General features: G+C 63.5%; 52 protein-coding genes (1 of these 52 cut by a window edge). 26 read left to right on the forward strand and 26 right to left on the reverse strand.

The features are described from left to right. The 3 genes in view from WG907_RS11510 to virB11 are tightly spaced (each overlapping or abutting the next) and all read left to right on the forward strand, a layout consistent with a single transcriptional unit that may run on beyond the window. On the forward strand, positions 1-676 hold the 3' portion of the coding sequence (locus WG907_RS11510) for a TrbG/VirB9 family P-type conjugative transfer protein (protein WP_340232908.1). It extends 38 nt beyond the left edge of the window; 676 of the gene's 714 nt are visible here — the last part of the coding sequence; its start codon lies beyond the left edge, outside the window; its stop codon occupies positions 674-676. Next, positions 669-1763, forward strand: coding sequence for a TraB/TrbI/VirB10 family type IV secretion system protein (locus tag WG907_RS11515; RefSeq protein ID WP_340232909.1), 1095 nt, complete (start codon positions 669-671; stop codon positions 1761-1763). Before WG907_RS11510 ends, WG907_RS11515 begins: the two co-directional genes overlap by 8 nt. Further along, the gene (virB11, locus tag WG907_RS11520) at positions 1763-2752 is read left to right on the forward strand and encodes a P-type DNA transfer ATPase VirB11 (RefSeq protein WP_340232910.1); all 990 of its coding nucleotides are present in this window, start codon (positions 1763-1765) and stop codon (positions 2750-2752) included. The genes WG907_RS11515 and virB11 overlap by 1 nt, the downstream gene beginning before the upstream one ends. Positions 2753-2864: 112 nt before the next feature. On the opposite strand, the gene WG907_RS11525 is transcribed toward virB11, so the two are convergent. Then, positions 2865-3824, reverse strand: coding sequence for a right-handed parallel beta-helix repeat-containing protein (locus WG907_RS11525; protein WP_340232911.1), 960 nt, complete (start codon positions 3822-3824; stop codon positions 2865-2867). Positions 3825-3955: 131 nt separating this feature from the next. On the opposite strand from WG907_RS11525, the gene WG907_RS11530 reads away from it, so the two are divergent. Next, positions 3956-5230 (forward strand): hypothetical protein, encoded by a 1275-nt coding sequence (locus tag WG907_RS11530; protein WP_340232912.1) that lies wholly within the window; start codon positions 3956-3958, stop codon positions 5228-5230. A gap of 241 nt (positions 5231-5471) precedes the next feature. Here WG907_RS11530 and WG907_RS11535 read toward each other — a convergent pair whose 3' ends face one another. The 9 genes from WG907_RS11535 to WG907_RS11575 all read right to left on the reverse strand — a co-directional run bounded on the left by WG907_RS11535 (position 5472) and on the right by WG907_RS11575 (position 13984). Beyond that, a complete protein-coding gene (locus WG907_RS11535) occupies positions 5472-7106 on the reverse strand; it encodes a pilus assembly protein TadG-related protein (protein ID WP_340232913.1) in 1635 nt (544 codons plus the stop codon). Further along, positions 7103-7540, reverse strand: coding sequence for a TadE/TadG family type IV pilus assembly protein (locus WG907_RS11540; RefSeq protein ID WP_340232914.1), 438 nt, complete (start codon positions 7538-7540; stop codon positions 7103-7105). Before WG907_RS11540 ends, WG907_RS11535 begins: the two co-directional genes overlap by 4 nt. Before the next feature lie 160 nt (positions 7541-7700). Then, entirely contained in the window at positions 7701-8645 is a 945-nt protein-coding gene (locus tag WG907_RS11545) for a PAS domain-containing protein (RefSeq protein ID WP_340232915.1), read from the reverse strand. Between the two features lie 99 nt (positions 8646-8744). Beyond that, positions 8745-8969, reverse strand: coding sequence for a hypothetical protein (locus WG907_RS11550; protein WP_340233062.1), 225 nt, complete (start codon positions 8967-8969; stop codon positions 8745-8747). 27 nt (positions 8970-8996) lie between these two features. Then, positions 8997-10256 carry an N-succinylarginine dihydrolase gene (locus WG907_RS11555; protein ID WP_340232916.1) on the reverse strand — a complete coding sequence of 420 codons (1260 nt, stop codon included), beginning with the start codon at positions 10254-10256 and terminating at the stop codon, positions 8997-8999. Next, the gene (astA, locus tag WG907_RS11560; RefSeq protein WP_340232917.1) at positions 10253-11272 is read right to left on the reverse strand and encodes an arginine N-succinyltransferase; all 1020 of its coding nucleotides are present in this window, start codon (positions 11270-11272) and stop codon (positions 10253-10255) included. The genes WG907_RS11555 and astA overlap by 4 nt, the downstream gene beginning before the upstream one ends. Then, positions 11269-12492, reverse strand: coding sequence for a hydrolase (locus tag WG907_RS11565; RefSeq protein ID WP_340232918.1), 1224 nt, complete (start codon positions 12490-12492; stop codon positions 11269-11271). The genes astA and WG907_RS11565 overlap by 4 nt, the downstream gene beginning before the upstream one ends. Before the next feature lie 53 nt (positions 12493-12545). Further along, the gene (locus WG907_RS11570; protein ID WP_340232919.1) at positions 12546-13445 is read right to left on the reverse strand and encodes a DUF481 domain-containing protein; all 900 of its coding nucleotides are present in this window, start codon (positions 13443-13445) and stop codon (positions 12546-12548) included. 53 nt (positions 13446-13498) lie between these two features. Continuing rightward, positions 13499-13984, reverse strand: coding sequence for an RNA pyrophosphohydrolase (locus WG907_RS11575; RefSeq protein WP_340232920.1), 486 nt, complete (start codon positions 13982-13984; stop codon positions 13499-13501). A 165-nt stretch (positions 13985-14149) separates the two neighbouring features. Here WG907_RS11575 and WG907_RS11580 point away from each other — a divergent pair, with 165 nt between their 5' ends. Beyond that, positions 14150-15529: a cryptochrome/photolyase family protein gene (locus WG907_RS11580; RefSeq protein WP_340232921.1), complete on the forward strand. Its 1380-nt coding sequence runs from the start codon at positions 14150-14152 to the stop codon at positions 15527-15529. A gap of 32 nt (positions 15530-15561) precedes the next feature. After that, complete coding sequence (locus WG907_RS11585; RefSeq protein ID WP_340232922.1) at positions 15562-16830, forward strand: class I SAM-dependent methyltransferase; 1269 nt, start codon at positions 15562-15564, stop codon at positions 16828-16830. Positions 16831-16834: 4 nt separating this feature from the next. Here the strand turns inward: WG907_RS11585 and WG907_RS11590 are convergent, their stop codons facing one another. Next, positions 16835-17551 (reverse strand): SDR family NAD(P)-dependent oxidoreductase, encoded by a 717-nt coding sequence (locus tag WG907_RS11590; RefSeq protein WP_340232923.1) that lies wholly within the window; start codon positions 17549-17551, stop codon positions 16835-16837. A 99-nt stretch (positions 17552-17650) separates the two neighbouring features. After that, positions 17651-19129, reverse strand: a complete 1479-nt coding sequence (purF, locus tag WG907_RS11595; protein ID WP_340233064.1) for an amidophosphoribosyltransferase — start codon at positions 19127-19129, stop codon at positions 17651-17653. Positions 19130-19311: 182 nt separating this feature from the next. Here purF and ccmC point away from each other — a divergent pair, with 182 nt between their 5' ends. The 8 genes from ccmC (at position 19312) to WG907_RS11635 (ending at position 26161) form a co-directional block, all read left to right on the forward strand. Continuing rightward, on the forward strand, positions 19312-20034 hold the full coding sequence (ccmC, locus tag WG907_RS11600; protein WP_340232924.1) for a heme ABC transporter permease CcmC: 723 nt from the start codon (positions 19312-19314) through the stop codon (positions 20032-20034). A 5-nt stretch (positions 20035-20039) separates the two neighbouring features. Beyond that, the gene (locus WG907_RS11605; protein ID WP_340232925.1) at positions 20040-20171 is read left to right on the forward strand and encodes a hypothetical protein; all 132 of its coding nucleotides are present in this window, start codon (positions 20040-20042) and stop codon (positions 20169-20171) included. Then, positions 20168-20614 (forward strand): cytochrome c maturation protein CcmE, encoded by a 447-nt coding sequence (ccmE, locus tag WG907_RS11610; RefSeq protein WP_340232926.1) that lies wholly within the window; start codon positions 20168-20170, stop codon positions 20612-20614. The genes WG907_RS11605 and ccmE overlap by 4 nt, the downstream gene beginning before the upstream one ends. Next, complete coding sequence (locus WG907_RS11615; protein ID WP_340232927.1) at positions 20611-22539, forward strand: heme lyase CcmF/NrfE family subunit; 1929 nt, start codon at positions 20611-20613, stop codon at positions 22537-22539. Before ccmE ends, WG907_RS11615 begins: the two co-directional genes overlap by 4 nt. Then, the gene (locus WG907_RS11620; RefSeq protein ID WP_340232928.1) at positions 22536-23063 is read left to right on the forward strand and encodes a redoxin family protein; all 528 of its coding nucleotides are present in this window, start codon (positions 22536-22538) and stop codon (positions 23061-23063) included. Before WG907_RS11615 ends, WG907_RS11620 begins: the two co-directional genes overlap by 4 nt. Beyond that, positions 23060-23467, forward strand: coding sequence for a cytochrome c-type biogenesis protein (locus WG907_RS11625; RefSeq protein WP_340232929.1), 408 nt, complete (start codon positions 23060-23062; stop codon positions 23465-23467). The genes WG907_RS11620 and WG907_RS11625 overlap by 4 nt, the downstream gene beginning before the upstream one ends. Continuing rightward, positions 23464-24108, forward strand: a complete 645-nt coding sequence (locus WG907_RS11630) for a tetratricopeptide repeat protein (RefSeq protein ID WP_340232930.1) — start codon at positions 23464-23466, stop codon at positions 24106-24108. The genes WG907_RS11625 and WG907_RS11630 overlap by 4 nt, the downstream gene beginning before the upstream one ends. Positions 24109-24241: 133 nt before the next feature. Beyond that, positions 24242-26161 carry a potassium transporter Kup gene (locus WG907_RS11635; RefSeq protein ID WP_340232931.1) on the forward strand — a complete coding sequence of 640 codons (1920 nt, stop codon included), beginning with the start codon at positions 24242-24244 and terminating at the stop codon, positions 26159-26161. A gap of 49 nt (positions 26162-26210) precedes the next feature. On the opposite strand, the gene WG907_RS11640 is transcribed toward WG907_RS11635, so the two are convergent. After that, positions 26211-26678 (reverse strand): Hsp20 family protein, encoded by a 468-nt coding sequence (locus tag WG907_RS11640; RefSeq protein WP_340232932.1) that lies wholly within the window; start codon positions 26676-26678, stop codon positions 26211-26213. 493 nt (positions 26679-27171) lie between these two features. Between WG907_RS11640 and WG907_RS11645 the strand changes: the two genes are divergently transcribed. Together WG907_RS11645 and WG907_RS11650 are read left to right on the forward strand one after the other, a co-directional pair. Next, positions 27172-28422, forward strand: coding sequence for a lipoprotein-releasing ABC transporter permease subunit (locus WG907_RS11645; protein WP_340232933.1), 1251 nt, complete (start codon positions 27172-27174; stop codon positions 28420-28422). Beyond that, positions 28415-29104 (forward strand): ABC transporter ATP-binding protein, encoded by a 690-nt coding sequence (locus WG907_RS11650; RefSeq protein WP_340232934.1) that lies wholly within the window; start codon positions 28415-28417, stop codon positions 29102-29104. Before WG907_RS11645 ends, WG907_RS11650 begins: the two co-directional genes overlap by 8 nt. Here WG907_RS11650 and WG907_RS11655 read toward each other — a convergent pair. Beyond that, complete coding sequence (locus WG907_RS11655) at positions 29090-30898, reverse strand: diguanylate cyclase (RefSeq protein WP_340233065.1); 1809 nt, start codon at positions 30896-30898, stop codon at positions 29090-29092. The genes WG907_RS11650 and WG907_RS11655 overlap by 15 nt on opposite strands. Before the next feature lie 145 nt (positions 30899-31043). Between WG907_RS11655 and dnaE the strand changes: the two genes are divergently transcribed. Further along, positions 31044-34586 carry a DNA polymerase III subunit alpha gene (dnaE, locus tag WG907_RS11660; protein ID WP_340232935.1) on the forward strand — a complete coding sequence of 1181 codons (3543 nt, stop codon included), beginning with the start codon at positions 31044-31046 and terminating at the stop codon, positions 34584-34586. A gap of 258 nt (positions 34587-34844) precedes the next feature. On the opposite strand, the gene WG907_RS11665 is transcribed toward dnaE, so the two are convergent. Genes WG907_RS11665 through WG907_RS11680 form a run of 4 tightly spaced genes read right to left on the reverse strand, consistent with a single transcriptional unit; the run spans position 34845 to position 39010 of the window. Next, positions 34845-35912, reverse strand: coding sequence for a PA0069 family radical SAM protein (locus WG907_RS11665; RefSeq protein WP_340232936.1), 1068 nt, complete (start codon positions 35910-35912; stop codon positions 34845-34847). Between the two features lie 46 nt (positions 35913-35958). Then, entirely contained in the window at positions 35959-36486 is a 528-nt protein-coding gene (moaB, locus tag WG907_RS11670; RefSeq protein ID WP_340232938.1) for a molybdenum cofactor biosynthesis protein B, read from the reverse strand. Next, positions 36486-38273 (reverse strand): lytic transglycosylase domain-containing protein, encoded by a 1788-nt coding sequence (locus WG907_RS11675; RefSeq protein ID WP_340232939.1) that lies wholly within the window; start codon positions 38271-38273, stop codon positions 36486-36488. The genes moaB and WG907_RS11675 overlap by 1 nt, the downstream gene beginning before the upstream one ends. Continuing rightward, complete coding sequence (locus WG907_RS11680; RefSeq protein WP_340232940.1) at positions 38270-39010, reverse strand: uracil-DNA glycosylase family protein; 741 nt, start codon at positions 39008-39010, stop codon at positions 38270-38272. Before WG907_RS11680 ends, WG907_RS11675 begins: the two co-directional genes overlap by 4 nt. 130 nt (positions 39011-39140) lie before the next feature. Here WG907_RS11680 and WG907_RS11685 point away from each other — a divergent pair, with 130 nt between their 5' ends. The 7 genes from WG907_RS11685 to WG907_RS11715 are packed head-to-tail and all read left to right on the forward strand — an operon-like array spanning position 39141 to position 47058. After that, positions 39141-40793 carry an electron transfer flavoprotein-ubiquinone oxidoreductase gene (locus tag WG907_RS11685; protein WP_340232941.1) on the forward strand — a complete coding sequence of 551 codons (1653 nt, stop codon included), beginning with the start codon at positions 39141-39143 and terminating at the stop codon, positions 40791-40793. A 19-nt stretch (positions 40794-40812) separates the two neighbouring features. Continuing rightward, positions 40813-42435: a tetratricopeptide repeat protein gene (locus WG907_RS11690; RefSeq protein ID WP_340233067.1), complete on the forward strand. Its 1623-nt coding sequence runs from the start codon at positions 40813-40815 to the stop codon at positions 42433-42435. Beyond that, entirely contained in the window at positions 42422-43318 is an 897-nt protein-coding gene (locus WG907_RS11695) for a 4-(cytidine 5'-diphospho)-2-C-methyl-D-erythritol kinase (RefSeq protein ID WP_340232942.1), read from the forward strand. The genes WG907_RS11690 and WG907_RS11695 overlap by 14 nt, the downstream gene beginning before the upstream one ends. Continuing rightward, positions 43315-44031, forward strand: a complete 717-nt coding sequence (locus WG907_RS11700) for an N-formylglutamate amidohydrolase (protein ID WP_340232943.1) — start codon at positions 43315-43317, stop codon at positions 44029-44031. The genes WG907_RS11695 and WG907_RS11700 overlap by 4 nt, the downstream gene beginning before the upstream one ends. A gap of 59 nt (positions 44032-44090) precedes the next feature. Continuing rightward, on the forward strand, positions 44091-44486 hold the full coding sequence (locus WG907_RS11705; protein ID WP_340232944.1) for a hypothetical protein: 396 nt from the start codon (positions 44091-44093) through the stop codon (positions 44484-44486). Then, positions 44483-45865 (forward strand): NAD(P)H-hydrate dehydratase, encoded by a 1383-nt coding sequence (locus WG907_RS11710; RefSeq protein WP_340232945.1) that lies wholly within the window; start codon positions 44483-44485, stop codon positions 45863-45865. Before WG907_RS11705 ends, WG907_RS11710 begins: the two co-directional genes overlap by 4 nt. After that, entirely contained in the window at positions 45862-47058 is a 1197-nt protein-coding gene (locus WG907_RS11715) for a class I SAM-dependent RNA methyltransferase (RefSeq protein WP_340232946.1), read from the forward strand. Before WG907_RS11710 ends, WG907_RS11715 begins: the two co-directional genes overlap by 4 nt. 72 nt (positions 47059-47130) lie before the next feature. On the opposite strand, the gene WG907_RS11720 is transcribed toward WG907_RS11715, so the two are convergent. The 7 genes from WG907_RS11720 to WG907_RS11750 all read right to left on the reverse strand — a co-directional run bounded on the left by WG907_RS11720 (position 47131) and on the right by WG907_RS11750 (position 54420). Continuing rightward, the gene (locus tag WG907_RS11720) at positions 47131-48321 is read right to left on the reverse strand and encodes a type III PLP-dependent enzyme domain-containing protein (RefSeq protein WP_340232947.1); all 1191 of its coding nucleotides are present in this window, start codon (positions 48319-48321) and stop codon (positions 47131-47133) included. Between the two features lie 149 nt (positions 48322-48470). Beyond that, entirely contained in the window at positions 48471-49643 is a 1173-nt protein-coding gene (locus WG907_RS11725) for a carboxynorspermidine decarboxylase (protein ID WP_340232948.1), read from the reverse strand. 100 nt (positions 49644-49743) lie between these two features. Continuing rightward, complete coding sequence (locus WG907_RS11730; RefSeq protein WP_340232949.1) at positions 49744-50949, reverse strand: saccharopine dehydrogenase family protein; 1206 nt, start codon at positions 50947-50949, stop codon at positions 49744-49746. Between the two features lie 85 nt (positions 50950-51034). Then, on the reverse strand, positions 51035-51241 hold the full coding sequence (locus tag WG907_RS11735) for a hypothetical protein (protein ID WP_340232950.1): 207 nt from the start codon (positions 51239-51241) through the stop codon (positions 51035-51037). Between the two features lie 23 nt (positions 51242-51264). Continuing rightward, entirely contained in the window at positions 51265-51672 is a 408-nt protein-coding gene (locus tag WG907_RS11740) for a nuclear transport factor 2 family protein (protein ID WP_340232951.1), read from the reverse strand. A gap of 139 nt (positions 51673-51811) precedes the next feature. Further along, positions 51812-53410, reverse strand: coding sequence for a cisplatin damage response ATP-dependent DNA ligase (locus WG907_RS11745; RefSeq protein ID WP_340232952.1), 1599 nt, complete (start codon positions 53408-53410; stop codon positions 51812-51814). Next, on the reverse strand, positions 53407-54420 hold the full coding sequence (locus WG907_RS11750) for a ligase-associated DNA damage response exonuclease (RefSeq protein ID WP_340232953.1): 1014 nt from the start codon (positions 54418-54420) through the stop codon (positions 53407-53409). Before WG907_RS11750 ends, WG907_RS11745 begins: the two co-directional genes overlap by 4 nt. A gap of 141 nt (positions 54421-54561) precedes the next feature. Between WG907_RS11750 and WG907_RS11755 the strand changes: the two genes are divergently transcribed. Beyond that, on the forward strand, positions 54562-55788 hold the full coding sequence (locus tag WG907_RS11755) for a BtaA family protein (RefSeq protein WP_340232954.1): 1227 nt from the start codon (positions 54562-54564) through the stop codon (positions 55786-55788). 28 nt (positions 55789-55816) lie between these two features. Further along, entirely contained in the window at positions 55817-56440 is a 624-nt protein-coding gene (locus WG907_RS11760) for a class I SAM-dependent methyltransferase (RefSeq protein WP_340233069.1), read from the forward strand. Between the two features lie 269 nt (positions 56441-56709). On the opposite strand, the gene WG907_RS11765 is transcribed toward WG907_RS11760, so the two are convergent. Continuing rightward, positions 56710-57096 (reverse strand): hypothetical protein, encoded by a 387-nt coding sequence (locus WG907_RS11765; RefSeq protein ID WP_340232955.1) that lies wholly within the window; start codon positions 57094-57096, stop codon positions 56710-56712. Between the last annotated feature and the right edge of the window lie 575 nt (positions 57097-57671).

Genomic DNA, 57671 nt, shown 5'->3' on the forward strand with positions numbered 1-57671 from the left:
GTTCATCGTCGGCGCACCGGCCAAGGCGGAAACGCTGCCCGTGTCTGCGATCGGCGACTCGCATATTCAGACGATTGCCTATGACCCGCAGCAGGTCGTCGGGCTCCGCATAGCGTCGGGCTATGCCGCCACGATTGTCTTTTCGTCGGATGAACGCATCGAAAGCGTGGTCGTGGGCGATAGCTCGGCCTGGCAGGTCCAGGCGAACCGCCGCGCGGACCATCTTGTCGTCAAGCCTGTAGGCTATGCCTCTACCACGAACATGACGGTGTTGTCGGATCAGCGCATCTACAATTTCACTTTATATGCCGTCCCCGCTGGAATGGCCGATACGCCCTATTTGTTGAGCTTCACATATCCGCCGCCGCCGGCTGACTCGGCCGTCGCGGAATCACCCGTGACCGGACGATATCGAATGAGCGGCCGTCGCGGGCTCTGGCCCACTCAGATTTCGGACGATGGGCAAACGACGACTTTGCTCTGGCCCAAAAACGTCCGGATGCCGGCGGTCTACCAGGAAGAGCGGCGCGGGAGCCCCGCGTTGGTCAATGGGGTCATGCAGGACGGGGCCTATCGGATCCAGGGTGTGTACCGTCGGCTGATACTCCTGCTCGGACGGGACAAGGCAGTCGCGACGCGGACGAAGGTCAAAGGAACGAGGCCGCAGGATGATTGATGCTGCGGAGCCCGTCCATGACCGGCGAGGCGACCTCATGCCGGAGGTCGTTCTGCCATCGGCCGGGCCCCCATCGTTTCTCGTAGCGGGGATGGCATTGATCCTCGCCATCGGGCTTTTCCTGTTTCTGGACGCCAGGCGGCGGGGCCTCGACGCGGAACGGGAGGTCGCCCGGACAATACAGCTGCAATCGCCTCCTCCGCCCCTGACATTCCCACCCGCGCCCCCGCCGCTTCCCGCGATCGTCATCCGGGAAGGCAGGGCGACGCCGCGTGAGCCGGCTGTGCCCATCGTCCCGCTGCCGGCTCCTGCCCATCCAGCAGTCTTGCCGGGAGAAACACCATATCCGGCGGCGCCGCGAAGCACAGCCGATGGCGATGCCAGGCCTGCCACCGGCGGGGCGGCCCTGGTCATCGATCTGACCGCAGGGACCGGTGTATCGATCGTCGGCGCCACGCCGGCCGGCGGGGACGGGGGAGTACAGTCTGCCCAGCCGAATGACGACGGGGTGAGGGCGACACTGATCCGAAACCGGACCAATCTCATTCCCCAGGGCGCTATACTGGCGGCGGTGCTCGAAACGCCCCTCAATTCGGATCGCCCCGGTCTGGCGCGAGCCATTATTTCGGAAGATGCGCGAGGCTTCGACGGCACGCGGATACTCATCCCTCGCGGCAGTCGCCTGATAGGCGAGTTCCGCAGCGACGGCTCGCCGAACTTGAAGCGGGTCCTGGTCAACTGGACCCGGCTCGTCCGGCCTGACGGTGTCGCCATGCGCATCGGCTCTCCATCGGCCGATCCGCTCGGGGGAGCAGGCATTGCCGGGAGAGTGAATAACCATTTTGTGGAACGATTTGCCGGCGCCGTTCTGCAATCGGCGTTGACCATCGGCGTCAACCTGGCGTCTCAGCGGCGCTCCTCAGGGGATGCCATCTATGTCGGCTTGCCTGCCCAGGCGTCGCAGATGGGACAGCAGTTCGCCCCGGGAGCCACCAAACCGCCGACGGTTAAGGTGCGCGCGGGCGTAGAGGTGACGGTACTGGTGGCGCGGGATCTTGATTTCAGCGGCACGCCGGCGGTGCGCTGATGAACGCCGCCAGTTCATCGGATCACTATTTCGATATCTATCTCGCGCCTTTGGTTCCCTACCTCTCGCGGGCCGATGTCACGGATATTTTCATCAATCGGCCGGGGGAGGTCTGGATCGAGACGCTGGCAGGCCATTTGACCAGCCATGCAGTGCCGGAACTCGACGAGGTCATGCTGTGGCGGTTAGCGCGGCAGATCGCGAGCTTCAGTCATCAGGGCATCAGCCGCGAACATCCGCTGCTCGCTGCCACCCTGCCTTGCGGCGCGCGCGTTCAGGTTGTCGCGCCGCCGGCCACGCGCGGACCGATGGCGATGGCCATTCGCAAGCATGTCGTCCCTGATTTGTCTCTGGCCGACTACCTGGACAACGGCGCGTTGGAGCAGATCGAATTCGCCACGCGTCGGTCTGGCGCTCTCAGCCCTGCACCAGTGAGTGATGCGCCTGCCGCCATTGCCGACTTCTTGAGCGAGGCCGTCCGCGCCCGGCGCAACATCATAGTTTCGGGCGGCACATCGACGGGCAAAACCACTTTCCTCAATGCGCTCCTCAAGGAAATTCCCGCGCACGAACGGCTGGTTCTAATCGAAGATACGCCTGAACTGACGGTAACGCACAGCAATAGTGTCGGAATGCTGGCCGTGCGCGGCGATCTAGGCGAAGCGCGGATAACGATGGATGATCTGATGCAGGCGTCTTTGCGAATGCGCCCGGATCGCATCATCCTGGGCGAGCTTCGCGGACACGAAGCCTATAGTTTTCTGCGCGCTGTCAATACGGGCCATCCGGGATCTTTTACAACGATCCACGCCGATACGCCGGAAGGTGCGCTGGAGCAACTCGCGCTCATCGTCCTGCAATCTGGAACTCAGATGCGGCGTGAGGACATTATCCGTTACGCGGAAAGCGTCGTGGATTATGTCGTGCAGCTCGAACGAAAAAATGGCCGGCGCATAGTCTCTCGGATCATGTCTACGCGCGCGGCCTAATGAGCGCCCCAGAGCGTTTTCCCATCAGATGAAGCTATCGGCTGACCAGGAAAACGCAGCGAATCGAAGAATTCAAGGGCAAGCAAGCCGATGGAATAGCATCGCAACCCGCTTAGAGAAGCGGCGTGGTCGACGTAGGCGCATCGCCGGTCGGAATGATGTTGGTGCCAAATGAGCGAACGAGGCCGCCGCTCGTGATGTTGAGCGACTTGGTGCTGCCCAATATCTGATTGTTATGGATGAATACGTCGTTGTTAGCGCCCGATACCGACACCCCGGAGCTGGTATTGTTGATCAACAGGGAATTGAACAGCTTCACATGCCCAAAGCCGGGCGTTGAAGTGATCGTGATGCCATCGACGTTGCCGCCGATCATCGAACGGTCGACGGTCACGCGGGCCTGAGCGGTGGTATTGACGCTGATGCCGGTGGTGAAATTGCGGATGTCGCAATTTTTCACGATTACGTCGAGCGCGCTAAGTACCCTGATGCCGGTGCCGCCCGTGCTTGCACCTTCGATATCGAGGCCATCCAAAATGACCTTGGCTGACGGTGCGTTGATGTTGATGCCGTTGGAGCCCAACGTGGCCAGAACGCCGGCCTGCATATGGTCCGAACGGATCGTGATCGACTTGGTGATCGTCACCGCCCCAAAGGCACCCGGATCCAGAGTATTGATTTCGCCGCCGGTAGCAGTTTTGCTGATTGCCCCGGCAAAGGTTTTACAGGGTGCTGTTCTGGAGCAGGGATTGACGTCATCGCCGACGCCGGAGACCCAAGTACGCGTAGCTTGCGCATGAGCCGGCCCGGCGAGCGCAAAAAGCTGCAACAAACACGCTGCCACAGCCGAAGCCAGAATTTTCTTGATCGACATTTTGCCCTCCGATGTTTCAGGAATCCTATCTGCGCCCGTTTTCTTGTTTGCCTTGGAAATCACGATAGCACGGTCCAAAGGTCGGATATAGTGTGGTCTGGCCTGCATCTTTGCCGGGGAAATATTTTGTGGTTCTAAGCAGCCGCCTTCACACCGGATTGAACCGGCCAGAAAATGGGCGATAAAGGCAGTCACCATTTTCCGGAGGGGTCTTGCGTGGCTGGGGTAGGCGACGATGCTTGAGCTTGAACAAGATCGACAAAGTTTGCATTCGCGATCACAGATCACGAATGCGCCTGTTTCTGCGGATATATGAATTAGGGTAGAATATGCCGGAACCAAGCAAGCCTACTGAAAAGATCATCGTAGTATATTCCGGATTTAGGTCGTCCGGTACTTGGTTCTGGTCAAAGTTGAGGGAAAACGAAGATCTGCACTGCTATTATGAAATATTTCATGAGTGGATTGGGTCGATATCGCAAGATGATATACTTAAAGTAAAATCTTCGATGTGGCGCTCACGCCATCCTGTAGTATCGGGATATTTTACCGAATATATGCCGGTCATTGATGGATATGGTGTTCCCGCGTTCCCCGCAGGGGATTTTCGTGCTGACAGGCTTATGAGTCCTGAGGGTATGGATGGGGATATAGAAGAAGATATCGAGCATTATATCCAGTATCTGATAAGTTCAGCCGGTAATAGGGGCGTTCGCCCTGTTTTATACTGCACGCGAATGCTGGGTCGAGCCCACGCAATCAGGAAAAGATTCCCTGGTTTTCATATTCTGCTGGTCAGAAATCTCTTTCTAAGATGGAATTCTTACTCTGGACAGCATCGAAGTGGTAACGGATATTTTCTTAATACATTGTATTCTACTTTATCATTAAAAAATATTGATCCTTATATAGCCTATATATCTTCCATATTCACTGCCGAGGAGCAATCTTCTACAGAAGTCTGGATCTCTGAACAGGTCTATGACAGGATTTTTTGCTACTTTGTAGCAATAAATATCTATTTCATAGTGAAAACAAAAAGACATTGCGATCTGGTGATCGATATCAATAAGGTATGCGCCGATAATTCATATCGACAGAAAATAGAAAATATAATTTTGGAAGGCGCCGGTGTAGGCGTGGATTTATCTGACGCCTGCGATTCCATAGACTACCCAAAATATCATATTTCATCGGTGAAATATTGCCGTGAAATTTTGAATGATATGGTCGGACGATTAGGGAATATCATCAAACTTTCCGATGAAGAAGCCAATTTTGTGGATGAGTTGCTTGGTAATGTCTGGGAAGAGCAGAAAAAATTCAGCTTTTACACACAGAGCGTTGCAGAGGTTTTAATAGAACAGGACGTCGCTCTGCGGGAGGAACTCGATCGGCGCGAACTGGAGCATACCAGCCTGCGAAAGAATCTCGCCGCGCTGGAGAATGAGATGCTAGGCGTTCAACACCGCGCCCTCGAAGAGCATACAGCGCTGCAGGCCGCGCTGGCGAAAGAACGAAGCGGCAAGGCGGCAATGGCGAAGGAGCTTTTGAAGTTGAAGCGGACATTGACCACGCTGCTCCCTGTCTCGGACCAGAACTGACATAAGGGCAGCCAACTCCCATGCTTCGCGTTCAATGGCATCCTCAACGCGCGGCTGGGAATCGGAACGGAAAGCAGCCGGTGAGACGGCTCGGTCTGGGCCCATAACCTGACCAAGGCGAACTATACCAAGCGTAGAGGCTCCGAAGGGAACTGACGACCGGTCATGCGTCCGACTTGCTGAGTGGGCGTCCAGAATTGCGACGATGCTACACCCAGGCAGGCATCGTCTTACGCGCCCCTCAGCCCACCAGCGTCGCGACGCCGCAGCGCATTTCGTGGACGCGGACCTGCGCCGTGCCCAGTTTGACGCCAAGGACCGAAGTCACGCTGTTCAGCAGATTGTCGATCAGGGGCGCCGTCGTCCCAAGTATCGCGCCGATAGCGGGAGCAAGCGGGCTGGTGCTGACCGTGAGCCCAAGCAGCGACACCTGCATCTGCGCCCGGCTTGCCACGCTAGCCGCCAGCCCTTGCGTCAGATCCTGCGTACTCACCGTCTTGGGCTGCTTGGCCGCAATGTCCGCTGCGGAAAAATACACGGCCTGCGCTTGCGTGCCGCCCAAAGTGACGTTGGCATAGCCCGTTATTCTGGTGCCCAGTAACTGGACGAGCACCGCGGGACCGGGCGTGGCCGCGCTGGAAAAGTCTGTCAAAGCGGCTGTGTCGATATCGGCGAGCGCTACCGATCCTATGGACGGGGTGACGGCCAACGTGACCCCCTTGCCCCGCGCGCCGTCGGTGCAATTGATATCGGACAGGCGCGCTTCGGATGCCGCCAGTTCGGCGTAAAGCGGAATCCGCACCGACGCGATGCCGCCAAGCGCGGTCGCCACGCTGGTTTCAAGATAGAGGCGCGTGACCCCGGTCCGCACGACGACATCATGATCGGAAGTAATGCTGAGCATCGGGGATCGCGCCTGGCCGGGGCCGGTGATCAACATCAGCCGCGTACTCGTCAGGCCAGGCACGGCGACGCGAAGATCCATCGGTACTGACGTTCCCGACGGCGGGCTGAGTACCAGGCGCAACATGGTGAAGGCGTCCAGCAGGATGTTCGGCTGCCCGCTGCCGTTGGTCGCGCGGGCCATCGGCCCCAAGTCCACAAGCTCGCTCAGGCGAACGGATCGACCCGGGATGCGGCCGGCGATAGCGCGCAGCGGAACGGACGCTGGGCCGGCACCCGAACTGGTCGCCATCGCCTCCAGAATGTCGCCGACGGGAATATTGCGATTGAATAAGTCCCCATAGGCCTCGCCGTCTCGCCCGAGCCGTACCCGCAGGGCATCGGCGAAATGGAGCAGGTCGACGTTGAGATTGGCCAGGCCCTGAGAGTCCATGACCGTCAGGTTGAGTTCGGTGCCGGCCAGCGCCGACAACAGCTGGTTGGGCAAGCCGTCGCTGACCGAGGCCAGCCCGGTGCCGATCGAAAAAGCGGCGGCGTCGGCACGGGCGGCCATCGCGCGCGCGCGTATGTCGAGAGCGCTCCGACCGACCAGCAGGCGACCGAAGAATAGCGGCGTCGAGCGGGTCAGCTCCAGTCGGGTTGCGGTGGACCGGGCGTCGCCTGTGAGAAAGCGTTCGGCGACGGCTATGGTCCCGTCCGCGCTGTAATAGCCGCTTTCCAGCGATTTCAGCTGCACGCCGGCAAGACCGCTACGCTCCAGCAATGCCTCGACGGCTGTCCTGCCACCGGCGCTAGCCGCCAGTGCCGCGGCATCGGCGACCCCCTGAAGCTGGCGCTTGGCGAGGAAGACCGAACCCAGATCGACGGCGACCGTCGCTGCGCCTGCGAGCATGAAAAGGGAACCGGCGAGCAGGATGGTGATCCCGCCCCGACGGTCTTTCGCCAGCCGCGCCCATGAGGATCGCCGGGTCACCGCGGATCAATCCTGACAACGGCGCTGCGCTGAAGCGTCGAGGCGGGCGTGAGAAAGGACGACGCGGCCAGCAGCGGGGCGTTGGAAAGGGCGTAGCTCAACGTGACGGTATAATAGCCGCTATTTTCGCTCGCGCTGACGGCGATCGCCTGTCCCCCGGGGGATGGGAATGCCACCCGGCTCGCGGCGATGCTCTGGTCCACCAACGCCCGCCGTTCGGTCGACGTCAGGCCGGCGACGGCTGCGCGAGCCGCGTCGTTTGCCGCCTGCTGAAGGCTGTGCGCGGTCATGAACCAGCAGCCGTAGATCAATATGCCGAACAAGAGCGCGATCAAGACGGGTAGCGCAAAGGCCGTCTCCACCAGGACACTGCCATGCCCGTCACTGAGCAGTCGATGGAGGAGGCGAGGGCGTGCGGGCGAGCGGGTTTTCATGGGATCAGGCTAAGGGCGGTACGCAAAAAAGCGGTTTGCGCGCGGCGCAGGGCTTTTGCGGGTTTTGCGAAAGCTCGGGGAGTGGCGCGCGTCAAGGATTTGGGCGATTTGTCCGAAGCTTCCGCAAACATGGTGCAGACGATCCGATATGGAGAAGATTTTACGCAATCCGCGCCCGCTCTGGCTTTTGCCAGCCAGTATTTTCGGATTGAACAGCGCGATCACGCGCCATAATCACCATGATCGCTCCCTCGGTGCCGTACGTGCCGCGCAACTGCGCGAGACCGGCTTCGACTTCCACGACCGGCCCTGCGTTCGTCAGAAACCGCGTCGTCACGACCCGGTCCCCTTCACCGCGCAACACCCGTTCCAGTGCCTCGCGCAAGGCCGGACGAGACGGCAGGTCGATCAAATCCGGCAGGCTGGCGCTTGCCAGCCGCTCCTGCGTCAGGCCGACCATGGCGCAGAATGTCGCATCGGCCGTTTCGATAAATCCCCGCGCAGAAAGACGGATATAGCCAACATTACCGAGGACGTTCATGGCCTTGAGAATCCCCGATTTGACGTCGGCGAGCCGATGGCTCTGCATGTCGGCCGTAATGTCGCGCAACAGCAGCGCGACGCCGTCTGCAAAAGGAAATGTCTCGAAATGCAGCCAGGAATCGCGACGGAAGGGAGATGGCGAGTCCGCCGCGCTCGTTTCTCCAGATGTCAGGCTGTGGCGGATATGCGCCTCGGTCAGCGTGCCGACAAATTCCGGCAGCGCGTCCCATAACATCTGCCCCTCCATCTGGCGGTCCCATCTTTTGGTCATGGCAAGTGCGACCGGATTGACGAAGACGATCCGCAGATCGTGGTCGCACAGGATCAGCCCCTGATGAATCCGGCTCGCAAGCTCCCTGATCCCATCCTGTGCCGGTGGCGGCGAGCCAGGCTGTGACAGGGTTTCGAAACGGTCGATCGCCATGAAGACATGAGTCCGCCGTCCATGATGGGTGATGAGAACCGGCTCGCGGGCGCCGATTTCGCGCCAGTGCGCGAAATTGCGGACGAGTTCGGCCGCCGCGACGCTGGGGCCACTGCGCATGTTCTGAATATCGGTCATGATGTCTTCTCCTCCGGTAGAGGATCAGAATAGAGCCGGTATTTTACGTGAAAATTCAGGTCTGGTCCGCTTTGGCATCAATCCGCGGCGCCAGTTGCCTCAATAGCCTTGCATCGAGCGCCGCAGCTCAAGCGCGTCGATAATCATCCCGCCAGCCATGAAGACCGCGCCGGTGCAGGCCATCGCCAAAAGCTGCCCGCCCGCTCCTGGATATTGGTGCATATAGACGATGCCGCGCTCCGACGCGCCCAGTGCAAGCGCATAGATCACCAAAAAGGCCTCGAACTTAGTCTTTATCGTGAAAAGGCGCTTGATCCGACTCATCATGGTCCCATCCGGCGGTGCTGGCCGTCAGGGAATCAAATCGCCCGAAAGCTGAAGATGGTCAACAAGCGTTAACCATGATTGTTCGATCCGGGCGATCAGGCGCGTATCGTCCAGCGAGGACGGGTCGATCTGTTCGGGCCAATATTCCGCGATCACCGCGGCGATCCGGTCAAGACGGGCTTCATCCACCAGAAAGCGGGGGTCGATATCCGCCGGGTCGGCGACCACGCGCAGGCGAAGGCAGGCAGGCCCTCCGCCATTGGCCATGGATTGCCGTATATCGACCGGGATAATCCGGCGGATCGGCCCGTTGCCGGCGATCAGCGCTTCCAGCCAACGCCATACCCTGGGCGTCGCGCGGGCTTCGGTCGGCACGACCAGCGCCATGCCGCCCTCGGGCAAGGTCACGAGCTGGGCGTTGAACAAATAGCTCCGGATCGCATCGGCAAGGCTGACTTCAGCCGCCGGCACTTCGATGATGCAGACCGAGGGCATTGCCTCGCGCAACGCGTCGTAGAATGTGGCGCGGTCGGCAAAGGCATGCTCATGCGCAAACAGGACGGTCTCGTTGGCGACGGCGACCACGTCATTATGGAAAGCGCCCGCGTCGATGGCTTCGTCCGACTGGCGGGCGAAAATCGTGCGCGCCGGATCGAGCCTGTGGCGGCGAGCGACCGCCTTGCTCGCCTCGATATGCTGCCGGGCGGGAAATAGCCCGCCGGACTGCCCGTAGACGAAGATTTCGACGCCGGCTTCGTCATGGCGATCGGACAGCCGCATATGATTGGCAGCGCCTTCGTCTCCGAACGGAGCCGGGATGGGCGGATGCACGGCGAAGACGTCCTTCGCCGAAAAGGCGACCTGCAACTGCGCCAGAGTCTGCGGCCATTCATGGCTGCGGTGGGGCATGGTGACGAGATTGGCGATGGTCAGGTGGGTCCGGCCATCCGCCGTGTCGCTCGCCGGCGAGACCGTCGCCGCATTGGCCGCCCACATCGAGGAAGCGGACATCGCCGCCGCGCGCAAATGCGGCTCCGCGCCACCGATATCGGTGCCCAGTTGCGCCAGCCATGCGCCATCGGGTCGCCAATGCGGCAGGAAGATGCCCTGCTTCAGCCCGAGGCGCAGGTTGCCGCGCATTTTCTCGATGCCTTGCAGCGCGGCGGCGCGCGGATAGGAAATCGCGCCGGCATTGCGCTTGGATGCGAGGTTGCCTGAACTCAGGCCCGCATAATTGTGACTGGGGCCGATGATCCCGTCGAAATTAATTTCCCTGACTGTCATGCGCGCGTCGCCATTGTGAAGCTTTGCCCCGGTTCCAGTCGCAACAGGCGAGCGCTGGCGTCATCGAGCGACGCGGTCCCGTCACCCGCAACGCGCACGAAGCCGTAGGCGCAACGATAATCGGCAAGCCGTCCCGTCGCCACCAGCGTCTTGTCACCGCCGCTTGCATGCGTAGTGGACAACGTGACGTCTAGCGCCTGGGCGATGGTTTCGAGCGAATCGATCTGGCCCACAAGCGTCGGGCCGCCATCGAAGATATCGACATAGCCGGAGTTAACGAACCCCTCCGTCTCCAGCATCCGCATCGCCGCACGCCCGTTGGGATGGGGCAGGCCGATGACGGCGCGCGCGCTGTCGGTCAGCATCGCGGTGTAGATCGGCGTCTTGGGCATCAGGTCGGCGATGAACTGATTGCCGTTGACCGCATTGAACTCGTCCGCTTCCTGAAAATTCATGCCGAAGAACCGCCCGGCAAGCCCGTCCCAGAACGGCGATCCGCCCGCTTCATCGATCACGCCGCGCAATTCCGCGATGATCCGGTCGCCAAAGCGCGCGCGATGGTTGCGGATATAGAGGTAGCGGCTGCGCGCCAGCAGCAATCCCAGCCCCTCGGCTCGCTCGCGCGGGTGGAGGAACAGGCCGCCCACCTCCGTCGTGCCTTCAAGGTCGGTGGTCAGCGACAGCATCTGCGCGCGAAAGGTGCGCGCAAGTTCGCGGCTATGCTGGGTCAGCATGCCGAGGCGATAGGAATAGAAGGGATAGCTTTGTCCGACCTGCGCGAAAATCTGGCAGGTGCCCCGGACTTGCCCGGTCTCGCCATTTTCGAGCACGAAGACCATCAGCTCGTCTTCCACGCCCTCGTGCGCACGCTCCAGCGCCAGCGCCGTGCGCTCAAGCTTGGCCGCCAGAGCGGTGCGATCCGGCGGCAGGTTGGTGAAACCGCCCCCGGTCAGCTTGGCCATCTCGTAAAGCGTCTGAAGGTCGTCCGGCCGCGCCGGGCGCATGTAGAAGCTCAAGCGCGTCCTCCCCGATCGAATCCGCCACCCGCGATGCGCAGCAGGACCAGCGCCGACAGCCGGGCTCGCTCGGCGAGGCTGTCGACGATCAGATACTCCGCGTCGCTATGGATATCTCCACCGCGCGCGCCCATCGTATCGACGACGGGCACGCCGCAGGCCGCGATATTATTGCCGTCGCAAACGCCGCCGGTATTTCGCCAGGCGATCGGCAGGCCAAGGTCGGCCCCGCACCGGCGGACAAATCCAAACAACCGTTCCGCCTTGGCATCCATCGGCTTGGGCGGCCGCCCGAAGCCGCCATGGCTATGGATGCTGACATCATGATCGCGCGCCACCTGCGCCATGGCCCGTTCGATGAGCGCGCGTGCTGCCTGTTCATCTGCATCGGTTTTCGGCCGAAAATTGACGCGCAGCACGGCATGATCCGGCACGACATTATTCGGCCCGCCGCCATCGATCCGGGCCGGATTGCAGGACAGCCCCGCGCCACTGCCGGCCTTCAGCCGCAGGGCAAGGTCGGCGGCCGCGAGCAGGGCGTTGCGCCCGTCCTGCGGATTACGGCCGGCATGCGCGCTCTTGCCCTTGAAGATGATCGAGAAATTACCGCTGCCCGCCCGTGCGCCGGCCAGCGTGCCGTCCGGCAGGGCCGGTTCATAGGTGAAGGCGGCGCGCTTGCCCGCCGCCGCCTGCCGCAACAGAGCGGCCGAGGAGGGGCTGCCGACCTCCTCGTCGCTGTTGATGACGACCTCGTAGCCGAGGCTGCCGGTAGCACCTTTGCGCTCCAGCGCCATCAGGGCCGAGAGCATCAACGCAAGGCCGCCCTTCATATCGGCCACGCCGGGACCGTTCAATATGCCGGGCTCGATCCACCGCGACCGCTGGAAGGCGTGGTCGGCCGGGAACACCGTATCCATATGCCCGGTCAGCAGGATCTGGACCGGGGCGCCGGGGCGCACGCGCAAATGCAGATGTTGCCCATATCCGATCATGGCGATCGCCCCATCGGGGGTTACCGATTCGACGGGCGGGCCATCCACCAGCGTTAAGACGCCGGGCAGCACCGAAAAGGCGTCGGCCAGAACCCCAGCCATCGCTTTCAGCCCTGCTAGATGGCGCGAACCGCTGTTGATGGCCGACCATGACTCCACCTGCGTCAGCATGGGGGCATCGGCGGCGGCTTCCAACAGGGCAAGCTCGGTCGAGGACAGGACTTCCATCACCGAAGGCTATCAGAGCAGCGCGCGCGCCTCCACCCCGAACGGCGACGCGCCTAAAAGTCGTAGGTCAGGGTCAGCCGGCTCAACGTATTGAAGGCCTTGTCCGTCAACAGCGTTTCGGATTCATATTGCACATTGTAGGACAATGCCGCCGACCATCGCCGGCCGACCTTCGTTTCCAGGCTGGACAGCGAATTGAGCGTGAACACGTCGCTTTCGGCATAGGTCGATCCTGTTTGCTTGAAAGCCAGTGTCGGCGACATGCGCCACACCAGGTCGAGCGACGCGCGCGCGCCGAGCTTCGTTTCGTTCACCCCGATCGTGTAGTCGGCGTGACGGATCGAAGGGCCGACATCCATCATCAGATCGACCGGCTTGCTGACGATCAGCTTGTAGCCCACGCCGGCCGACGCGGTGTAACGCTGGTCATAGCCGATTGTCGTATCCCGCTCGAACTGTACGAGGCCATAGGCAAAGCCGCGCGAATCATATTCGAACTTGGGTTCATAGCTCGCGAAATAGCGCTCGCGCGACGTGATGCCGTTGGCGCGGCGATAGTCGACGGCGGCTGTGAGCTTGTGGGACCACTGTATGCCGGCGCGCTTGACGTTGGCGCTCGCGCTGATGCCGATTTCGCTGGTCGATCCGGTCGATCGAAACCCGCCTGCCTCGATCCGCCCGGTCCAAAGATCGGCGAAACTCGCCTCGCGGATGACCGCCTCATGCGTTTGCTTCGTCCGGTTTTTCCAGCTGTTCACCATGCGCTGGATTTCGTCCGCCGACGCCGGATTCGTCTGCTTGGCGATCTTGGCGACCGTCGCGATCTCGACCTCGCTGCCGTTCGCGATCGCTGCTTCCATCATTTCGCGAACCGAGGGAGGGAGCAAAGGCGAGTCATCCGCCTGGGCTTGAACAGCGAACAGCAAGGGGAGGAAGACTATGAAATGGCGCATTGCAGCATTCATAGCGGCGTGCCCGGAGATTTTAACCTCCGCTCGTCGCATTTTCAGATCAGGGCGCGGAATTCCTGTAGAATATCGCGGTACAGCTTGCGTTTGAACGGCACGATCAGCTCCGGCAGCGTTTCCGGCGACGTCCATCGCCATGCGCGAAATTCAGGATGCTTCGTGTGGATATTAATATCCGCATCGGTGCCCAAAAAGCGCGCCAGATACCAATATTGCCGCTGGCCCCGATATTTCCCGCCCCATAATTTCCCCACTAGCTCCGGAGGCAGGTCGTAGAAATGCTCTTCGCGCGCCTTGGCGATGATCTCGACATTGTGAGGTTCGATGCCCGTTTCCTCGCCCAGTTCGCGCAAGGCCGCTGTTCGGGCATCTTCGCCATCGTCGATACCGCCCTGCGGCATCTGCCATGCCTCGACCTGATTATCGAGCCGCTGGCCCACGAAAACCTGGCCATCCATATTGACGAGCATGATCCCGACACAGGGCCGGTATGGCAGGTCGTCATTTTGCGGTATCGAAGCCATGTCAGTCCCTGATTTGAATGCGTCCACGCGGCACAACGCGCTTGAAGAATAATCGGCCCGGACGCCTGCGTCTATGTGTTGAATTAGCTTCCGGGTCGTTCCGGTAAAGTTTTCGGCGCCTATCTGCGGGTTGGAACGACCGACAAAAACAGGCATGGAGCAGGAATGTCCGCCCCCGTCATCGTCTGGTTCCGCCAGGACCTCCGTCTGGCCGATCAGGCCGCGCTCGCCGCCGCAGCCGATCAGGGTCCGGTCATTCCCGTCTATATATTGGATGATTTAACGCCGCGTCAGTGGGCGATGGGCGGGGCATCGCGCTGGTGGCTGCATCACAGCCTCGCTAGTCTCGACAAAAGCTTGCGCGCCAAAGGCTCCCGCCTGGTCCTGCGGCGCGGCCCGTGCGCGGATGTCCTTGCAGACATCGTCGCCCGAACGGGCGCGCGCAAAGTGCATGCGCTGCATCATTACGAGCCATGGTGGCGCAATGCGGAAAAGGCGGTTGCCGGTCAAATGGAGCTTTGCCTGCACGATGGCGGCTTGCTGCTGCCGCCGGGCGCAGTGCGGACCGGAGGCGGTGGACTGTACCGCATCTACACACCCTTCTGGCGCGCGCTGAACGAGCAAATGCCGCCGCTTGCGCCCATGCCCGCGCCGGACGACATACCCGCGCCGAACCGATGGCCGGACAGCGACACGCTCAACGACTGGAATTTGCTGCCCGATGCGCCGAACTGGGCGAAGGGATTTGCCGAAGACTGGGCTCCCGGCGAAGATCATGCGCTCGCCCGCGTCGCCGATTTTGTCGAGGAGGTGGGGGACTATCCCGATGCGCGAAACCTGCCGTCGGTCGAGGGGACGTCCCGGCTTTCGCCCCATCTGCATTTCGGCGAGGTGTCGCCCGCTCATGTCTGGCATCGGATCAGCGCTTCGCGTCAGGATGCGACGATCTATCTGAAGGAACTGGCGTGGCGCGATTATGCCCACACGCAGATAGTTTCCTTGTCCACCTATGGTTCGAAAAATGCGCGCGACGCGTTCGATGCCATGCCCTGGCGTGACCTGCGCGGGGCCGGCGGCGACTTTACGGCATGGAAGGAAGGCCGGACCGGCTATCCCATCGTCGATGCCGGGATGCGGCAACTTTGGGCGACCGGCTGGATGCACAATCGTGTTCGCATGATCGCCGCGAGTTTCCTCATAAAGCATCTGCTGATCGACTGGCGCCACGGTGCGCACTGGTTCTGGGACACGCTGGTCGACGCGGATTATGCCAGTAACAGCGTAAACTGGCAGTGGGTCGCCGGCAGCGGCGTCGACGCCAATATGTTCACGCGCATCATGGCCCCGCTCGTGCAGTCGGAAAAGTTCGACGCGGTGGATTATATCCGGCGCTGGGTGCCGCAGTTGCAGGATGTCAGCCCCGCCCATATCCATGACCCGGACAGCTTCGGCGCTCGCCCGGCCGATTATCCCGCCAAGCTGATCGGACACAGGGAAGCACGCGAGCGCGCGCTCGCGGCCTATCGAAGCATGAGGCCTGATTGATGAACCACGCGGCGTAGGGCAGATATGACGTCATGAATGCAATCGATCCCAAGCGTCGCGGCAAGCGGGGGCTTTCCGTCCGGCGACCGCCAAGAAGCGCGCCGTCCACTATGCTCGCGCGCCTCGTCGGTCCCGGCTTCCATCGCCTGCTCGACCGCATCGACGCTGGGCTGACGACCGGCAGTCTGGACGCGATCCTGCCCGATGGCGCCCGCCGGATGCTGGGGGGCCGCGCGTCTGGGCCAGCATGCGAAGTGCATCTCGTGCATTGGCGGGCTCTGATCAGGCTCGCCATGAGCGGATCGGCGGGCTGGTATCGCGCATGGGCTGCGGGGGAATGGGCCAGTCCCGATCCGGTGCCGTTGTTCGCCCTGTTCATGGCCAATGCCAAGGCGCTTGGCGATGCCGCCCGGCCGCGCGGGCCTATGCGCTGGATCGGTCGCATCGTCCATGCGCTGCGCCGCAACGACCGGCGCGGGTCGAGGCGCAACATCGCCTATCATTACGATCTGGGGAATGATTTCTACGCGCTCTGGCTCGACCAAAACATGCACTATTCCAGTGCCTTGTTTCGCGATCCTGAGGACCGGCTGGAAAATCTGGAACAGGCGCAGCGGCGCAAAGTCGATGCGGTGCTCGACCGGCTTGCGCTGAAGGACGGCGCGGATCTGCTTGAAATCGGCTGCGGGTGGGGCGGCCTTGCCGAACAGGCCATGGAACGCTGCTTGCTGCGCTATACCGGCCTCACGATCTCGGCCGAACAAGCCGACTATGCGGGCGACCGTCTGGGGTCGGGCGCAACCATTTCGCTGACTGACTATCGCGATGCGACGGGCCGATATGACGCCATCGCCAGCGTGGAGATGGTCGAGGCGGTGGGGCAGCGTTACTGGCCCGATTACCTCGCCGCCATCCATCGCTTGCTGAAACCGGGTGGCCGGGCGGCGATCCAGTATATCCTCATCGACGATTCGATTTTCGAAGGCTATGCGCGCGGCGCGGATTTCATCCAGACCTATATCTTTCCCGGCGGCATGTTGATCTCGGAAAGCCGGTTCCGCGCGCTGGCGGCGAAACAGGGGCTGGAATGGCGCGATGTCCAGCGCTTTGGGCCGCATTATGCCGAAACCCTGCGGCGCTGGCGCGACCGGTTCGACCAGGCCATCGAGAAGGGACAATTGCCCGCCAGTTTCGACCAGCATTTCGTGGACTTATGGCGCTATTATCTGATGTATTGCGAAGGCGGATTTCGCGGTGGTACGATCGATGTCGCGCAGGTGACGCTGGTCAAGCCTAGCTGAGTGGTCAGGCTTCGACGCGGATGCGGTGTCCTGTGGGCGCGTCGCCGGTCACCAGAGCGGTGATCGCCTTGGCGACGACCTCGGGAGCCTTCACACTCGCAGGGTCTTCGCCCGGATAGGCGCGCGCGCGCATCGCGGTGCGGGTCGCGCCCGGATCAATGATATGGGTGCGGATGGCGGAGATATTCTTAACCTCCTCGCCATACGCCTTGACCAGCACCTCAAGCGCCGCTTTGGACGCGCCATAAGCGCCCCAATAGGCACGCGGCGCTGCGCCGACCGATGACGTGATGGCGACCACGCGCGCATCCTTGCTCGCCCGCAGCATCGGGTCGAATGCGGCGATCATCGCCTGCGGCGCGGCGACGTTCAAAGTCAGCAACCGTGCGAATTCCTTGGCGTCGATTGCCGGCACCGACGCCAGGCTGCCGAGTGTCGCCGCGTTCAGCACCAATATGTCGAGCGCCTGCCAGCGTCCGCCGATCGCCTGCGCCAGCCGGCCGATGCTTTCGCCGTCGATCAGGTCCAGCGGCGCGATCGTCGCGTGGCCGCCGGCTTCGTGAATGCGCTGTTCCACCTCTTCCAGCGCCGCGCCCGTGCGCGCGGTCAGGATCACATGCGCGCCGGCGGCGGCCAGCGCCTGCGCCGTCGCCGCGCCGATGCCCCGGCTCGCACCGGTCACAAGGGCAAGCTTGCCGGAAAGGGGGAGGGTGTCGGTCATGAAGGGATTCCGTTGGTCTGATATGCGGCAGGCCGCCAGCCGCTAATTATCGCACGACCAAGCGGCCCATTTCAGTCGCGCTCGTAAAGCTGATTGTGTTCAGACGACCCGTTCGGCGAGCAGCTCGAACTGGTTCTGCACCACCGCCTCATCCTGATCGGTCAGGCTTGTCGGGTAGTCGCCGGTGAAACAGGCGTCGCAATATTGCGGCCGGATGTCGGCCCGCTTCGCTTCGCCGAGTGCCTTGTACAGCCCGTCGATCGAAATGAAGGACAGGCTGTCGGCATGGATAAAATCCTGCATGCCGCCCACATCGAGCCGGTGCGCGAGCAGCTTGGCCCGTTCGGGCGTATCGACGCCATAGAAGCAGCTATGCTTGGTCGGCGGGCTGGCGATGCGCATATGGATTTCGGCCGCGCCCGCCTCGCGCATCATCTGCACGATCTTGAGGCTGGTGGTGCCGCGCACGATCGAATCGTCGACCAGGATGATGCGCTTGCCCTCGATCAGGGCGCGATTGGCGTTATGTTTCAATTTCACGCCCAGATGGCGGACCTTGTCGCCCGGCTGAATGAAGGTGCGCCCGATATAGTGCGACCGGATAATGCCCAGTTCGAACGGAATGCCCGATTGCTGCGCATAGCCGATGGCGGCAGGAACGCCGCTGTCGGGCACGGGAATGACATAGTCCGCCTCGACCGGATTTTCGATCGCGAGCTGCGCGCCGATCGCCTTGCGGACGGAGTAGACGCTCGACCCGTCGACGATCGAATCGGGGCGGCTGAAATAGACATGTTCGAAAATGCAGGGGCGGGGGTGGACGTCGCCGAACGGGCGATGGCTGCGCACCTGCCCGTCATGAGTGACGATCACCAGCTCGCCCGGATCGATGGAACGGACATAATCGGCTCCCACCACATCGAGTGCTACGGTTTCCGACGCGAATATCGTCGCGTCGCCCAGCTTGCCCATCACCAGCGGTCGAATGCCCAGCGGATCGCGGCAGGCAATCATGCCTTCGGGCGTCATCACGATCAGCGAATAGGCGCCTTCGACCTGCTTGAGCGCGTCGATAAACTTGTCGAGCAGGGTGCGATAGGTGGACGTCGCCACCAGATGGATGATGACTTCGGTGTCGGACGTCGACTGAAAGATCGACCCGCGACGGATCAGCTCGCGCCGCACCTTCATCGCGTTGGAGATATTGCCGTTATGCGCGATCGCGAACCCGCCCGAATTCAGCTCGGCATAGAGCGGCTGGACGTTGCGGAGCGAGGTCTCGCCGGTGGTGGAATAGCGAACATGGCCGCAGGCGCTGCCGCCGGGCAGGCCGCGAATCACCTCGTCCCGGTCAAAATTCCCCGCCACATGCCCCATCGCCCGGTGGGTATGGAAATCATGGCTGTCCCAGCTGGTGATTCCTGCGGCCTCCTGCCCGCGATGCTGGAGCGCATGAAGGCCCAGCGCGACCACGGCTGAGGCGCTGTCGGTGCCGGAAATGCCGAAAACGCCGCATTCCTCGCGCAGCTTGTCGTCGTCGAACGGGTGCGTTGTTATCATGGGTGTGAACGGGTCCATTGCCGATCCTGCCTGCTTTCGCAGCGCGTGCCTGGCGGGCATATAGTGGTTCCATGTCCATTTGTCGCCTGCCTGTAACAAAAAAGCGCAGCCTTCTGTCCAATTTCAGGCGGAGCGAGGCAGGCCGCTGGCAAAAAGGGCTACTGGCGCTCTTCCCCCGGCACGGTTAAAGAGCCAGCCCGATGCATCGTTTCGCCAATCCTGCGCGGTTCCTGAAGATCGCCCGGCCACTCACCGGCTGGCTGTTCTGGTCTGGACTGCTGCTGCTGCTGACCGGCGCCGGCTGTGGCCTGTTCGTCACACCTGCCGATTATCTTCAGGGTCAAACCGTGCGCATTCTCTACATCCATGTGCCCGCGGCCTGGCTCGGCATGGCGGGATGGGGGGGCATCGCGGCCGCGGCGCTGATGCAACTGGTATGGCGGCATCCGCTGGCGGCGATAGCAGGGCGCGCGATCGCCGCCCCCGGCGCGCTGTTCACGGCCTTGTGCCTCGCCACCGGATCGATATGGGGCCGGCCGACCTGGGGCACCTGGTGGGAATGGGACGGGCGAATGACCTCGATGCTCGTCCTGCTGTTCCTCTATCTGGGCTATATCGCGCTGTCAGGCGCGAGCAGCCGTGAAGGGCAGGGCGGGGTCAGTTCCGTCACCGCGATCTTCGGGCTGGTCGGGGCCGTTAACCTGCCGATCATCAATCGTTCGGTGGTCTGGTGGAACAGCCTGCATCAGGGGCCGAGCATCACGCTGCGCGGGTCGAGCATCGATGGCTCCCTGATCTGGCCCCTCGCTTTCACGCTGCTGGGCTTCAGCCTGTTGTTCGCGGGCCTCGTGCTGATGCGGATGCGGGCGATCCTTGCGCGCAACAAGGTGGAGGCGCGATTGCAGCGCCTCGCGCGCGGCTGAGCGCCATGGACCAGTGGATGTTCGTGATCGCCGCCTACGCGCTGACGGCGTTAGGCGTAGCTGGCATCAGCCTGATAAGCTGGCGCGCCATGCGGCTGGCCGAAGCCGAGGTCGAGAGCCTGACGGGTCGCTCATGAAAGCCAAGCATCAACGGCTGATTCTGGCGCTGGTCGCCCTCGCCGCGCTGATCGGCGCTGGCCTGCTGGCCGCGTCGGCGCTCAAGGACGAGGCTGCCTATTTTTACGCGCCGGCCGATGTGCGCGCGAAAGGCGTCGAGCCGGGTAAGGCGATCCGCTTGGGGGGCATGGTGGTGAAACACAGCCTCAAGCGCGCCGCCGACGGCATCACGATCCGCTTCGATGTGACTGATGGCAAGGCGACCGTCCCCGCGACCTTCAGCGGCATCACGCCCGACCTCTTCCGCGAAGGCTCCGGGGTCGTGGCCGAAGGCGCGTTCGACGGCAAGGGCACCTTCGTGGCCACCAACCTGCTCGCCAAGCATGACGAACGCTACATGCCGCGCGAACTGGAAGGCATTCAATATGATGAAAAGTCGCACCAGTTGAAGGCCGCGCCTTGATCGCCGAAGCGGGTCTCGCCGCGCTCTGGCTTGCTGCCGCGCTCGCCCTGCTGCAACTGGCGCTGGCGTGGATCGGGCTGGCCGGGGGCAAGAGCGAATTGCTGGGCGCGGTGCGTCCTGTCGCGGTGGCGCAGGGGGGGATGACCGCGCTGGCCTTTGCGTTGCTGGTCACGCTGTTCCTGCGTTCGGACATGTCCGTGCTGCTGGTCGCGACCAACAGCCATTCGGCCAAGCCATGGCTTTACAAATTCGCCGGCACCTGGGGCAATCATGAAGGGTCCATGCTGCTCTGGGTCACGGTGATGGGCGTGGCCGGCGCAGCCGTCGCCCTGTTCGAACGCGCATTGCGCCGCGATACGCATATGGCGACGCTGGGCGGGCAGGCGGCGATTAGCCTCGGCTTCTACGCCTTCCTGCTGTTCGCCTCCAACCCCTTCGCCCGCATCGATCCACCGCCCGCCGATGGCCAGGGCCTCAATCCGCTGCTCCAGGACCCCGGTCTCGCCTTCCATCCGCCGACGCTTTATGTGGGCTATGTCGGCCTGTCGGTGGCCTTCTCCTTCGCCATCGGGGCGCTTCTGACGCGGCAGGTCGACGCGGCTTTCGCTCGCGCGATGCGGCCCTGGGTGCTGGCGGCCTGGATCATGCTGACGCTAGGCATCACCGCCGGCAGCTATTGGGCTTACTATGAGCTTGGATGGGGCGGCTGGTGGTTCTGGGACCCGGTCGAGAATGCATCGCTGATGCCATGGCTCGCGGCGACCGCGTTGCTGCACAGCGTGACCGTGTTGGCCACGCGCGACGGGCTGCGCGCGTGGACGGTCATGTTGGCGGTGGTTGCTTTTTCGATGTCGATGGTCGGCACTTTTCTGGTCCGTTCGGGCATCCTCACCAGTGTTCATGCCTTCGCCGTCGATCCTTCGCGCGGCACCTTCATTCTGGCGTTGCTGGCGATCTACATCGGCGGCGCGCTCGCTCTGTTCGGATGGCGCGTGGGCGCGGTGCGCGAAGGCGCGCCGTTCGACCTCGTCAGCCGTGAAACGATGCTGGTCGTCAACAACTTCTTGCTGTCGGTCATCCTCGGGCTGGTGCTGATCGGCACGCTCTACCCGCTGATGACGGAGGCGTTCGGGCACAAAGTGTCGGTCGGCCCGCCCTATTTCAACCGGATCGCCGGGCCGATCGCGCTGGCTTTGATGATCGCCATGGCCGCAGGGCCGCTGGTCCGCTGGCGCCGCGACGATGCACGCGCGGTCGCCCGGCGCATGGTGGTTCCTGCGCTCGTGGCGTTGATCGTCTTTGCCGTCTTGGCTAGCCTCGCATGGGGCCGCATGGGCATATTGCCCTTCGCCGGACTGATCGTCGCGCTAGCGGTTGCGTCCGCAAGCGTCGCGCCCCTATGGAAACGCAATCTGGGCCGTACGCCGCTTTTCACTTATGGCATGGTGATCGCCCATATGGGCTGTGCCGTGAGCCTCGCCGGCATGGCGTGCGACGCCGCTTTCACCACCGAAAAGCTCGTCGCCGCGCGTCCGGGCGACGTGATCGACACGGCTGGATGGCGTCTCCGGTTCCTTCAGATCATGCCGCTTGCCGGGGACAACTGGACCGCGCTTCAGGCGGATATGGAAGCGAGCCGGGACGGCGGCGATCCTGTTTTGCTGCACCCCCAGTCCCGCTTCTTCGCATCGCCCCCCACCACGACGACCGAGGCGGCGCTGCTGACTCGCTGGAACGGCCAGCTCTATGTCGTGCTGGGACAGGAAGCGGATCAGGGCCGTTGGCAGCTGCGCATCTGGTGGAAACCGTTCGTCACGCTCATCTGGCTGGGCGGGATATTGGTCGCGCTGGGCGGCGCGCTGGCATTGGTGGGTCGGGAACGGCGCGGCTGGCTCTTGAAATGGCGCGCGAGGATGGCGGCATGAGGACGCTGCTGATCTGGCTGCCACTGGCGCTGTTCCTTGGCTTTTTCGGCATCTTCGCCAGCGGCCTGCTCCAGCCGGATGACCGGATCATCACATCCAAGATGATCGGCCAGCCATTGCCGGCCTTCGCTCTTCCGGCCGCAGCGAGCGAGCGATCGCCGCTGGCCAGTGCGGATCTCGCCACCGGCAAGCCCCGCTTGCTCAATATCTTCGCCAGCTGGTGCGTGCCATGCGCGGCCGAAGCCCCGCAGCTCGATGCCCTCCGGCGGGCGGGTGCGGAGATTGATGGCATCGCGATCCGCGATGCCCGCCCCGACGTCGACGCCTTCCTCAAACGCAACGGCAATCCTTATGCCCGCATCGGGCTGGACGCGCGCAGCACCGTCCAGATCGCGCTCGGTTCGTCGGGCGTTCCCGAAACCTTTGTGATTGATGGCCGGGGGCGGATCGCCTACCAGCATATCGGCGACATTCGCGCCGACGACGTGCCGATGATCCTCGCTCGGCTGAAAGACGCGCAATGAGGGGGCTGATCCTCCTATCTCTGCTGGTCCTGACGGCAGGGCAGGCACTGGCCCAATCCGCGCTGCCCCCTGCGCCTTATGCGGACCGGCAGATCGACGATCCCGCCCTTGAGCGCAAGGCGCGTACCCTGATGGAGACGATCCGCTGCCTCACCTGCCAGAGCCAGTCGATCGCCGATAGCGGCGCGAGCATGGCGGGCGACATGCGGTCGGAAATTCGCGAACGGATCATGAAGGGGGAACAGCCCGACCATATCCGCCAATGGCTGATCGCGCGCTATGGCGACTGGGTCAGCTATGAACCCACCGCCGCGCCGATATTATGGCCGCTATGGGCAGCGCCGGTGCTGTTGCTCGGCCTTGGCCTGCTATTGCTGCGTGGACGCATAAGGAGGCGCAGATGACCGGCTGGGTGATCGCCATGGGCCTGACAGTGCTGCTTCTGGGCGCGATGCTTGCAGTCGGCCGCCTGCCGCGCGCCGCATGGGAAGTGACGGCATCGGCACTTCTGCTCGGGCTAGCGGGTTATGCATGGCAGGGACATTCCGCTCTGCCCGGCTCGCCCCGGCAGTCGGCGCGAAATACCGGTGCGCCCTTCGATGAAGCGCTGGCCGAAAAACGGCGCGGCCTTGGCGAACGCTATGGCCCGGCGGGACAATGGCTGCTTTTGTCGGACGGGCTGGCGCGGCAGGGCAATACGGCGGATGCCGCCAACGTCCTGCTGTCCGGGCTTCGCACGTCACCGGATGACCCGAATTTGTGGCTCGGCATGGGCAATGCACTGGTCGCGCACACGGGCGGCGCGCTGTCCCCTGGCGCGGACTTCGCATTCCGGCGGGCCATAGCGATCGATCCCCGCGCACCAGCGGCACCCTATTTTTACGGACTGGCACTGGCTCAAAGCGGGCAGCTGGCGCAAGCGCGGAAAATATGGGCGTCCCTTGCAGCGCGAGCGCCGCAGGATAGCCAGTTGCGGGCGGAACTGGGACGCAATATCGCGCGTATCGACGCCATGCAGGCCGCCGGGTCGGAGCAGGCCCGCTGATGCGCCGGACCACTATCGTTGCGCGGGTCAAATCGCCATGTTAGGGCGCGGCGATCTGCGGGGGTCAGCTGAAAAGCCGGGTAATCGCCTTCGCACGGGTGTCGATTGATGATGACGATTCGGCGTTACCTCCATGGCTGAACAGATCGCGGGTGGCGTGCCGGCGGTAGACGCGCATGGCCATGGCCATGCGGGACAGAAAGCCACGGCCAAACTGGTGGTTGGGGCCATCGGCATCGTCTTTGGCGATATCGGCACCAGCCCGCTTTACGCCTTTCGCGAAACATTCGCCGGGCATCATCATCTCGATCTCGACCCCGACCATATTTTGGGCGTCATCAGCCTGATGTTCTGGTCGATGATGCTGGTGGTGACGCTCAAATATGTCACCGTCATCATGCGCGCGGACAATAAGGGCGAAGGCGGCAGCCTCGCCTTGCTCGCCCTCATCAACGGGCAGACGAAGACGCAACGGTGGTCGCGCGGCATCATCTTGCTGGGCGTGTTCGCGACGTCGCTTTTCTACGGCGATTCGATGATTACGCCGGCCGTTTCCGTGCTGTCTGCGGTCGAAGGTCTGGCGGTCTACAACAGCGCCCTCGCGCCAGTCATCCTTCCGGCGGCGGTGATCATCCTCATCGGGCTATTCTGGATTCAGGGGCTGGGCACGAACCGGGTGGCGACCTTGTTCGGCCCGATCATGCTGCTGTATTTCGTCGTCATCGCCACGCTCGGCGTGATCAGCATCGTGAAGACGCCGGGCATACTCTACGCTTTCAACCCCTATTGGGCCGCGATGTTCTTCCTCACCGATCCGCTCCCCGCCTTCCTGGCGCTCGGCTCGGTCGTGCTGGCGGTGACGGGGGCGGAAGCGCTCTACGCCGATATGGGCCATTTCGGGCGCAATCCGATCCGCGTGTCCTGGCTCGCCTTCGTGCTGCCGGCGCTGATGATGAACTATATGGGGCAGGGGGCGCTCCTGTTCCGCGAAGGCGCCAGCGCACTGCACAGCCCCTTCTACAATCTCGCGCCGCAATGGGCGCAATTGCCGCTGATCGGCCTCGCGACGCTGGCCGCGATCATCGCGTCGCAGGCCGTGATCTCAGGTGCTTTTTCCGTCACGCAGCAGGCAATCCAGCTCGGTTTCATGCCGCGCCTTCGGATCGAACATACCAGCGCATCGACCGCCGGCCAGATCTATATTCCCCTCATCAACTGGGGCCTGATGGTCATGGTCATCCTGCTCGTCATGGTGTTCCGCACCTCGTCCAACCTGACGGCCGCCTATGGCATCGCCGTCACGGGCGCGATGTTCATCGACAATGTGCTGCTGACCGTGGTGCTCTATCGGCTGTGGAAATGGCGCTGGTATTATGCCGCGCCCTTGCTGGCCGTGCTGTTCCTTGTCGACGGTGCCTATCTTGCCGCCAATCTGACCAAGGTGCCGGCGGGCGGCTGGTTCCCGCTGCTGATCGGCTTCATCATCTTCACTTTGCTGACGACATGGTCGCGCGGGCGCATCCTGATGCAGGACCGGTTGCGCGAAGCGGCGATGCCGATCCCCGTATTCGTCGCATCCGCCGCCAACAGCGCGGTTCGTGTGCCAGGCACCGCCGTCTTCATGACGTCGACGCCCGACGGCGTGCCGCACGCGCTGCTCCACAATCTCAAGCACAACAAGGTGCTGCACGAACGGGTCATCCTGTTGACGGTGAAGATTCGCGACGTGCCCGTGGTCGAGGATGACGGCCGCTGCAAGCTGGAGGATCTGGGTCGCGGCTTCTTCCGTCTCGTGCTGCAATATGGCTTCATGCAGGAACCGGACGTTCCCGCCGCGCTCAAGAATGTCACCGGCTGCGGCCAGGCGTTCAAGATGATGGATACCAGCTTCTTCCTCGCCCGCCAGACGCTGTTGCCCTCGGCGAAGCCAGGCATGCCGCTATGGCGGGAAAAGATTTTCGCCTGGATGCTGCGCAACGCGGAAAGCGCGATGGAATTCTTCCGTCTGCCCACCAACCGGGTGGTCGAGCTGGGCAGTCAGGTCGAGATATAAAAAGGGCGCGGCATCGCGGCCGCGCCCTTTCCCGTTACTTCAGGCCAGTTCAGGCGGCGTCGCGGCTCTGGGCGCTGATCTCCACAAGCTGACCGCCGTTGATGGCGATCTTCTTGGGTTTCATCGCTTCTGGCACCTCGCGCACCAATTCGATGACGAGCAGGCCATCGGCCAGATCGGCTTTCTCGACCCGGACGAAATCGGCCAGTTCGAAGCGGCGCTCGAAGCTGCGATTGGCGATGCCGACATGCAGGAACTTGGCGCGATCACCCGGCTGGCCCTCATCCTTGCGGCCGGTCACCTGGAGCAGGTTCTGCTGCGCGGTGATGTCGATCTCATCAGTGCGGAAGCCCGCGACGGCGAGCGTCACGCGATAGCGATCCTCCGACAGGCGCTCGATGTTGAAGGGGGGGTAATTGTCCGCCTGGGCGAGCCGCGCATTGTTTTCGATCAGGTCGAACAGGCGATCGAAACCCACGGTCGAACGGCGGTAGGGGGTAAGGTCAAAACCACGCATTGTCATAATCTCCCAAAGAGCAAAATGAACATGCCGGACCCAAATGGCGTCCAGCTCCATACATGTCCGACCCCGTCTGGCGGCCGGACGGCATCGATATGGTTCGAGGCGAGGGGGTTTCAAGAGGGAATTTTTAATGGGCCGGGGGCTGTTTTTCGCGACGGACGATGCACAAATAAAAAGTGCCCGAACCGTTCGCACGATCCGGGCACTTCATGGACGATTGCTCGTCTCCCCCTTGGTACTGCCTCGACCGTTTCTCAGCCCCCTAAGCTCGAAACGGGATGCAGTGTCCCTGAACCACGGCCTTTTACCTGTGTTTCGAGTGTCTAGCTATGACCCCTGAGAGGCGCTGTCACGGCCAAAGTCGGGTAACTGTGATTTTCGACGGAGTCCTGTGTCCCAGGAGCAACAATGCACCGATGCTTGCCCGTCCCCTAGACCCTGCTAGACGGTTCCGCGAACCCGAGACCAAAAGGCCGTTCGCCCGCCTATGATTCTTTCCCGTTACGAACGCATGATCGCCAAGCGCTATCTGCTGCCCGGCAAGGGCGAGGGCTTCATCTTCCTGGTCGCCGGCATCAGCCTTGCCGCCGTCATGCTGGGCGTTGCCGCGCTGATCATCGTCATGAGCGTCATGAACGGCTTCCGCGCGGAACTGTTCGACAAGATCGTCGGCCTCAATGGCCATGCGGTGGTGCAGGGCTATGGCGGGCGGCTCCCTGAATGGAAGTCCGTGCTGCGCGAAGCGAGGGCGACGCCGGGCGTCACCAGCGCTACGCCGATGATCGAGCAGCCACTGCTGGCGACATTCCAGGGCCGCGTGGAGGCGATCCTCGTGCGCGGCATGACCGTTGGCGACATCCGCACGAACAAGACGCTCAAGGCGAAGGTTGTCGCCGGCAGCCTGAACAATCTGACTGCGAATGACGGCAAGGTCGGGATCGGCGCAAGGCTGGCGGAAAATCTGGGAATCCAGCTCGGCGACAGCATCACCATCATCAACCCGGCCGGCCGCTCGACCCCGTTCGGCACGGTGCCAAGGCAGGTCGCCTATCAGGTCGGTGCGATCTTCGAAGTCGGCATCTATGATTATGACAAGGCCTTCGTCGTCATGCCGATGGAGGATGCGCAGACGCTGCTGCTGCTGGGCGATGTCGTCGGCATGATCGAAGTGGAGACCGTCGACGCCGACCGGGTTGGCGCGATCCTCGAACCATTGGCGGGGAAGGTCGCGGGCCGCGCGGTCGTGACCGACTGGCGTCAGATGAACGCCAGCCTGTTCGAGGCGCTGGCGGTGGAGCGGGTCGCGATGTTCGTGGTCCTGTCGATCATCGTGCTGGTGGCGGTGTTCAACATATTGTCGTCGCTCATCATGCTGGTGCGCGCGAAAACCCGCGATATCGCGATCCTGCGCACGATGGGGGCGAGCCGCAGTGGTCTCGTCAAGATCTTCATGACGGTCGGCGTCACCATCGGCGCGCTCGGCATGGCGGCGGGCCTGGTGCTTGGCTTCACCTTCCTCTTTTTCCGCCAAGGGATCGTGAACGCGATTCAATATGTGACGGGCCAGAATCTCTGGGACCCTTCGATCCGCTTCCTGACCGAACTGCCGGCCCAGGCCGACCCGGTTGAAATCACGACCATCTGCGTCATGGCGCTGGTCTTCAGCTTCCTCGCCACGCTGTACCCGGCCTTCAAGGCGGCCAATACCGATCCCGTGCAGGTGCTGCGTTATGAATGACATCCTCAAAGTCACCGGGCTCGCGCGCAGTTTTACGCAGGGCGGCGTCACCATCGACGTCTTGCGCGGCATCGACCTGACCGTGGCGCCGGGTGAGATCGTTGCGCTGCTCGGACCGTCGGGATCGGGCAAGTCGACCCTGTTGCAGGCGGTCGGCCTGCTGGAGGGCGGTTTCGACGGATCGATCCGGATCAACGGCGAAGAAGCGGCAAAGCTGGACAATGACGGGCGCACGCGGCTGCGTCGCGACGCCTTGGGCTTCGTCTATCAATTTCACCATCTGCTGCCCGATTTCAGCGCGACCGAAAATGTCATCCTGCCGCAGGTGATTCGCGATGTGGACATGTCCGCCGCGCGCGCGCGGGCGCAATCCCTGCTGTCATCGCTCGGCCTCGGCCACAGGCTCGATCACCGGCCCAGCCAGTTGTCCGGCGGCGAGCAGCAGCGCGTGGCGGTGGCGCGCGCGCTGGCCAATCGGCCGGCGCTGGTGCTGGCGGACGAACCGACCGGCAATCTGGACGAGCGCACGGCGGACGTGGTGCTTGCGGAGTTTCTGCGACTGGTGCGGGAAGAAGGCTCCGCCGCGCTGGTCGCGACGCATAATGAACGGCTCGCGGCCAAAATGGACCGCGTCGTCCGCCTGCATGAAGGCTTGCTGGAAGAGGCGTCAGGCCACCGCTGATTCGCTCGCGCGGGTCGCCGCGATGGCGATCTGGTCACGGCCCTGCGCCTTGGCGCGCAGCAAGGCCGCGTCGGCGGTCTGCACCAGCGCTTCGGCGCGGCCATGATCGGGGAAGCTGGCGAGGCCGAAGGACGCCGTGACCTGTCCCAGTTCCTTGCCCTGATGTTCGACCTTTAGTTGCTGGATCTGCTGCTGCACCTGTCGCGCCCGCGTCAGTGCCTGGCCCAGATCGAAGCCGGGCATAAGCAGCACGAACTCCTCGCCTCCCAGTCGAAACGCATGATCATGCTCGCGCAGCGATTCGCGCAATACCTCGCCGACCGCCCGCAACACGGCGTCGCCCGCGTCATGGCCGTAGCTGTCGTTGAACCGCTTGAAATGGTCGATGTCGATCATCAGGCAACTGAAGGGGGTCCGGTTGCGTTCGGCCTCGCTGGCTTGCGCGGTCATGACCGCGTCGAACTGCCGCCGGTTGGCAAGGCCCGTCAGCGCATCCGCCATCGCCATTTCGCGCAACACGTCGCGCAGGCGCAGATTGGCAAGCGCCAGACCGATATTTTCCGCCAGCATTTCGAGATATTTTTCCGTCCGGTTCAGTTGCTCCGCGCTGAAATCGCCCGGCAGTTCGAAATAGAGCAGGCCGATACTTTCTCCCTGTGCGGCGAGCGGGATGCAGATGGTGGAAATCGCGGCCTGGCCGTCGAGATGATCGCAGGGAATGTCGATCATCTCCCCGGCCGGCTTGTGCGTCTGGCCCCGGCGCAGGCCCCAGCATGACGATGGCGGGAACATCTCGCGCGACTGGACCGGGTTCAGCCAGTCGCAGGCCTGATGCATCGCATTGCGCCGGGCGTCGTAAATATAGAGGCGACCAGGGAAAGCCGGCGCGATTTCCGGCGCAAAGCGGCGGACGATGTCGACCAGATCGGCTGTGCTGTCGCACCCCTGCAAGCGCTGGGTCAGGCGCGAGAGGAGATCGCGCATCCTGTGATCCGCGTCCCGCTCCTGTTCCAGCCGCTGCCGCTCCAGCCCGTTTTCGCGGAAGATGCGGATCGCCTGCGCCATGTCGCCGATTTCGTCCACCTGCGCGAACTCTGGCGGAATGGCCGCAAAATCCTGCGCGGCGAGGCGCGTCACCACATCGCTCAGGCGAACGACCGGGCGAAGAATGCGCTGTTTCAGGATGAAATAGAGGACGCACAGGAACAGCAGGGCGGTCGCCCCGAGCATGAATTCTGACACCCGTCGCCACTGACGCGCCGATTCCGTGGCGCGTTTGACGACCGTTTCGGTGCGCTGGTCCAGCATATATTGGAACTTGCCGATCTGGGACACGATGCGATCCAGTTCGCGGCCATATTCATCGCCGAACAGGATCGTCCGCGCAGTCTGGTCGTCACCCCTCTGAGCCGCCTTGATCGCCGCATCCTGTTCGTCGTTGAGCGCATCAGCCCAGTGCAGCGCCTGATGGATCGCGCCCAACTCGCTCTGATTGGCGCCGGCGTCCTTCAGATGCGCGAGACGGGCTTCGACCGATCGAAACTCCGCTTTTTCGCGGCGATAGGCAATGACATGGCTAGGGTCTCGCGTGATGACGAACCCGCGCGCCTGCTCGGTCTCGCGAAGGACATCTTCCTCCAGCGTCGCGGTCAGTTGATCGAACGTCGCGCGTTGTTCCACGGCGGCGCGCTCGCGTTCCTCCGCACCCGAAGCCAGCAACATCGTGGTGCCCGAAGCCAGCGTCAGCACGACGGTCGCGCCATAGGCCCAGTTGGTGATCGTCGACAAACGCATGGTGGGCACAGGCTAGCCGCAATGTCTTGGCAATTGCTTAAACCTGGACTCGAATGGGATCGGTCGGTCCGCTCGCCTCACTCCATCCACAGCTTTTCACGGGCAGGGGCTAGCCATGGGCCGGCTCAGCCGGATATGCGGGGTTATGTCCCACGCTTCCTTCGTCCCGCTGCGCGTCTTTTCGTGTTATACCATGCTAGACGGAGCGATCGAGCCCAAGGCGATCGCCAAGCAGGCCAAGGCGCTCGGATTTCCCGCTGTCGGGCTGACCGACCGCAACGGCCTCTATGCGGCGATGGCTTTTTCCGATGCCTGCAAGGGCGATGGCGTGCAGCCGATCGTCGGCGCGATGCTCGGCATTGCCCGGCCCGACCGCCCGGCCAACGCGCCTGCGGTTCATGATTGGCTGGCGCTTTATGCGCAGGATGAGGCCGGATATGACAATCTGTGCCAGCTCGTTTCCATGGCGCATCTGGATCGGCCGATCGAGGAACCGCCCCATGTCGATATGGCGATGCTGGAGGGGCGCACGAACGGACTGATCGCGCTGACCGCCGGGGGGGAGGGTGCGCTGGCGCGCCTTTTCGCCGAGGACCAGCCGGATGCGGCGATGGCCTATTCGGCGCGGCTCGAAGCCCTGTTTCCAGACCGTCTCTATGTCGAGATTTGCCGCCGGCTCGACCCGGTCGAGGGCAAGGCGGAACCGCATCTGCTCGATCTCGCCTATGCGCGCGACCTACCGCTGGTCGCCACCAACCCGACCTGTTTTACCGAACCGCATTTTCATCCCGCGCATGACGTCATGCTCTGCATCGCCGAAAGCGCCTATATCGAGACGGCCGATCGCAAGACCAGTTCGCCCGATGCATGGATGAAGCCGGCGGCCGAAATGCGGCGGCTGTTCGACGATCTCCCCGAAGCGATCGCTAACACGATAATCGTGGCGCAGCGCTGCGCCGTCGCCGCCCCCAAGCGCAAGCCGATCCTGCCAAGCCTCGCCGGCGATATCGAGGGGGAGGCGCGAATGCTGCGCGATCAGGCCAGCGCCGGGCTGGACGCGCGGCTGGCGAAGCTCGGCATTATCGACGATGCTGCGCGCCAGCCCTATCTCGATCGCCTGAGGTTCGAAACCGACATCATCATCCAGATGGGCTTTCCCGGCTATTTCCTGATCGTTGCCGACTTCATCCGCTGGGCCAAGGAACATGATATTCCGGTCGGGCCCGGCCGTGGCTCGGGCGCGGGTTCGGTCGTCGCCTGGGCGCTGACCATCACGGATCTCGATCCGCTGCAACTTGGGCTGCTGTTCGAACGCTTCCTCAATCCCGAGCGCGTGTCGATGCCCGATTTCGACATCGATTTCTGCGAAACCCGGCGCGGTGAAGTGATCCGCTACGTCCAGCAGAAATATGGCACCGATCACGTCGCGCAGATCATCACCTTCGGAAAGCTCAAGGCGCGCGCGGTTCTCAAGGACACCGGCCGCGTCCTCCAGATGAGCTATGGCCAGGTCGACCGCCTCGCCAAACTGGTGCCCAATCATCCGACCGACCCGTGGACGCTCGAACGCTCGCTGAACGGCGTCGCGGAATTTCGCGCCGAATATGATAATGACGCGCAAGTAAAGCGGCTCATCGATTATGCGATGAAGCTGGAAGGCCTGCCGCGTCACAGCTCGACCCATGCCGCCGGCGTGGTCATCGGCGACCGGCCCTTGCAGCAACTCGTGCCGCTATACCGCGACCCCCGCTCGGATATGCCGGTCACCCAGTTCGATATGAAATATGTCGAAGGGGCGGGCCTCGTGAAATTCGACTTTCTGGGTCTCAAGACCTTGTCGGTGCTGCAAAAGGCCGTTCAGTTGCTCGCGGGTCGCGGCGTGGGCATCGATCTTGAAAGCCTTAGCTGGGACGATCCGGCGGTCTATGAACTGCTCCAGCGCGGCGACACGGTCGGCGTATTCCAGCTGGAATCGGAAGGCATGCGCAAAACGCTGGCGGCGGTGAAGCCGACCAATTTCGGCGACATCATCGCGCTGGTTTCGCTCTATCGCCCTGGCCCCATGGACAATATTCCGATGTTCGGCCGCCGCAAGAATGGCGCGGAAGATATTGAATATCCGCATATATTGCTCAAGCCGATCCTGGAAGAAACCTATGGCATCTTCGTCTATCAGGAACAGGTGATGCAGGCGGCGCAGATCCTCGCGGGCTATTCGCTGGGCGATGCCGACCTGTTACGTCGCGCCATGGGCAAGAAGGTGAAGGCCGAGATGGACGCGCAGCGGTCGCGCTTCGTCGAGGGATGCGCGGCAAGCGATATCAAGCCCGCAAAGGCGAATGAACTGTTCGATTTGATCGACAAATTCGCCGGCTATGGCTTCAACAAGAGTCACGCCGCCGCCTACGCCCTGCTCGCCTACCAGACGGCTTGGCTGAAGGCCCATTACCCCGCCGAATTCTATGCCGCGTCGATGGCCTTCGACATCCATCTGACCGACAAGCTGACCGTGTTCGTCGACGACATGCGCCGCATGGGGCTGACCTGCCTCGCGCCCGATATCAACCGCAGCGAAGCCGATTTCTCGGTCGAGTCGATCGATCATGAAGGCGAGGATTCACGCCTGGGCTTTGCGGTTCGTTATGCGCTCGGCGGCCTGAAAGGCGTGGGCGAAAAGGCGATGGAACAGCTCGTGTCCGAACGGGAGGTGGGCGGACCGTTCAAGACGCTGGACGATTTCGCCGACCGCATCGAACCACGGCTGCTCAACCGCCGGCAGCTCGAAAGCCTCGCGGCGGCGGGCGCGTTCGACGGCGTTCATGCCGATCGGGCGGGCGTTCATGCGGCGGCTGAAACGATCCTTTCGGTGGCCTCCAGCAATGCGCAGGCGCGGGAGAGCGGACAGGGCGGCTTGTTCGGCGACGCGCAAACGCCCCATGCCGACGTTCGCATCCCGCCGCATACGGCCTGGTCCGTCGCCGACCGCATGGCGCAGGAAAAGGACGCGTTCGGCTTTTACTTTTCTGCCCATCCGGTCGATCGCTACCGGCATCTCGCCGAGGCGCGGGGCGCGAAAAGCTATGGTGTGATTTGCGCGCAACCTATGGGAATGCCCAATGCCGAAGGGCGCGTGAATGCGATCATGGCGGCGATGGTCGAGGATGTGCGCTGGCGGGAGACCAAGCGCGGTGCGCGCTATGCCAACGCCACCTTTTCCGACCAGAGCGGCCAGTTTCAGGCCAGTTGTTTCGAAGAGGATGCCTGCAAGGCGATAGAGGAGATGGCACGCGAAGGCGAATGCGCGCTGTTGCTGGTCGAACTGGACCGCCTGCCCGGCGAAGAGACACCCCGCGTCACCGTGCGCGGGGTCGAACCGTTCCGCCAGATCGCCAGCGCGTCGCGCATGGAGTTGGTGCTGGATGCGGTCGACCCGATGGCGGTCGCCTCTCTCGCGCGCTTACTCTCCGCCAGCCGGGGCGGACGCAGCGAAATATTCCTGCGCGCTCCGATCGGAAGCGGCAGGGCGGCGCGCATTTTTCTGGGCGACGATTTTGCCATCGGGGCGGATCAGGTCGATGCGCTGTCGACGATAGCAGGCATCGCCGTCCACAGTTTCGAACGAATGGACGCCAAGGCCGATGGCTATAAGACGCGCAACCGGCGATCGAGCATGCGACTGGTGGGGTGAGATGATCTCTTGTCTGGCGTCTCTGCCGGGCAATGTGGGGCTAAGTCGATAGGCTCCCGCGGCCGGTCGGCATTCAGCATATTCCCTTTATTTCGCGCAGAGGCGCAGAGGAGGCGGAGGGAGGCTGATCCTGGTAATCAGATCGAAGCTTTCTGTGGCACATGCGACCGAAAGCAGAACAGGCTGCGCCGGGAAGGCCATCTCCGCGTCCTCCGCGCCTCCGCGCGATCAAACTTTCTCGCAGACCGGCTCGATAATTCAGAATAATCGCATCTGCGCGCTCTCCGGCGGGCGGAACAGGTCCGTTCGCAGGATCAGCCGCTCGCCGGTAAAGCCGGCTTTCTTCCGCGCCTTGACGAAGCGCGTCCTGATAAGGTCGGCCCACACGCCTTGTCCCCGCATCCGCGTGCCGAAATCGGGATCATTGTCGCGCCCGCCGCGCATGTCGCGGATGATCGCCATCACCTTGGCCGCGCGATCGGGATAATGTTCGTCCAGCCAGGCCCGAAACAGCGGCGCGACCTCATGGGGCAGGCGCACCGGGATATAGGTGACCTCGCGCGCACCGGCCTGTGCGGCGCGCGCGACCAGCGACTCGATCTCATGATCGGTGATGCCCGGCACCACAGGCGAAATGCTCACAACGACAGGCACCCCCGCCGCTGCCAGTTTTTCCACCGCAGCGATCCGTCGCTGCGGATGCGGTGCGCGCGGTTCCATGGTACGTGCGATCTTTGCATCCAGCGATGTGAGGGAAAGCATCACCGAAACAAGCTGGTCGCGGGCAAGATCGGCCAACAGGTCGATGTCACGCAAGATGCGGTCCGACTTGGTGGTGATGAAGGTCGGGTGTCGGCATTCGACCAGCAATTCCAGAATCCGCCGCGTGATCCGCCAATCCTTCTCGATCGGCTGGTAGGGATCGGTATTGGTCCCCATGGCGATCGGCGCGGCGACATAGCGTTGCCTGGAAAGCTCGGCCCGCAGTAAAGCCGCCCCGTCGGGCTTGGCGAACAGCCTGGTCTCGAAATCGAGGCCGGGCGACAGATCATGATAGGCGTGGGTCGGGCGCGCAAAACAGTAGATGCAGCCATGCTCGCAGCCCCGATAGGCATTTATCGATTGGCTGAACCCGATATCCGGCGAACTGTTGCGGGTCAGGATAGTGCGTGGGCGTTCCACCATCACTTCGGTGCGGCGGGGCGGCGGGAGGTCATCCCGATCCGATAACGCGTCGAGCCAGTCGCCATCCACCTGTCGCTCGGACAGGTTGAAGCGCCGGCTGGTCCCGTTCAGCGTCGCGCCTCTGCCCTTCTCCACAGCCATGCGCTATTAGAACATAAGAAGAACATTTGCGCAAGGCGTGGGATCATCAGCGCTCGTTGAGGCGGGGCATCAATTCAACGAAGTTGCACGGCCGAAAGCGACTGTCGAGCTGGTGCGCCAATATGCCGTCCCACGCGTCCTTCACCGCGCCGGTCGAGCCGGGCAGCGCAAATATATAGGTGCCGCGCGCGACGCAGGCGGTCGCCCGCGACTGGATGGTCGACGTGCCGATGCTCTGATAGCTCAGCCAGCGGAACAGCTCGCCAAAGCCCGGAATTTCCTTGTCCTGCACCTGCGCCAGCGCTTCGGGGGTGATGTCACGGCCGGTGACGCCCGTGCCGCCGGTCGTGATGATGACGTCGACCTGCGGATCGTCGATCCACGCATGCAGCCGGGCGACGATGGCCGCGCGCTCGTCCCGCTCGATATAGCGATCGGCCAGGATATGCCCCGCCGCCTCGATCCGTTCGACCAGCGAGTCGCCGGATCGGTCATCCGCTGCGGTTCGGCTGTCGGACACCGTCAGCACCGCGATCCGAACGGGCAGAAACGCGCGCGACTCGTCGATTGGCATCAGTCGGAACCACCAGAACCGCCGCCCAGACCACCGGCGCGGCTCAGCCGAACCAGCTTCACGCCCTTCGCGCCGGGGAAGGTGGGCCACATGCCCTGCGCCATGCCGGTCAGGCAGTCGGCCGTACCCTTCGCCTGAATCTGGTACATCCAGTAGTTGCGCATCACGATGTTCACATAGGCGCGCGTCTCATAATAGGGCAGCGATTCGATGAACAGCAGCGGATCGCCATTGTCGTGCACTTCGGTGGCCCACCGCTGTACCGGCAGCGGCCCGGCATTATAGGCGGCCATCACCTTGGGCAGCAAGCCGCCGGTCGCGCCCATGTCGCGCAGTCGCTCAAGATAGCGCTGGCCATATTCCATATTGGTCGACGGTACGAACAATTGCGCTGCGGACGAAAGACCCATGTCACCGCCGGTGCCGGGCATCACCTGCATCAGGCCGCGCGCGCCGGCGCTGCTGACCGCATTGGCGCGGAAACCCGATTCCTGAAGCGCATGGGCGAAAACGAGCGATGGATCGACGCGCCATCCGCCATCGGGCCTCCAATCGGGCGCGGGGAATCGGGCGAAGCTTTCCGGTTGCTTGCCCGCAGGCCCGTTATGCGCGAGCCACAACTGGGTTTCTGGCAGGTTGAGCGCCGATGCGAGACGGAGCAGGGCATCATATTGGCCCGTGCCGCCGATTTTCGCCTGATAGCGTAAAACTTCGTCGGCGCGCGCTGTTTCGCCGATCGCCGATAGCGCAATCGCGGCGCGAACATTGGGGCTGTCTTTCAGCGCCTGCCACTGAGCGCCACCAAAACGGGGGGCGTTGACCCCACCGCCAAGCGGCATGCCCAATGTTTCACGCGCCAGCAGGCCGTAAAAGGTTTCGTCGGATCGAGCGGCAAGACGCAGCAGGCTTTCGACCTTTTCCGGCTGGCCGCACGCCATATAGGCGCGCGACGCCCAATAGGCCCCGGCGGCCCGCATGTCGGCGTCACCGGCCAGCGCCGCGACGCTGGCAAAGGCCGGTGCGGCTGCACGGCAATCATTCTGCCGCCACGATGCAAGGCCCGTGGTCCAGTGCGCCTGCACCGCCCAGTCGCCGCCGGTTTGCGTTTCCAGCGCGCGCGCCGCCAAACGGCGCGCGTTGCCATCGTCATTTTCGATATAATAGGCCCATGCGACGCGCTGGCGCACTTCCGTCAGCCCTTCGGGCGTCAGGCCCGTTTCGCCGCTGGTCAGCAGGGCTTCCGCGCCGACCGGATTGTCGGCCTTGATGAAGGGCTGCATCTGACCGACGACAGCCTGCGCCAGCATATCGGTCTTCGTCGCCTGCACATATTGGCGGCGCGGCGCGGCGCCTAGCCACACCATCTTCTGAATCTGGGGCAGGACTGGCAGGATCGTCGCGCCGCGCTTCTCGGCGAGACGCGACAGTTGATCGGCCTTGGGCAGCCAGGCCGCCTTGTTGGCGAGTTCGAGCAAGTCGAACAGTTCTGCCCGGGGCGACCCCTTGGCGAGGAAGAGTTCCGACAAGGCGAGCGGACGCATCGGGTCTTTTTCGTCCAGCGCCGCGATCATCGTCCGCGCCTCGGCCCACTGCTGCGCGCGCAGCGCCGCAAAGATCGCGCCATAGCGCGCCTTGTCGCCATCGCCCAGCTGGAGCGGGGATGCCGATGCCGACGGCAGCGCAGCGACAAGCGGCGTTTCCGCATTCATGGCGCGGGCGGGCAGCGCGATCGCCGCCGTGAGGCTCAACAGGGTCAGGCAGGATAGACGGGCTGCGGCGCGAATCACTGGGGTGTTTCCTCGATCAGGCGTTGCAGGACCCGCCAGCATTCCGCCTTGGCCGCCGGCTGCGTCAGCAGCAGGCGCGGATGGAATGTGGCGACAGCAGACACATTGCCGCCCTTATGATTAAAGACGCGTAAACCATCGGCATCCGCCATGCCGATTCGGTCGTCATTCGTCGGCAACAGGGCACGGACCGTCCGATCGCCCAGAATCAGCAACCGGCGAGGGGCCGCAAGCGCAACATGCGCGGCCATGCGCGTTGCCGCATGATCGAGCTCCGCCGCCTCGACCATGCCGCCCGGCGGCCGGGACAGAAACAGCGACGCCAGATAAATGTCCGGGCGCTGAAATCCGATGGCTCGCAGCATCGCGTCGAACAGCGCCCCGGCGCGATCGACAAGCAGCGCACCGGCCGCGACGTCGGCGGTGTCGGGCATGTCCGTAACGATCATCAGGGGCGCGTTGACCGGCCCGCTGGGCAGGATCGGCGACCCCGGCCACCGCCGTTCGGGTTGCGCCGGATCGGAAACGATCCAGCGGTGGAACTCGGCGAGCGTGGACGGATCGTCCTGCGCTGGAGCGACGGGCAACCGCTCCCCGGCGCGGCGGATCTGCGCCGGAACGGCGCGTAACCAGTTCACCGCGGCCTCGTCGGTCGCGCTGTCCACGCCCGCGAGCGCCCACCACGCCACAAAGGCGTCGGCGGCCGCCGCCATATCATCCTGCACTGATCCCCGCATCGCTTTACCTAGGGCCAGAGGTTGACGACGTGGTCAAGAATCTTCATCGCACTGAATGGCAAAGCGTTTACAGGGTGCGGCGACCGGATGGGCTGAGGGACAGCCCTTCAATCGCCCCGATGGAGGAAATATGAGCGAACGGGAATCGATGCCCTATGACATCGTCATCGTCGGCGGCGGGCCGGCGGGGCTGTCGGCGGCCATCCGGCTGAAGCAGCTGGCCAACGACACCGGGCAGGAACTGGCCGTGTGCGTGCTCGAAAAGGGGTCGGAAATCGGCGCCCATATCCTGTCGGGCGCTGTCATCGATCCCAAAGCGCTGGACGAGTTGTTCCCGCAGTGGAAGGAAATGGGCTGTTCGCTCGCCGATGTGCCGGTGACCGACAATCAGCACTGGTTCCTGAGCAAAAGCGGCAAGATGGCGATGCCGCATATCGCGACGCCCGGTTTCATGCACAACAAGGGCACGTATACGGGCTCGCTCGGCAATCTGTGCCGCTGGCTCGCCGAACAGGCCGAAGGGCTGGGGGTCGAGATATTCCCCGGCTTCGCCGCTGCCGAAATCCTCTATAATGAAGATGGATCGGTCAAGGGCGTCGCGACCGGCGACATGGGCGTTGCGCGCGATGGCGAGCATAAGGGCGACTATCAGCCGGGCCTCGAACTCCACGCGAAATACACCTTCTTTGCCGAAGGCGCGCGCGGCCACCTGACCAAGATCATCAAGCGCCAGTTCGCGCTCGACGCCGATAGCGAGCCGCAGGTCTATGGCCTTGGCATGAAAGAGCTGTGGGACATCGATCCCGAACTGCACCAGCCGGGCCTCGTCATCCATACCCAGGGCTGGCCGCTGACCGATGCCTATGGCGGCGGGTTCCTCTATCACCAGGCGAACGGACAGGTCGCGCTCGGCTTCGTCGTGGGCCTCAGCTACCGCAACCCGCATCTCTATCCGTTCGAGGAATTCCAGCGCTGGAAACAGCATCCCTCGATCCGCAAATATCTGGAGGGTGGCCGGCGCGTCTCCTATGGCGCGCGCGTCATCAACGAGGGCGGCTGGCAGTCCGTGCCGAAGCTGGTCTTCCCCGGCGGCGTGCTGATCGGCTGTTCGGCGGGCTTCGTCAACGTGCCCCGGATCAAGGGCACGCATACCGCGATGAAGTCCGGCATGCTTGCCGCCGAAGCGGCGTTCGAAGCGATCCAGAACGAGCGCGCGCGCGACGTGCTCAACGAATATGAGGATCGCCTGCGGTCGAGCTGGATCGCCAAGGAATTGCAACTCGTCAAAAATGCCGAGCCGTTGCTGGCGAAGTTCGGCGGGACGATCGGCACCGTTCTGGCGGGCGTCGACATGTGGATGCGCACGCTCAAGATCGGCCTGCCGTTCACGATGAAGCACAAGCCCGACAGCGAGAAGATCTGGCGCAAGGATGCCTGCGCAAAGATCGACTATCCCAAGCCCGACGGCAAGATCAGCTTCGATCGCCTGTCGTCGGTGTTCCTGAGCAATACCAATCATGAGGAGGACCAGCCGGTCCATCTTCAGCTCAAGGACCCGGCGGTCCCGATCACTTATAATCTGCCCCTCTACGACGAGCCGGCGCAACGCTATTGCCCGGCGGGCGTCTATGAAATCGTTGGGCAGGAGGAAGGCGATCCGCGCTTTCAGATCAACGCCCAGAATTGCGTTCACTGCAAGACGTGCGACATCAAGGACCCGACCCAGAATATCAACTGGGTCGTGCCGGAAGGCGGCGGAGGACCGAATTATCCGAACATGTAAGCGACTGTTGCCTGCTGTCCTGCTGACGCTGCCGGTTCCCGCCGGCGCATCACTGGATGCGGGCGGCGCGCTTCATGCCTACGCCCGGGCGCGCCTCGCCGACAGCGATGGCGCGCTCGCACTGGCGGTCAGCAGTTATCGTGAAGCGCTCAGCCGCGATCCGGCCAGCCTCGTCACCGCGCGCCGCGCCTATTTTCAGGCCATGTTGAGCGGCGACATGGCACTCGCACTGAAATCGGCGGCTTTGCTCGACGCCAGCGGCTCGACTCCCCGCGACGCCAGCCTTCTCCGCTTGTGCGATGCGCTGATCCGCAGGGACTGGACCGGCGCAAGCCGTTTCGCCGACAGGGTTCAGGCCGAATCCAACTTCGCCTTCCTCGTGCCCGTCCTGCGGAGCTGGATCGCCCAGGGCCAGCGACAGATTGCGCCCATCACGCCCGACAGCAGCGATCGATTTGCAGCGCTGACCCAGCGCTACAGTGATGAACATGCAGCACTGCTGGCATTGGCGAACGGGGATACCCAAAAGGCGATTCCCGCAGTCGGGCGCGCGCTGACCCAGCGAAGCGGCGAGAGCGCGGGGATGCGCCTTTCCTTCGCGGCGCAACTTGCACAACAGGGTCGAAAAACGGACGCGCTGGCGCTGCTGCCACAGGATCAGGCGCGCTTCGCCGTCGCGCGCGCGGCCGTCGATCGCGGCGGCGGATCGCGCGATCAGGGCGCGCGCTTCTCCCCCCGGCAGGGCGTGTCCCGCCTGCTGGCTCGCCTCGCCCTCGACATCGCGTCGGATACGAGCGCCGGCAGCCTTGGCATGAGGCTGGCCCGGCTAGCTGTCTTCGCAGACCCGACGAGCGCCGAGGCACATATCGTCGCGGCCCGGCTGCTGACATTGGGCGGCTTGCCGGACGACGGTGCGGCCGAGGCGCGGCAGGTGAAGGCGACCGGCTGGTACGGCGCACTGGCGCAGGCCGAGCTGGTCGACGCGCTTGCCGCCTCCGGCGATAAAGATGGCGCGATCAGCCTCGCTCGCGCGCTTGCCGATGCGCCCGGCGCGGAAGCGGAGCGCTTCGTCCGTCTTGGCCGGCTACTGAGCGACGCACGGGATTTTGCCGGGGCAGCGGCCGCGTTCCACAGGGCGCAGGCTGGGTTTCCGACTGATGCGGTGCCATGGACGCTGCTGCTGTTCGAAGGCGGCGCGCTCGAACAAGGCGAACGCTGGGACGAGGCGCGTGCGGTGCTGGAGCGCGCCGCGACGCTGGCGCCAAACGAACCGATTATTCTCAACTATCTGGGCTATGCGCAGATCGAACGTCGCCAGAATATACCGGCCGCGCTCGAATTGTTGAAAAAGGCCAGCGCGCTCAAACCGCAGGACCCCTCGATCAGCGATTCGCTCGGCTGGGCGCAATTCGTCTCGGGCGATGTCGATGCGGCGCTGCCGGCGCTGGAGCGCGCCGCCGCCGGCGCCCCCGCCGACGTCACCATCAATGAGCATCTGGGCGACGCGCTCTGGGCGGCCGGGCGGCGCTATGAGGCGCGCTATGCCTGGATGGCGGCGTCGACGGATGCGGAGGGCGATGCGGCGACGCGGCTCGCGGCGAAGGCACGCGAGGGACTAAAGCCCGAACATGCAGCCCCCTGAGGTGAGGAGGGATCTGTTGGACGCTTTGCCCGACGAACATATCGAAACCGCCTATGCCAAGATCAATCTTGCGCTCCACGTCAGGGCGCGTCGTGCCGATGGCTATCATGCGATCGAGAGCCTGTTCGTCTTCGCCGAGGATGGCGATTGGCTGGCGGGCGTCCCGACCGATGATGGCGCGATCGACCTGACCATCGACGGGCCGTTCGGTGAAGGGCTGGGCGCGGGACAAGATAATCTGGTGATGCAGGCCGCGCGCGCGCTGCAATCCTATCTGGGCGAGCAGCGCGGCGCGGCCTTGCGCCTGACCAAGCGCCTTCCGGTCGCGTCCGGCATCGGCGGCGGATCGGCGGATGCGGCGGCGACCTTGCGCTTGCTGGCGCGGACATGGGACGTGCGCATCGACGCGAAGGAACTGGCGGCGCTCGCTCTCTCGCTGGGATCGGATGTGCCAGCCTGTGTCGCGAGCGTCACACAACTCGTGCGCGGGCGCGGGGAACTGCTGGAGATGCGGGATATCGAGGGGCTGACGCGCCGCCCGATCCTGCTGGTCAATCCCGGCGTAGCCGTCTCCACCGGCATCGTATTTGCGGGTTGGGACCGGATCGACCGGGGCGCGATGGACGCAACCAGCCTCGACGCGCTGATCGTCGGCGGCCGCAACGATCTGGAGGCTAGGGCGATGGCGCTTGCGCCGGAGATCGGCGCCGTTCTGGCGAAACTCCGGTCTGCCGCCGGAGTCAGGCTGGCGCGCATGTCGGGTTCCGGCGCAACCTGTTTCGCGCTGTTCGACGATCCGAAAGACGCAGCGCGCGCCGCAACGGCGTTGCGGCGCGATCGTCCGGCATGGTGGGTCATGGAAACGAGGATCAGGGCGGCATGAGCGAGGCTTTCACACTGATCGACGGCGGCGACGTCGATATCCTGATCATCGCGGACCACGCATCCGCCCATGTCCCGCCGGACATCGATCTCGGCATCGACCGGGCACTGCTCGGCGACCATATCGCGATCGATATCGGCGTGGCGGAGGTGAGCACATTGCTTGCCGGACAATTGGGCTGCACCGCGATCATGGGTGGCGTGTCTCGCCTCGTCATCGACCTCAATCGCGAGGAAGACGCGCCGGGCCTGTTGCCGGTGATGAGCGATGGCCATGCGATTCCGGGCAATCGTGATGCGATCCTTGCCGATCGGCTGACGCGCTTTCATCATCCCTATCACCACAAGATCACGCATGTGCTGGAGGGGATGGCGTCACCCTTTATCGTTTCGGTGCATAGTTTCACGCCCCGGCTGGCGAGCGACCCTGCGCAGGATCGGCCGTGGGACATTGGCATTCTTTACAATGAAGACGACCGGGCGGCGCGCATCGCCATCCCTCTGCTGGAAGCTGCCGGCCTGAAGGTCGGCGATCAGCTTCCCTATTCGGGCAAGCAGCTCAACGCGACCATGAACCGGCATGCCGAAAGCAATGGCATCCCTTATCTCGGTATTGAGATGCGCCAGGACAGGGTCAGCGATCTAGCCGGGCAGCGCCGCTTCGCCGGCATATTGGGGCCGATCATATTGGCATGCCGCCTTGCGATCGCGTGACGAACCTATGTTCCCGTTATAAGGCAGCCCTTGAACATCGCGATCCAGGGGTAAAGCGAATGCGGATGAGTGACGGGCTGATCGCGGCAGGGCTTTTATGTGTCCCCCTGACCGCTTGCGGCAGCGGCAGGGCGCCCCAAAACGCTACTGTACAGGCCGGCCGGGATTCGCTCGCCGATGACGGCAAAGCCGATTGCGCGATCGGACAAGGCGCGGACTGGGCGCGCGACTGCCGCGTCGAGCGCAGCGACACCGCTGAGGGGCCATTGCTGACGCTTCGTCATCCCGATGGTGGCTTTCGTCGGCTGCGCATCGTCACCGACGGCCGCGGCCTCGTCCCGGCCGATGGAGCGGAGCAGGCCGGGCTTTCCATCATCGGGGATCGCCGAATCGAACTCGCGGTCGGATCGGACCGCTATCGCCTGCCAGCGACGATCGCCGCGCCGCGCCCATGACTCCCGCTCCTATCCTCACGGCGGGACAGATGCGCGCCGCCGAACAGGCGGTCTTTGCAAGCGGCTTGTCCGAATATGACCTGATGGAGCGGGCTGGCGCCGCTGCCGCAGACATCATCTGGCGGGCGGGCGGGCGTCGCGACGCGCTGATACTCTGTGGACCGGGCAATAATGGCGGCGATGGTTTCGTCATCGCCCGTCTGTTGCGCGCACGCGGATTGCCCGTCAGGGTGGCTGCGACGGGCGAAAGCCGCACCCCCTCAAGCCAACGGGCGCGCAGCCTGTGGCACGGCCCCGTCGAGCCGCTCACGGGCGCCGCCCCCGCGTCCCAGCTAGTCGATGCGCTGTTCGGCACTGGCCTGTCACGTGGTCTGGACAATGCGATTTCCGATCCGCTTTGCACTCTTGCCGGAAAAGCCGGCATCAGCTTCGCCATCGACCTGCCGAGCGGCGTGGACAGCGATAGCGGCGCGATCCTCTCCCCCGTGCCGCGCTTCGATGTCTGCATCGCGCTGGGCGCGCTCAAACCAGCGCATCTTCTCTATCCGGCCGCGGGGCAGGCAGCGCGAATCGTCTGCGCGGACATCGGCATCCGGGCTCGCGGCGACTGTCATCGCCTCGCCGCACCGGCGATCGCAGCACCGGGGCCTGATGCGCATAAATATAATCGCGGCCTCGTGGCCGTAGTGGCCGGCGTCATGCCGGGGGCGAGCTTGCTCGCGGCTCGCGCTGCCGCCCATGCGGGATGCGGCATGGTGCGTCGGATCACGCCGGACGGGGAAGCCTCCCGCCTCGATGCCATCGTCAATCTTTGCGGCGCGGAGGCGGCGGACATTGCGACGGCTCTCGCGGACCAGCGTTTATCCGCCGTAATCGTCGGCCCCGGTCTGGGGCGGGAGGACGATGCGCGATCCCGTCTGCACGCGGCGATCGGCGCGGGTCATCGACTGGTGCTCGATGCCGACGCCCTCGCCCTGATCGCGCCCGAAGCGATACCGCCGGGCGCGATCCTGACCCCGCATGAAGGCGAGTTCGTCCGACTGTTCGGCGACCTGCCCGGCAGCAAGATCGATCGCGCGCGCGCGGCGGCGGCGCGGACCGATGCCATCGTCATCTACAAGGGCGCGGACAGCGTGATCGCATCGCCCGATGGTCGGGTCGCCGTCGCCAGCGGCGCGTCGTCCTGGCTGTCGACCGCCGGAACCGGCGATGTGCTCGCTGGCATCGCTGCCGGACGGCTGGCGGTAACGGGCGATCCCTTCCGGGCGGCCAGCGAAGCGGTATGGCTGCATGGCGAGGCGGCTCGCCGGGCGGGCGCGGCCTTCGTCGCCGACGACCTCATCACTCATCTTCCCGCCGCGCTGGCGAGCCGGCTATGACCGGGGACCTTATCGTCCGCGTGGCGGCCAAAGGCGACGGCGTGACCGCTGACGGCCGCCATGTGGCGCTGGCTGCCCCCGGTGACCGGATCATGCCGGACGGCGCCGTCCAACGCGGGCCGCATCATGCCGATCCCCCCTGCATCCACTTCCCCGCTTGTGGCGGCTGTCAGCTCCAGCATCTCGATGAGGATAGCTATGCCGCGTTCGTGACCGCGCGCGTGACGGGCGCGCTGGCCGGGCAGGGCGTCGAGCCGCGTCTCCTACTCCAGCCGCACCTCTCCCCGCCACGCACACGCCGCAGGGCCGCTTTGCGCGCCGTACGGCAAGGCGGGCGTGTCGTCATCGGTTTCGCCGAACAGGGCAGCCACAGCCTGATCGACCTGATGATGTGCGAGGTCCTCGACCCGCGCCTCTTCGCGTTGCTCACCCCGCTGCGCGACCTTCTGAAGACGATTCTGCCCGACAAGCGCGCCGCCCATGTCAAAATGTCGCTCGTCGATCAGGGCGTCGACCTGCTGCTGGAGGGGGTAGGGGTCGAGGGACTTGCGGCGGACGAAGCGGTGGGCGATTTCGCCCGCGTGCATCGCCTTGCGCGCCTGACGATCGACGAAGGCGATGGCCCGCAGACCCGATGGGAGCCCGAGGGCGCGACGATACGCTTCGGCGGTGTTGCGGTGGCCTTTCCCCCCTACGCCTTCCTTCAGGCGACGCCCGACGGGGAAGCCGCGCTGGTCGAGGCGGCCCGCGCCGCGATGCCCGAAACCGGCGCGGTCGCCGACCTGTTCTGCGGCCTTGGCACATTCGCGCTGGCGCTGGGCGAGGGGCGGCCCGTCTATGCCGCCGAGGGTTCGCGCGACCTCCTCCTGTCGCTCAAGCTGGCGGCGAACCGCACCCAGCGGCGCTTCGCCGCCGAGCATCGCGACCTGTTCCGCCGGCCCCTGTCGCCAGCCGAGCTGGACCGATTCGCCGCGATCGTCATCGATCCGCCCCGCGCCGGCGCGCGCGAGCAGGTATTGCAGATCGCGCAGTCGCAGGTGCCGGTCGTCGCCTATATCTCCTGCAATCCCGGCAGTTTCGCACGCGACGCCGCGCATCTTACGTCGGCCGGCTACAGGCTGGAGAGCGTCAAGCCGGTCGGCCAGTTCCGCTGGTCCACCCATGTCGAACTGGTCGGCATTTTCCGGCGCTGATCAAAAAAATGTCCTCCGCCGACCTTTACCGGCGGAGGACAGGCACCCTCTCCCAAGGGGGGCTTGGACTGATTAGCCCAGCTTGATGACAGTCGCGAGACGGCGTGCGGGCACCGGCTCGGCATAGAGGCTGGCCATCGGCTCATCCTCGACCTCGATCACGGCGTCCGACGTAAAGCCGTTGAAACCGGTCCGCATCGCCGCGCCATAGGCGCCCAGCATCCCGATTTCGATATAATCGCCGACCTTCACATCATCGGGCAGCATGAATGGGCCGACCATATGATCCATATCGTCGCAGGTCGGGCCATAGAAGGAAAAGCCCTCCAGATCCGCCGCGCTGTCCTCTTCGCGCAGCAGGGCGACGGGGAACCGCCAGCCAAGATGCGCCGCATCGAACAGCGCGCCATAGGCGCCGTCGGTGATGTAGAGTTCCTTGCCCCGACGCCGCTCGACCCGAACGACGACCGAACTATATTCGGCCGACAGCGCGCGGCCCGGCTCGCACCACAGTTCGGACGAATAGCTGACCGGCAGGCTTTCGAACCCGCGATGGATTGCGGTGAAATAATGCTCCAATTCCGGCGGCTCCATGCCGGGATAGAGCGACGGGAAGCCCCCGCCGACATCGATGATGTCGACCGTGACGGCGGCATCGACGATCGCCGCGCGCACGCGCTCGATCGCGTTGGTGTAGGCGACCGGGCTCATCGCCTGGCTGCCGACATGGAAACAGATGCCGAGCGCGTCGGCGGCCTGCCTGGTCGCCATCAGCAGATCGCGCGTCTCGCCCAGTTCCGCGCCGAATTTCGACGCGAGGCTGAGCTCGGAATGTTCCGACGACACGCGTAACCGCACGCACAATTCCAGATCGGTCGCGTCGTTGGTGGCGCGCATGATCTTTTCCAGCTCGTCGATCGTATCGAGCGAAAAGGTGCGCACGCCATGGCTGTGATAGGCTTCGAAAATCGCTTCCTCGGCCTTCACAGGATGCATGAAGCACAGCTTGGCGTCCGGCAGCGTGCGCGCGACGAGGCGCACCTCGGCGATGGACGCGACGTCGTAATGCGTGATTCCGCTTTCCCACAACGTCACAAGGAGGTCGGGAGAGGGGTTCGCCTTGACCGCATAGAGCGAGCGACCCGGAAACTTCTCGGCGAAGAATCGGGCGGCCCGGGCCGCGGCCTGGGGTCGAATAAGCGTTACCGGAGCTGCCGGTTTGAGGGCGGTTGCTACCCCCAGCGCGCTAGGATGCTTGTGCAATTCAAGGGACCTCCAGTGTCGTTCAGGGCGAAATAAGCTGCCTTGCGGTGGAAGTCCCATGGGGCAGCGGAAGGGCGCTATATGCGCAGGGGTCCCCCCTGTAAAGCGGATGTGCAAATTTTGTTGCGCAACCGGGTATGAAACGCCCCTTATGAGAGGCGGGATTTGAAGTCGGCGTAGGAAAAGGCCCGGATTTCCTTCAGCGCATCGGTCGCCGAATTCCACAGCCAGATTGCGGGCAGGGGAACGCCGTTGAATGTGTTCGTCTTGACCATCGAATAATGCGCCTGGTCGAGGAACGCGATCCGCGCGCCCGGCTCCGCGCCGCCCGGCACCCGATAGTCGCCGATGATGTCGCCTGCCAGGCAGGACGGGCCACCAAGGCGCGTGACGGCGCCTTCCAAGGGTTCATGCAGCATGGCGGGCCGGTACGGCGCCTCGATCACGTCGGGCATATGGCATGTGGCGGAGATGTCGGTGATGGCGACGGGCATGCCATTGTCGATGACGTCCAGCACCTCGCCGATCAGAATGCCGGCATCCAGCGCCATCGCTTCACCCGGTTCGATATAGAGTTCGAGCCCCGTCCGCGCCTTGATCCGTTGCAGGAAGGCGACCAGTTCGTCGCGCTGGTAATCGGCGCGGGTGATATGATGGCCACCGCCGAAGTTCAGCCATTTCAGGCCACTGATAAAGGGCATTACGCGCGATTCGATCGCGGCCCAGGTGCGTTCGAGCGGCAGGAAATCCTGTTCGCACAGATTATGCACGTGCAGGCCGTCCACGCCGTCGAGATGCTCGGGCCGCAACTGATCGACGGGAAACCCCAACCGGCTGTGCGGCTGCGACGGGTCATATTTGGGCACTTCGCCCTCGGCATGGAGGGGGTTGAGCCGCAACCCGATGTCGAACCGCCGCCCTTGCGCCCGCGCGGCGTCGATGACCGGCTTCAACCGCGCGATCTGGCCGGGGCTATTGAAGATGACATGATCGGATATTTTCAGGATCTCGGCCAGATCGTCGGGCTTGTAGGCCGCGCAGTAGGTCGCGACCTCGCCCCTATATTCCTCGCGCCCCAGCCGCGCTTCATACAGGCCCGACGCGCAGACCCCGTCCAGATATTCGCCGACGACGCTGCCCAGCGACCACATGGAAAAGGCCTTGAGCGCGCCCAGCACCTTCACACCCGCGCGGTCGCCCACGTCCTTGAGGATAGCGAGATTACGCCGGATCGCCGCCTCGTCGACCACGAAGGCGGGCGAGGGCACGCGATACAGGTCGAAGCGCGCAAAGGCGCCGGGATCGCCGGCCTTGGTTTCCATATATTTACTCCGTCACCCCAGCGAAGGCTGGGGTCTCGTGGGCCACGCCGCGCCCTGTCGCCTGAGACCCCAGCCTGCGCTGGGGTGACGACTAAAGTCGTCAGAAATCCAGCGGCGCGTCCAGTTCCTTCACCTGCCAGGGCAGACCATGTTTGTTCAGCATGTCCATAAAAGGATCGGGATCGAGCTGTTCGATATTGAACACGCCTTCACCTTTCCACGCGCCGGTCAGCATCATCGCCGCGCCGATCATCGCGGGCACGCCTGTCGTATAGCTCACCGCCTGATTGCCCGTTTCGGCATAGGCGTCCTCATGGTCGCAGATATTATAGACGTAGACCGTCTTCTTCTGACCGTCCTTCTCACCCGTCGCGATGTCGCCGATATTGGTCTTGCCCTTGGTGGTCGAACCCAGGCTCGACGGTTCGGGCAGCACGGCCTTCAAAAACTGGAGTGGGATGATCTCGCGCCCTTCGTACATCACCGGGTCGATCCGCGTCATGCCGACATTCTGGAGCACTTCGAGATGCTTGAGATAGGCGTCGCCGAACGTCATCCAGAATCGGATGCGCTTGATTTCGGGATAATATTTGGCGAGGCTTTCCAGCTCCTCATGATACATGAGGTACATATTCTTTTTGCCCACGCCCTCGAAATCGAACGCCTGTTTATGCTTGAGCGGCGGCCCCTCGACCCATTTTCCGCCTTCCCAGTGACGCGACGGAGCCGTGACCTCCCGGATGTTGATCTCGGGATTGAAATTGGTCGCGAAATGCTGGCCATGGTCGCCGCCATTGCAATCGAGAATGTCGAGCGTGTCGATCCGGTCGAGCAGATGTTTCTTGATATAGCTGGCAAAGACGCTGGTGACGCCGGGGTCGAAGCCCGATCCCAGCAGCGCCATGATGCCGGCTTCCTTGAAACGCTCCTGATACGCCCATTGCCAGCCATATTCGAACTTCGGCGTGTCGCGCGGCTCGTAATTGGCGGTGTCGAGATAATCGGTCTTGGTCGCGAGGCACGCGTCCATGATGTTGAGGTCCTGATAGGGCAGGGCCAGATTGACGACGAGTTTGGGCTGAACCTTTTCGATCAGCGCGATGGTGGCGGCGACGTCATCGGCGTCGACCTGCGCCACGTCGATGGTGACGCCGGTGCGCGCCCTGACCGATTCGGCGACCTTTTCGCACGAAACGATGCGGCGGCTCGCAAGCGTGATATGGCTGAAGATATCTGTATTCATCGCCATTTTGTGAACCGCGACAGACCCGACGCCGCCAGCACCGATGACCAGAACCTTGCTCAATTCAACTGCTCCATCACTTGCCCCAAAGGGCCCGGAAAGCGCCCATATAGGCTGTTGTGGTTACAGCGCAAAGTCGCTCTGCCGGTCAGCCCCCGCCGCACCCGCACCCGCGCCATTCGGTCAGCGGTTCGATCTCGGCCAGATAATCGTCTGGAGCGATGCCGCTGGAGAAGGCGTCGCGATAGTCGTCTTCCTCACTGGAAATCGCCCAGCCGATACCGCGCTCCTTCGCCAGGCGGCGAAGCGCGGCATGCCAGTCAGCCAGCGCGGGTGCAGGGCCGGCGTTCGTCATGAGCGATGTGCGGGGCCGACCGGTCAGGCCAGTCCCGCGGCCTTGAGCGCCGTCGCGGTATCCCCGTAAATCACGCGCAGCTTGGTCGTCTTGCCATTGGCCAGCGTCCAGATTTCGATCAGCGGAATGGTGACGGTCGTCCCGGTGCTTCTGCCGGTCAATTCCAGCTGGCCCCACGCCACCACATTGTCGCCGGCCGCGGCGATATTCTCTTTGGTGAAATTCAGCGCCGAAAACACTTCCATCACCTTGCCGATGACCAGCGGGAAGACACCCGGACCTTTGAAAACGCCGGCATAGGGCAGCGACTCGGCAACTTCATGAATTTCCGACTCGTCGGTGAAACTGGCGACGAAGCCTTCCATTTCGCCCCGCAGCAGCGCCGCATAGGCGCTTTCCACGATTTGCAGATTTTGCTCTTGTACCGACATGATTATCTCTCTCCCGGCCGGCCCCTTGCGAGAGGGCCCCGAATGTTAAGGATGGTGGTGGGCCCTGATCTGGATCAGCCCCGCGCCCTGGTCAATATCAATCCATCGAAGACATGCCCGGGTTCGCGGCAAAATCCGCTCAGCTTACGAGCCTCTTGAGCCCCTCCACCGTATCCGCTTCCGCCGCCGGCTTATCGCGCCTGATGCGCGCGATTCTCGGGAAGCGCATGGCGAGCCCCGATTTATGCCGTTTGCTGTCGTGAATGCTGTCGAACGCCACTTCCAATACCAGCGACTTTTCCACCTCCCGCACCGGGCCGAAGCGATTGACCGTGTTGCCGCGCACGAAACGGTCGAGCCATTTCAGCTCCTCGTCGGTAAAGCCCGAATAGGCCTTGCCCACCGGCAGCAACTCCCCGGCCGCCGTCCAGCATCCGAACGTATAGTCCGAATAAAAGGACGATCGCTTGCCGTGGCCGCGCTGCGCATACATCATGACGCAATCGGCGGTCAGCGGATCGCGCTTCCATTTATACCAGAGCGACGCCTTGCGCCCCGCCACATAGGGGCTGTCCCGCCGCTTGAGCATGACCCCCTCGATCGCGGCGTCGCGCGCACCGGCGCGGATGTCTGCGAGCGCGTCGAAGTCGGCCGCTTCGATGACTGTGGAAATGTCGAACCGGTCTGGGTCGAGACGCGCCATATAGGCTTCGAGCCTTGCGCGGCGCTGGGTCCAGGGCAGGGCGCGCAGATCCTCCTCGCCTTCGAGCAAAATGTCGTACAGCCGGACGAAGGCGGGATAATCGTCCATCATCTTCGCAGACACCGCCTTGCGCCCGAGCCTTTGTTGCAGCGCGTTGAAGCTGGCTGCAGACCCTCCATGCTCCTCGGCGCCCTGAAACTCTCCGCGCACCAGCAATTCGCCGTCCAGCACGGCATGGCCGGTGAAAGCGCGCGCGATGTCGGGGAAGCTCCCCGTAATGTCGTCGCCGCCCCGGCTGTAGAGCCGCGTTTCGCTTCCCGTCCCGACGATCTGGACGCGAATGCCGTCCCATTTCCATTCGGCGGCATAGTCGTCGAGGTCGACGCTGTCGGCTTCGAGCGGATGTGCGAGCATGAAAGGCCGGAAAAAGGGCGTTCCTGCCGGATCGGGCCTGCCAGCGCGGCCTTCGGCCCAATCGAACAAGGCGGTATAGGGCGGGGCGAGTGCGTGCCAGACCTGCTCCACCTCATCGACATCGAGGCCGAAGCCCTGCGCGAAGCCGGTCTTGGCCAGCCGCGCGGAGATGCCGACCCGTAATCCCCCGGTGGCAAGCTTGAGTAGCGCGAAGCGGCCCGACGCGTCGAGATGGTCCATCATCCGGGCCAGGACGGCGGGCGCGGCGGCGCGGCTGGTGGCTGACAGCGACTCGACCACGGCCGCGATGCCGAGCGAGCCGTCGTCAATCTCCGCCGGCTGATCCTCCCGCTTGGGCCACAGCAGGGCGACCGTCTCGGCAAGGTCGCCGACATAATCGCGGCTCATCTCGAACAGCACCGGGTCGGTACGGTCGCGGATCATTTCACCGATGGCGGCGGATTTGACCGCCTTCAGGTCGAGATTCCCGGTCAGCGCCGCGAGCGCCCAGCCGCGATCGGGATCGGGTGCGTGCCGCATATAGCGCGCGATCAGGTCCAGCTTGCCGTTGCGCGAGCGCGTGTAGACAAGGCCGTCGAGCAATTGGGAAAACGGTCTCATTCTTCCTGCGCCTCGTCGTCATCATCCTCACGCCCGACCAGCGCCAGCGCCCACGCGCGCATCTGGTGAGTCATGCACCAGTGGAGCAGGGCTTCCTCGCGGCCATGGGTGATCCACGTCTCGCCCGGTGCCACCTCGCGCAGCGTATCGGTCAACTCGTCCCAGTCGGCATGATCGGAAATCACCAGCGGCAGTTCGACATTCTTCTGCCGCGCCCGCTGGCGCACCCGCATCCATCCCGAAGCCATGGCGGTGATCGGGTCGGGCAGGCGGCGGCTCCAGCGATCGTTGAGCGCCGATGGCGGGGAGACGATGATGTGCCCGCGCATCTCCTTTGCGGGAATACCGGTGGCCGGGCGCAATTCTCCCATCTCGACCCCGAAATCGGCGTAGAGCGCGCACATCCGCTCCATCGCGCCGTGGATATAGATCGGCTCATGATGCCCTCGCGCGCGAAGCTCGCAAATTACCCGCTGCGCCTTGCCCAGCGCATAAGCGCCGACCAGTACGCAGCGATCGGGATTGGCATGCAGCGCGCCCAGCAGCCGATCGATCTCGCTGCCCGTATCGGGATGGCGGAACACGGGCAGTCCGAACGTCGCCTCGGTCACGAAAATATCGCAGGGCACCGGCTCGAACGGCTTGCAGGTCGGGTCCGGCCGCCGCTTGTAATCGCCGGTCACGACGACGCGCTCGCCCGCATGATCGAGTATGATCTGCGCGGAGCCGAGCACATGGCCTGCGGGGACATAGCGGATCGCGACCCCGCCCAGCCGCACTTCCTCGCCATAGTCCACCGCCGTGCCCGACGCCGTGCCATAGCGCAGCGCCATGATCGCCAGCGTCTCGCGCGTCGCCCAGACATGGCCGTGCCCGCCGCGCGCATGATCGGCATGGCCATGGGTCACCAGTGCGCGCTCGCGCGGCGCCGAAGGGTCGATCCACGCGTCCGCCGGGCGCACGTAGATGCCGGTGGGATGGGGTTCGATCCAGTGGGAAGCAGGCGGCATGATGACTAAAAGATGGGACGGGCGGTCGCGGTTCCGCAAGGGCGTCGCGAAATCGTAACGCAACCGTCACGCCACCGCCACAGGTCCCGCATAAGCGAACAGGACCGAACCCTGATCGAGCCGATATCGGAGACGCATGACATGGCATCCATCGCGCAGCAGAATGTCGGGCGCGCGGTCCATCGGCACCCGCGTCTGTCCAGGCAGGGGTTGCTCGAACGCGCCTTCACCTTCGCCTTTCGCGGTCTCGTCTATGCCCAGATCTGGGAAGACCCGGCGGTCGATATGGAAGCGCTGGCCATCACGCCCGACTGCCATATCGTCACCATCGCATCGGGTGGCTGTAACGTGTTGAGCTACCTGACGGCCGACCCGGCGCGGATCACGGCGGTCGACCTCAATACCGCACATATCGCCCTCAACCGGCTCAAGCTGGCCGCCGTGCGGTCGCTGCCCGATCACGCCGCCTTCCATCGCTTCTTCGCTCAGGCCGACAGCGAACGGAACGTCACGGCCTATCATACGCACATCGCGCCGCATCTGGACGATGTGACCCGGCGCTATTGGGAAGGGCGCGACCTTATCGGCCGGCGGCGAATCGGCGGCTTCGCGCGCGGCATCTATAAACAGGGCCTGCTCGGTCATTTCATCGGCGCGGCGCATCTGCTCGCCCGGCTGCACGGGGTCGATCCCCGGCGGATGCTCGACGCGACGTCGCCTGCCGAGCAGCGCGCCATCTTCGAGCGCGACCTCGCGCCGATTTTCGAAAAGCCATTCGTGCGCTGGCTGACGAGCCAGCCCGCCTCGCTGTTTGGCCTCGGCATTCCGCCCGCCCAGTTCGGCGCGCTGGCTGGCGACGCGCGGATGGACGCCGTGCTCAGGGCGCGGCTGGAAAAGCTCGCCTGCGACTTCGATATCCGCGACAATTATTTCGCCGTCCAGGCGTTCGGGCGGGGCTACAGGGCGGTGGGCAAAGATGACGATATCCCGCTGCCGCCCTATCTTCAGGCCACCCATCATGCGGCGGTCGTCGACCGGGCCGAGCGGGTCGACGTGCGCCATGCCAATCTCGAAGACTATCTTAGGGATCAGTCCGCGGGATCGGTCGACCGTTATGTCCTGCTCGATGCGCAGGACTGGATGACGGACGCGCAACTCAACGCGCTGTGGACCCAGATCACGCGAACCGCGCGACCGGGGGCTCGCGTCCTGTTCCGAACGGCGGGAGAAGCCAGCATCCTGCCCGGCCGCGTCGATGGCGCGACGCTCGACCGCTGGGCCTATCAGGCGGCAGCGTCCCGCGACTATGGCGCGCGCGACCGGTCCGCCATCTATGGTGGCGTCCACCTCTATATATCGAAGGGCTGACGCCTTGGCGCAGGGGCATGGCGGGCTGATGGACGGCGTCTATCGCTACCAACGGCATATCTACGATCTCACGCGCAAATATTATCTGCTGGGCCGTGACGACCTGATCGCCGGTCTCGCGCCACCGCCGGGCGGGCATGTGCTGGAAATCGGCTGCGGGACAGGACGCAACCTCATCGCCTGTGCCAGAGCCTGGCCGCTGGCGCATCTCTATGGCGTCGATATCTCGCAAGCCATGCTCGAAACCGCGCGCGTTTCGATCGCAAAGGCCGGCCTCGCCGATCGCGTGACGCTCGCACTGGGAGACGCCTGCGCCTTCGATCCCAAAGCCTTGTTTGGCCGCGCGACCTTCGACCGCATATTCATCAGCTATGCCCTGTCGATGATCCCCGACTGGCAGGCGGCGCTGGCCCGGGCGGCAACCCGCGTCGCGCCGGGCGGCAGGCTTGAGATCGTCGACTTCGGCCAGCAACAAGGCTTGCCGCCCCTGTGGCGCAAGGCTCTGTTCAACTGGCTCGCCCGCTTCCACGTCACCCCCCGCGCGGACCTCGCCGCGGCCGTGGAGGCGCTCGCGCGCGTCACAGACGCCACCTCGCACAGCATCGCCCTATATCGCGGCTACGCATTGAAAACTGGCCTGACCCGCCTTTGATAAGAGCAGGGCAGGGAAAGGGCAAAGGCAAAGGCAAAGGCAAAGGCAAAGGCAAAGGCAAGAGCAGGGCAGCGGCGAGAGCGAAGGGCAAGGGCAGAGCAACAAGGGCAGGGCAAGAGTCGAAGGACAACGATTCTGCCGAGCACCCAAGCCGCCATCACCCCGTCATTCCCGCGAAAGCGGGAATCCATCTCACCCCACATTATCCGCCTGCCAAAGGCAGCTGGGCCCACGCTTGCGCAGGAACGACGTGAGAGGGTGGATCGCGGTCAGTCGCCAATAGAAGGCGTTTGCGATAATAGCTGCCGCGTGAGTGGGCCGTTGGCAGTTATGATTTTGCAGGCTGCTAACTCCGCTCGATTTACCAGCCCTTGCAGTGCTGCTTTTAATCGAGGCCGCGCTAGCTCGTACTCAGCGACCATTTTGTCGCGCAATATTCCTCTGCAAAAAGGTGCTGCGAGGCTGCCTTCGATACATCCGTTGAGCGCCCCGAATGAAAGAGGGAAATTCTTTTGGATTGCTTGTGATTCGAACGGCATAAGAATTTCATCTCGTGCGCTCCACATCAAGCTGCCGATAGCTGCCCTGACAATCGCCCCTTCGTATTTTTTGTCAACGGTCGCTCCCACAGATTCCCTCAGGTAAAGCTCATTCAAACAACTCCTGTCATGGGCTGCATCAGGGGCAGGCCAAACTGGGATGAGTAAATGGCCGGTATGCGGTATCCAGTCTGGTCGAAATTGCTCCGCAATTCTGAATAGCCGCCATTTAGGGCCTTCATGACCGTTATTGCTGGACCCATAGCCCTGAACGAACCCAACTATTGGCCATAAGAAGGTGGCTGCCAAAACCGCGCCCGATGCAAAAGCGAACGATTTAGCCCATCGGTGCATGCCACCTCCATTATAGCGCCTTAGGCAAGCATGGATCCATGGCAACTTGCAAGCAATGGCTGAGCCCGGATGAACGGTAAAAAGTAGTCGCGTGCTGACTAAGGCATCCTCGCAGGGATTATTGAGCCAGACGGCCTATATAGCCGATGGTCAAGCTTGCCTTTCGTCCAATGCAATGGTCCGTCAGGCGTAAGGCTTCGCCAGCATCAATGGACCCGGCTCTATCCAAGACAGCCTCCATCCAGTTCCTATTTTCATTTCGGATTGTAAGGCGTCCGAGATAGAATTGGAAAACGAGCTGCCCTCCTATGCGCGCTTCGTTGTCCGCTTTTGAATTT

Origin of the sequence: Sphingobium fluminis, assembly GCF_037723805.1 — a bacterium.
Classification (GTDB): domain Bacteria; phylum Pseudomonadota; class Alphaproteobacteria; order Sphingomonadales; family Sphingomonadaceae; genus Sphingobium.

Bases quoted from the DNA above. Each gene is read 5' to 3' on its own strand.
- WG907_RS11515 (WP_340232909.1), top strand. From the start codon at position 669: ATGATTGATGCTGCGGAGCCCGTCCATGACCGGCGAGGCGACCTCATG.
- virB11 (WP_340232910.1), top strand. From the start codon at position 1,763: ATGAACGCCGCCAGTTCATCGGATCACTATTTCGATATCTATCTCGCG.
- WG907_RS11525 (WP_340232911.1), bottom strand. From the start codon at position 3,824: ATGGTGACTGCCTTTATCGCCCATTTTCTGGCCGGTTCAATCCGGTGT.
- WG907_RS11530 (WP_340232912.1), top strand. From the start codon at position 3,956: ATGCCGGAACCAAGCAAGCCTACTGAAAAGATCATCGTAGTATATTCC.
- WG907_RS11540 (WP_340232914.1), bottom strand. From the start codon at position 7,540: ATGAAAACCCGCTCGCCCGCACGCCCTCGCCTCCTCCATCGACTGCTC.
- WG907_RS11545 (WP_340232915.1), bottom strand. From the start codon at position 8,645: ATGACCGATATTCAGAACATGCGCAGTGGCCCCAGCGTCGCGGCGGCC.
- WG907_RS11550 (WP_340233062.1), bottom strand. From the start codon at position 8,969: ATGAGTCGGATCAAGCGCCTTTTCACGATAAAGACTAAGTTCGAGGCC.
- WG907_RS11555 (WP_340232916.1), bottom strand. From the start codon at position 10,256: ATGACAGTCAGGGAAATTAATTTCGACGGGATCATCGGCCCCAGTCAC.
- WG907_RS11565 (WP_340232918.1), bottom strand. From the start codon at position 12,492: ATGGAAGTCCTGTCCTCGACCGAGCTTGCCCTGTTGGAAGCCGCCGCC.
- WG907_RS11570 (WP_340232919.1), bottom strand. From the start codon at position 13,445: ATGCGCCATTTCATAGTCTTCCTCCCCTTGCTGTTCGCTGTTCAAGCC.
- WG907_RS11575 (WP_340232920.1), bottom strand. From the start codon at position 13,984: ATGGCTTCGATACCGCAAAATGACGACCTGCCATACCGGCCCTGTGTC.
- WG907_RS11580 (WP_340232921.1), top strand. From the start codon at position 14,150: ATGTCCGCCCCCGTCATCGTCTGGTTCCGCCAGGACCTCCGTCTGGCC.
- WG907_RS11585 (WP_340232922.1), top strand. From the start codon at position 15,562: ATGAATGCAATCGATCCCAAGCGTCGCGGCAAGCGGGGGCTTTCCGTC.
- WG907_RS11590 (WP_340232923.1), bottom strand. From the start codon at position 17,551: ATGACCGACACCCTCCCCCTTTCCGGCAAGCTTGCCCTTGTGACCGGT.
- purF (WP_340233064.1), bottom strand. From the start codon at position 19,129: ATGGACCCGTTCACACCCATGATAACAACGCACCCGTTCGACGACGAC.
- ccmC (WP_340232924.1), top strand. From the start codon at position 19,312: ATGCATCGTTTCGCCAATCCTGCGCGGTTCCTGAAGATCGCCCGGCCA.
- WG907_RS11605 (WP_340232925.1), top strand. From the start codon at position 20,040: ATGGACCAGTGGATGTTCGTGATCGCCGCCTACGCGCTGACGGCGTTA.
- ccmE (WP_340232926.1), top strand. From the start codon at position 20,168: ATGAAAGCCAAGCATCAACGGCTGATTCTGGCGCTGGTCGCCCTCGCC.
- WG907_RS11620 (WP_340232928.1), top strand. From the start codon at position 22,536: ATGAGGACGCTGCTGATCTGGCTGCCACTGGCGCTGTTCCTTGGCTTT.
- WG907_RS11625 (WP_340232929.1), top strand. From the start codon at position 23,060: ATGAGGGGGCTGATCCTCCTATCTCTGCTGGTCCTGACGGCAGGGCAG.
- WG907_RS11630 (WP_340232930.1), top strand. From the start codon at position 23,464: ATGACCGGCTGGGTGATCGCCATGGGCCTGACAGTGCTGCTTCTGGGC.
- WG907_RS11635 (WP_340232931.1), top strand. From the start codon at position 24,242: ATGGCTGAACAGATCGCGGGTGGCGTGCCGGCGGTAGACGCGCATGGC.
- WG907_RS11640 (WP_340232932.1), bottom strand. From the start codon at position 26,678: ATGCGTGGTTTTGACCTTACCCCCTACCGCCGTTCGACCGTGGGTTTC.
- WG907_RS11645 (WP_340232933.1), top strand. From the start codon at position 27,172: ATGATTCTTTCCCGTTACGAACGCATGATCGCCAAGCGCTATCTGCTG.
- WG907_RS11650 (WP_340232934.1), top strand. From the start codon at position 28,415: ATGAATGACATCCTCAAAGTCACCGGGCTCGCGCGCAGTTTTACGCAG.
- WG907_RS11655 (WP_340233065.1), bottom strand. From the start codon at position 30,898: ATGCGTTTGTCGACGATCACCAACTGGGCCTATGGCGCGACCGTCGTG.
- dnaE (WP_340232935.1), top strand. From the start codon at position 31,044: ATGTCCCACGCTTCCTTCGTCCCGCTGCGCGTCTTTTCGTGTTATACC.
- WG907_RS11665 (WP_340232936.1), bottom strand. From the start codon at position 35,912: ATGGCTGTGGAGAAGGGCAGAGGCGCGACGCTGAACGGGACCAGCCGG.
- moaB (WP_340232938.1), bottom strand. From the start codon at position 36,486: ATGCCAATCGACGAGTCGCGCGCGTTTCTGCCCGTTCGGATCGCGGTG.
- WG907_RS11680 (WP_340232940.1), bottom strand. From the start codon at position 39,010: ATGCGGGGATCAGTGCAGGATGATATGGCGGCGGCCGCCGACGCCTTT.
- WG907_RS11685 (WP_340232941.1), top strand. From the start codon at position 39,141: ATGAGCGAACGGGAATCGATGCCCTATGACATCGTCATCGTCGGCGGC.
- WG907_RS11695 (WP_340232942.1), top strand. From the start codon at position 42,422: ATGCAGCCCCCTGAGGTGAGGAGGGATCTGTTGGACGCTTTGCCCGAC.
- WG907_RS11700 (WP_340232943.1), top strand. From the start codon at position 43,315: ATGAGCGAGGCTTTCACACTGATCGACGGCGGCGACGTCGATATCCTG.
- WG907_RS11705 (WP_340232944.1), top strand. From the start codon at position 44,091: ATGCGGATGAGTGACGGGCTGATCGCGGCAGGGCTTTTATGTGTCCCC.
- WG907_RS11710 (WP_340232945.1), top strand. From the start codon at position 44,483: ATGACTCCCGCTCCTATCCTCACGGCGGGACAGATGCGCGCCGCCGAA.
- WG907_RS11715 (WP_340232946.1), top strand. From the start codon at position 45,862: ATGACCGGGGACCTTATCGTCCGCGTGGCGGCCAAAGGCGACGGCGTG.
- WG907_RS11725 (WP_340232948.1), bottom strand. From the start codon at position 49,643: ATGGAAACCAAGGCCGGCGATCCCGGCGCCTTTGCGCGCTTCGACCTG.
- WG907_RS11735 (WP_340232950.1), bottom strand. From the start codon at position 51,241: ATGACGAACGCCGGCCCTGCACCCGCGCTGGCTGACTGGCATGCCGCG.
- WG907_RS11740 (WP_340232951.1), bottom strand. From the start codon at position 51,672: ATGTCGGTACAAGAGCAAAATCTGCAAATCGTGGAAAGCGCCTATGCG.
- WG907_RS11745 (WP_340232952.1), bottom strand. From the start codon at position 53,410: ATGAGACCGTTTTCCCAATTGCTCGACGGCCTTGTCTACACGCGCTCG.
- WG907_RS11750 (WP_340232953.1), bottom strand. From the start codon at position 54,420: ATGCCGCCTGCTTCCCACTGGATCGAACCCCATCCCACCGGCATCTAC.
- WG907_RS11755 (WP_340232954.1), top strand. From the start codon at position 54,562: ATGGCATCCATCGCGCAGCAGAATGTCGGGCGCGCGGTCCATCGGCAC.
- WG907_RS11760 (WP_340233069.1), top strand. From the start codon at position 55,817: ATGGACGGCGTCTATCGCTACCAACGGCATATCTACGATCTCACGCGC.